The following is a 57,407-nucleotide window of genomic DNA, read 5'->3' on the forward strand; positions in this document are numbered from 1 at the left end:
CCGCTCCTTCGCAACCTGGGCGAGGTGGTCGCGGGTCTGCCGGGACACCTGAATGGTGGTGTGCTCTGCCATAGTTTCACCATAGGCACACTTCGGTGGAGCGCACAGGCCGATCCGATCACATCACCCGAGAGAGGGGTTTGTGGCACGCTTCCCCCCATGTCGACACCACCGGACGGGCTGCCCGTCTACCGCGTACTGACCGGTCCCGACGACTCGGCGTTCTGCCGCCGGGTGAGCGAGGCACTGGAGATGGGATACCTGCTGCACGAAGGGCCGTCGGTCACCTTCGACGGTGAGCGGGTGATCGTCGCGCAGGCGGTCGTGTGGCCCGGATAGGGGCACGGGCATGCGTCGGGGCCGGTACGAGGCGGTGAACACGTCTCGCACCGGCCCCATCAGGTGTTACCGCACGATGGTGATGCGGTCCGCCTTCGGCGGGGCGAGCGGGCTCGTCGCCGTCGAGTTGGCGGTCAGGTACTGCTCCAGGGCCGCCAGGTCGTCCTCGCCGACCAGGTCGTTCGTGCCCTGGCCCAGGGTCGGGAAGCCGTCGCCGCCGCCCGCGAGGAAGCTGTTCGTCGCGACGCGGTAGGTGGCGGCCGGGTCGATCGCGGAGCCGTTGAGCTTGATCGAGTCCGTGACGACGCGGTCCGCGCCCGTCTTCGTCAGGTCCAGGGTGTAGGTCAGGCCGGAGGAGATCTGGAGGATCTTCGGGGCCTCCTCGTTCGGGCCGCTGACCTGCTCCTTCAGGGCCTGGATGACCTGCGCGCCCGTGAAGTCCTGGAGGTTGACCGTGTTGGCGAACGGCTGGACGGTGAAGCCCTCGGCGAAGGTCACCACACCGTCGCCCTCCGCGCCGCCGGCCGCGTGGGTGAGCGACGCGCGGATGCCGCCGGGGTTCATCAGCGCCAGGTCGGTCTCCGCGTCCAGCGTCCGGCCGTACTCCAGCTGCGCGTCGGCGATGAGGTCGCCGAGCGGGGACTCCGTGCCGTCGCGCACGATGTCGCCGGAGATGTAGCCGATCGGGCGGCTGCCGATGGGGGCGGCGAGGGTGTTCCACTTGCCGATCAGCGCGGTCATGTCGGGCGCCTTGGGGACGTCCCGGGTGACCACGTGGTTCGCGGACCTCACGGCCGTACGGGCGATGTCACCCGTCGCGCGGTCGTAGGTCAGCGTGGTGTCCGTGTAGAGGCGGCCGAAGGACGCGGCCGAGGTGACCGTGCGGGGCTTGCCCGCCGGGTCGGGGATGGTGCACACGTACGCGTTGTGGGTGTGGCCGGTGACCAGCGCGTCCACCTGGGGCGTGATGTTCTTGGCGATGTCCGCGATGGGGCCGGAGATGCCGTCGCCGGCGCCCGGGGAGTCGCAGTCGTAGTTGTAGGAGGACGAGGCCGGGAAGCCGCCCTCGTGGATGAGCGCGACGATCGACTTCACGCCCTGGCGCTGGAGCACCTTGGCGTACTTGTTGATCGTCTCGACCTCGTCCTCGAAGGCGAGGCCCTTGACGCCCTCCGCCGAGACGATGTCCGGGGTGCCCTCCAGGGTCACGCCGATGAAGCCGACCTTGACGCCCCGCTGCTTCCACACCCAGTACGGCTTGAGGAGGGGCTTGCCGGTCTTCTCGTCCAGGACGTTCGCCGCCAGGTACGGGAAGTCGGCGCCCTTGAACTCCTTGTCGGTGTAGCAGCCCTCGGTGGGGTGGCAGCCGCCGTTCTGGAGGCGGGCCAGTTCGGCGGCGCCCTCGTCGAACTCGTGGTTGCCGACGCTCGTCACGTCCAGGTCGAGCTTGTTCAGCGCCTCGATGGTGGGCTCGTCGTGGAAGAGGCCCGAGACGAGCGGGGAGGCGCCGACCATGTCGCCGCCGGCGGCGGTGATGGAGTAGCGGTTGCCCTTGCGCGCCTCGCGCAGGTGGGTGGCGAGGTACTCCACACCGCCCGCGTCGACGGTCTTCGTCGTGCCGTCGGGCTGGAGTTCGGTGACCCGGCCCGAGGAGCCGGACGGCGGCTCCAGGTTGCCGTGCAGGTCGTTGAAGGACAGCAGCTGCACGTCCTGGTAGCGGCCGTGGTGGCCGTACGACGTGTCCTTGTCGCCGTGGTCCTCGCCCGCGCTCGCCGACCCGGGCAGGGCGGCCGCGGCCAGCGCGCCGGCGGTGAGCACACCGGCGGCGGTCGCGAGGAGACGGTTCGTACGGCGTCTGCGGCGCTGGTGGTGCGCCGGGGATGTGGCTGGCATGCGCCCCCCTGAGGGTCCGAGTGGGTACCGGCGCAGCCTAGAGTCAACGCGCGTAGCGCGACAGGGTCTTCAAGGTTACGGCCTGGTTTAACTTTCGCCGACACCGTTGCCGTCCGTTTTGCGGCCGCCTCCCTTTAACCTCGTACGCATGACCAGCGACGACTTCGCACGGCCCGGCCGCCCCCGCTCGCTCCGGACGTATGCCGCGCTCAGCCCCGGACAGACCGAGACGGTGCTCGCCCTGCTCTCCGAGGCCGCCCGGACCGACGGACAGCAGGCGGTGTCCGAGCAGGGGCGGTTGCAGCTGCGCGGCGGGGAGCGGGACGGGGTCTCGCACCTGCTGCTCTCCGTCGACGACGAACTCGTCGGATACGCCCAGCTGGAGGACACCGATCCGGTGGAGCCGCCCGCCGCCGAGCTGGTCGTGCACCCCTCCCACCGGGGCCACGGGCACGGGCGGGCGCTCGGTTCGGCGCTGCTCGCCGCCTCCGGGAAGCGGCTGCGGGTGTGGGCGCACGGCGGCCACTCCGCCGCCCGGCACCTCGCGCAGGTCCTCGGGCTGACGCTGTTCCGGGAACTGCGGCAGATGCGGCGGCCGTTGGCCGGCCTCGACCTGCCCGACCCGGTGCTGCCGGAAGGCGTGACCGTGCGCACCTTCGTGCCGGGCCGGGACGACGCCGCCTGGCTCGCGGTGAACGCCGCCGCGTTCGCCCACCACCCCGAGCAGGGCGCCCTCACCCAGCGCGACCTCGACGACCGCAAGGCCGAGGCGTGGTTCGACCCCGAGGGGTTCTTCCTGGCGGAGAAGGACGGCCGGCTCGTCGGCTTCCACTGGACCAAGGTGCACGCGGCGGAGCGCCTCGGCGAGGTGTACGTCCTCGGGGTGAGCCCCGACGCCCAGGGCGGCGGCCTCGGCAAGTCACTGACCACGATCGGGCTGCGGCACCTGGCGGCCCGGGGCCTGCCGACGGCCATGCTCTACGTCGACGCCGACAACAAGGCGGCGGTCTCCGTCTACGAGCGGCTGGGCTTCGTCACGCACGAGACGGACCTGATGTACCGGACGGAGACCTGAGCCCGCGGAGCCCGGCGCGCCGGGCCCGCTCCGTCGCGCACACCGCTCCCACGGCCAGCACCGCGCACAGCAGCAGCGTCCAGCGGTCGTGGGAGAGCGCCCACTTCGGGTCGTCGGGCGTCACGAACAGCGCCCAGCTCCCCGGGCTGAACAGGGGCGCCAGGATCGCGGAGGCGAGCAGGAACCCGGCGACCGCCTGACCCGGCCGGGTGCCGTCCCCCTGGCGGATCGCGAACGCCGAACCCGTCAGGGCGAGGGCGAGGACCGTGGCCGCCTCGACGGTGACGTCGGCGGCCGGAGGGCGCAGGGACCCGGGGACGAGGAGCAGGGCCGCCGTCCACCACAGGGCGGCGACCGGGGCGACGAGGGCGAGGCGCAGTCCGTGGCGGACGGCGCGCCGGGTGGGGACGACGGCCGTGGTGTGCCGGGCGGGGTCGTCCAGCAGGAAGGCCGCGCCCAGCGCGAAGGCCACCGCGGACGCCCTCAGGGCGGTCAGCGCGAGCCAGTCGGTCGCGCCGTCGCCCCACATCCTCGGGCCGGCGGCGAGCAGCAGGCCCAAACCGCCCCCGACCGCGATCGTCCGCCAGGGCACGGTCCGTGCCACCGGCCGGACCAGCACCGCGCTCACCGCTCCCCCGCTCACAGGCACTCGTCCTCCCCCTCCGGGGCCTCCAGGCCCAGCACCCGGGCGACACGGTCCGTCGTCACCTTCGGGGCCGTCAGCTCGGCCCAGTCGGCCCGCACCTTCGCGGCGACCTCGTCCCGGGGCCGCTGGAGCAGCTCGCGCACCAGTTCCGTGTGCGCGGCGGTCATCCGGAGCGGCTCGGTCTGCGAGACGACGATCGCCGAGCCGGTGTCGCTGTCGTCGAGGCGGACACGCCGCAGGTCGGCCATCGGATCGGGGCGGTCGGCGAGGGCCAGCCACATCACGGTGACCATCCGGCCGTCGCACATGGCGCCGACCGTCTCCTCCTTCCCCGTGACCAGCACACCGGCCACGGCGGCGGCGAACTCCGGGACCCGGTTGCCGCCCCAGGACGTGCCGACGGTCACCTCGCCCGGACGGGCGGAGGGGGCGAGCGCAGCGTCGCCGTCCAGACCGTGGCGCGCGTCGATCCGCTGCCGTACGACCAGCTGCCGGTCCTGCACGGCGGCGCCCGCGAGGGACCGCACGTCGTCCACGACCTCGGCCCAGTCGTCGGTGTGCGGGCCCCATTCCGGGAAGGCGCAGTACGTCGTGCCGTCCCGTTCGGCGCACCGCTGCTCCTTATCCGGGGTGACCGAGACCCGCGTACGCGCCTCGGTCGTCTCCTCCGGCACGCCCCGGGACTGGCCCACCACGCCCACCAGCGTCAGTGCCACCGCGCCGGCGACACCCGCCCGGACGGTCCACAGCCGGGCGCCGCCGGAGAGCAGCACCGCCGACAGCGCCACGCTCAGCGCGAGGCCCGCGAGGTACAGGGCGTGCCAGGCGGCGGGGCGGCCGAGCAGGTCGGAGGGCAGGGTGAGGGAGCTGTTCTCACCGACCGACGGCATCAGCCACCGGGTCCAGCCGTCACCTCCGGCCCCGGTGCTGAACACGGAGAAGAGAAGCAGGAAGACGATCAGCAGCGGGGCCGCGAGGGGCCCGGACACCAGCCGGGCCAGCAGCACGCCGAACGCCCCGAGCAGCAGCACGGACAGCGGCCCGACGAGGAGTTCGCCGGGCGAACCGTGCCCGACGGCGCCCGGCTTGAGCGCCTCCCAGGTGAACTGGCCGGCCACGCACACCGCGGCGAGGAGTGTCACCGGCACGACGGACAGCAGATGCGCGACCGTACGGCGCCAGGGCTGGACCACCAGCACGGCGAAGTGGCGGTCCGTGTCGTGCCGGCGCGAACGCAGCACCGCGTGGTTGGCGCACAGCAGCACCGCGAGCCCGACGAGCAGCGGCCCGCCCTGGGTGGCCCGGTCGGCGTCCTGGAGCGCGGGGAAGCCGTCGAACGAGTCACGGGTGCGCCACACGATCCAGGCGAGGTACACCGCGAAGGCGATGAGGACGGGCACCCGCAGCAGCAGTCTGCGCGCCTCGAAACCGGCGAGGGCGAACACCGCCGACCGGGCCGCGCGGGGTGCGGCCGTCACGGCGGACGGGGCCGGTGTCGTTCCGGTCATCGTGGTCATGCCGTCACCTCCGCGCCGGCGCCGTCGAGGGTGAGCAGGTAGCCGTCCTCCAGGGTGGGTTCGAGGAGGTCCGCGCCGGCGGGCGGGTCGCCCACGTTGCGGAAGGTGCCGAGTCCGGTGCGCCAGCCGGCCTTCGCGCCCGGGTCGCGTTCGGTGCTGCTCCACACCCGGCCGGCGGCCCGCGCGGTCAGTTCGGCGGGGGTGCCGTCGAAGCGGACGGTGCCGTCGGCCAGGACGACGACCCGGTGGCAGAGCATCGCCACGTCCTCGGTCTGGTGCGTGGACAGCAGCACCGTGCGGCCCTCACCGGCCCGTGCGATCAGCTCCCGGAACCGCATGCGCTGTTCCGGGTCGAGTCCGACGGTGGGCTCGTCGAGGACGAGGAACGCGGGATCGCCGACGAGCGCCGCCGCCAGCGCCACCCGCTGCCGCATCCCGCCGGACAGCTTGCGGATCCGCTTGCCGCGTACGTCGCCGAGGCCGGCCTCGTCGAGCACCCCGCGCACCTCGCGGTGGCGGGCGGCGCGGTCGGTGAGCTCCTTGAGGATCGCCACGTAGTCGACGAACTCGAAGGCGGTGAAGTCGGGGTGGAAGCCGGGCGTCTGCGGCAGGTAGCCGAGCCGGCGCCGGACCTCCTGCCGGCCGCGCGAGGTGCCCGGGTCGTGACCGAGCACCGTGAAGGAGCCCCGGTCGGCCGGCACGGCGGTGGCGAGCACCCGCAGCAGCGTGGTCTTGCCCGCGCCGTTGGGCCCGAGCAGCCCGGTGACACCGGCGGACAACCGCAGCGACACGTCGTCGAGGGCGCGCGTGCCGCCGTAACGGAGGCTCAGCCCGGAGGCAGAGACGGTGGTGGTCATACGGAACTCCCGTACAGGTGGAGGCGGGTGGATGGAACAGGAGGCGGCCGGCCCGCGATTCCCCGGGCCGGGGACCGGCCGGGGGCCGCGTGGACGGCGAGTGCCGGGGCGGACGGCCGGGGCCCTGACCGTCCGGGTGCCGGGGCGGTCGGCTCGGTCTCCTCGGCGGGGAGGGCGCCGGGGCGATCGGGCCGCCCCTCTCCGGTGGCGAGGGCGCCGGAATGATCAGCCCGCTCCCCGGTGGGGAGCCGAGGCCGCCGGCCTGGCTTCTCCCCCTCCCCGGCGAAGAGCCGGGGTGATCGGTCCGGTCCCCCGGCAGGGGAAGGGGAGCCGAGGCCGCCGGCCCGGTCCCCGCCCCTCCCCGGCAGGAAGCCGGGCGGCCGTCAGGGCGTGCTTCGGCCGTCGACGTCGAAGCGGTCGCGGAGCAGGACGAGCAGGGCGGCGGCGAGTGCGGTGACCGCCGCCGACACTCCCTGCCCGGTCGCGGTGAACGGGGCGAGCGGGCCGTCCTCGCCGGCCCGGGCGGCGTCCGCCGTGAGCAGCAGCGCGATCCAGCCGCCGCCGACGAGGGACGGGGCGAGCACCGGACCGAGCCGGGCGGTCAGCGCGAGCCCGGTCGCGGTGAGCGCGAGGGCGGGCAGCAGCCAGGTCAGGGCGCGCAGCCCGTACCCGGGCAGGGCGAGCGTGGCCAGCCCGTTGAGGCCGAGCCCGGCGCCGAGCACCGCCACCGTGCGGATCATCAGCAGCCGGAAGCCGTGCGTCGGGGCGACGACCGCCATCTCGTACGTCGGGTCCAGCGCGGGCCCGTACGACAGGGCGACCCCGGCGAGCGGCAGCAGCGGGGCGAGGGCGAGGAAGAGGGTGGGCGAGCCGCCGGTGCCGTGGCCGGCGGTGACGGCCACCGTGAGCAGGAGGACGGCGGTGACCGCGCCCAGCCAGGAGCGGCGCAGCGCCGGGGTGGCGGCGAGCAGCCGCGCGGTGTGGTCGGCGATGCCGAGCCGCAGCAGCAGCGACTCCAGGAAGCCGGGCCGGGGCGCGTCGAGTTCGGCGTCGAGCCGTTCCCACCCGGCGTCGAGGGCGACGGGGTCGCTCACGTCGGCGAGGACGGCCCGGCAGTGCGCGCAGGCGGCGAGGTGGGTGTCGGCCGACCACAGCAGGGGAGCCGGGAGGCCGCCGCGCGCGTAGGCCCGCAGGTCCTCCTCGGACACGTGCCAGCCGGTGCCGCCCCCGGACGTACCGCCCGTCGTTCCGTACGTCATGCCAGCGCCTCCCGGAGTTGCCTGCGGGCCCGCATCGCCCGCGTCTTGACCGTGCCCGGCGGGATGCCGAGCAGGACTGCGGCCTCACGGGTGGTCAGCCCGTCGACGACCGTCGCCTGGAGCACCGCGCGCAGTTCCGGCGACAGCCGGACCAGCGCACCGGCGAGGTCCCCGTGCTCCACCCCCGCGAGCACGCGGTCCTCCGCCGACGCCTCGTCCCGGTGCCGCAGCCGCGCCAGCGTCTGCCGCAGCCGGCCGCGCGCACCGGCGCCGCGCAGGGCGTCGACCAGCCTGCGGGAGGCGATCCGCCACAGCCAGCCGGCCGCGTCCCCGTCCTCCCGGTACCGCGCGCTCCCCCGCCACACCGCCAGGAACGTCTCCTGTACGACGTCGTCGACGATCCCCGCGTCGGCGCACCGGCCGCGCATCCGGGCGGTCAGCCACGGCGCGTACCGCCGGTACAGCTCCTCGAAGGCGCGCCGGTCCCCGTCCGCCGCGACGGCGCGCAGCAGCTCCCCGTCGCTTCTCGTTTCGCTCACGTCCCCTCATCGGACGGGCCCCGCCGATCGGTTCACGGGATCGCGGTCGCCTTTTCCGGGGCTCTCCCGCGGCGGCGGACGCCGCGAGGCGGTAGGGCGCCCACGCACCCCACCGCCTCTTCGGGCCACCCCCCGACTCATGTGTTCAGGTTCATATCACCCCCCACAGGGCCGGAACGTTCGGCGGTTCCCAGCCCGGATAGGCGGTGTGGCCCTGGATGCACCGGTAGCGGACGCCGTCGTAGGTCACGATGTCGCCGGCCGCGTAGGTGGTGCCCAGTCGCCAGGTCGTCTCGCCGCCGCCGTCACCGCTCACGGTGAGGGTGTAGGTGGTGGTGTGGGTGACCGAGCCCGTGCCCGTGAGGGTCAGGGTGTAGGTGCCGCTCACCGTGCCCGGCGCGACCTCGACGGTGGCGGTCGAGGACTGGCCCGAGGTCACCGAGCCCGGCGAGAAGGACACGCTCACCCCGGCCGGGGCGCCCGACGCCGACAGGCGCACGCTCTGCGGGTCGCCGCTGGTGGTGGCGGTGCGCACGGTGACCGTGGCGGACGAGCCCGGGTCGACGGTGCCCGAGGCCGGGTCGGCGGAGATGGAGAAGTCGTCCGTCGGGGCGGGCGTGTCGCCGACGGCGGTCTTCCAGAGGGTGTACGCGATGCCGTCCGCGCTGCGGTTCAGGGCGGTGGCGCTGATGTTGGAGGTGGTGTCGCAGGCGGAGTGGTAGCACGGGTCGTAGGAGGCGCCCGCGGTGCCGCCCCACTTGGCGGCCTCGGCGGCGGACTTCCGCGCGGAGGCGCCGGTGGCGTAGCCGGAGGTGGGGATGCCGACCTGCTGGAAGGAGTAGTCGTCGGAGCGGCCCTGGCCCTCGACGTTCTCCTGGGGGGCGAGTCCGAGGGAGTCCCAGTACTCCTTCATCGGCCCGGACGCCGCGGAGCCGATGTTGTTGATGAAGTAGCCGCCGTTGACGGAGGCCACCATGTCGAAGTTGTAGTAGGCCTTGATGCGGGAGCGTTCGGTGGCGGAGAGCGTCCTGGCGTAGAAGTCGGAGCCGTTCAGGCCCTGCTCCTCGTCGGTCCACCAGGCGAAGCGGACCCGGTTCTTCATGGCGGGGTTCTGCTCGGCCAGGGTGAGCGCCGCCTCCAGGAGTGCGGCGGATCCGGAGCCGTTGTCGTTGATGCCGGGGCCCGCGGAGACGCCGTCGAGGTGGGCGCCGAACATGTAGACGCCGTTCGCGTCGCCCTGCGGCCACTCGGCGATCAGGTTGTCGCCCGCGCCGGCGGAGCAGCCGGAGGTGCAGGTCTGCTCGGTGACCGTGTAGCCGGCCGCCTGGAGCCTGCCCTTGACGTAGGCGAGGGAGGCGTCGTATCCGGCGCCGGTGGCGCGGCGGTTGCCGCCGTTCTGCGCGGCGATGCTCTGGAGTTGCGTCAGGTGCGCCTGGACCCGGGCCACGTCCACGTCAGGCGGGGTGCCCGGTGTGGTGCCGCCGTCGACGGTGAGGACGTACTGGACGGTGTGGGACTTGCCGCCCGCGGTGCCCCGCACGGTGAGCGGGTAGGTTCCGGCGGCCGTGCCGGCCGTGGTGGAGACCCGCATGGTGGAGCTGTCGCCCGAGGTGACGGTGGCCGGGCTGAAGGTGACGTTCACGCCCGGCGGGGCGCCGGTGGCGGTCAGCGAGATCTGCTGGGGGTCGCCGGAGACGGTGGTGGTGCCGACCGTGGCGGTGGCGGTGGCGCCGGCGTCGACGCTGCCGCTCGCCGGGCTGAGCGCCAGGGAGAAGTCGGTCTGCCGCGCGGTGCAGGTCGGGTCACCGCTCTGGGCGGGGACGTCGATGGCGGTCCAGGCGGCCTTCGTCGCGTCGAACAGCTCGCAGGACGCGTCCAGGTTCTTCGCCGCGGTGAGGGTGGCGGTGCGGTACCGCTTGTAGGTCATGCCGCTGGTCTTGAGCAGCATGCCGCCGTAGAAGATCTTCCCGGCGTTCCGGATGCCGATGCCGGTCACCTGGCTGCCGTCGCAGGTGGGGCTGGAGGGCTTGCCGCCACCCGGGGCGGATCCTTCGGCCAGCAGGTAGAACCAGTGGTTCATGGGTCCGGCGGCCGCGTGCTCCTCGGTGTTGGGGATGGCGGCCGAGTAGCAGTTGGGGTCGTTGTTGACCAGCCGGGGGTTGTACATGTTGCGGATCGGGCCGCGGCCCTGGAGGTCGATCTCCTCGCCGACGGTGTAGTCGGGGGTGTCGTACGGGGCCGGCTGGTTCGTGTACGCCTCGGTCAGGGCGCCCATGATGTCGCCGGTCGCCTCGCCGAGGCCGCTCTCGTGGCGGGCGCCGCCGGGGGTGTTGGAGTCCAGTCCGTGGCCGAACTCGTGGGCCACCACGTCCATTCCGGCGATCCACTTGCCGGCGCTGTTGTGGCCGATGGTGACGGTGGAGCCGTCCCAGTAGGCGTTGAGCTGGTTGAGGCCCACGCGCACCGGCCAGCTTCCGCCGTTGCCGTTGTGGCCGTTGCGGCCGAGCCAGTCGTCGAGCATGTTCCACTGCTGCTGCGCGGCGAACATGACGTCGACGCAGCCGGTCTCCTTGCTGGAGGCGTTGCCGGTGCCCCAGTCGTCGTCCGTGCCGGTGAAGAGGCCGCCGCCGTAGTCCGAGCACTGGAGTCCGGGGCGGGTGGCGTCGCGCAGCGCGTAGCCGCTGCCCGAGCGGGAGGTGTCGATGGTCAGCGGGTCGGGGCCGTTCCACTCGCTGTGGCCGGTGCCCGCCCGTACGTCGTCGTAGCTGTCGACGACCTTGCCGGTGCGGGCGTCCACGAAGACGTGGAGCCGGCTGGGCTCCTCGTCCCCGGTGGTGCCGATGAGCACGGTCTCCCAGGCGAGGGTCTGGACGTCGTCCTTGACGTGGACCACGAGCCGTCGCGAGTCGGTCCTCTCGACCGAGGCGAGTTCGGCGCGGCTGGTCCTCTCCGCTTTCTCCGCCTTGATCCGGGCCTCGGTGGGGACCGCGATGGTGGTCTCGGTGGCGGACCGGACGGCACGGACCCGGCCCTTGCCGTCGGCGAGGACGACGGCGTCGCCGCCCACCACCGGCAGTCCGTGGTAAGTGCGTTCGTAGGCGACGGAGTACAGGCCCTCGCCGCCCCACGGGGTGACCTGCCGGCGGTCGTACTGCTCTTCCTCGCCGCCGCTGGTCAGGGCGTCGAGGCCGCTGCGTACGGCCCGGTCGGCGGCGGCGACGGCCTTCTCGACGGGGGTGGGTTCGTCGGGGGCGGCGGCGGGTGCGGTTCCCGGCGCGGCGGACGCGAGGGAGGCCGGTACCGACACCCCCCCGATGGCCAGGGCCAGGGACACCCCGGCCATCGCGGTTCTTCTGAGCATCGTGGCTCCTTGTGAGAGGTGGGGAGGCTCACTGGGCCGCCCCGTCCCCCGGCACGCCTGTACGGGCGGCCCCGGGACACGGCGGCACACCCGCTCGACCGACTGACGCTTACATGTCATGTCACGGGCTGGCGGAACCCTCACACCGCTCCACGCCGGAATCAACGGCCGTACGGAGGTGGTCCAGACCTGTCAAAATCCGTCAAGTGGCGTCGGGGCGGGCCGCTTTGCTCCCGCGCTGCCGCTCCCGCCACTTCCGCGCGGTCACTCCCGCGCGTCCAGCAGCCGCTCCCGGTACTCCCTGACCTCCGGAAGGTCGCGCCACCGTCCGTCGAGGCGGCTGTGCAGTCCGCGCAGCTCCGCGCCGACCATCGACTCCCGGGAGCGCACGGCCTCCTCCAGCACCTCACCGGCCAGGCCGACGGCCGCCGCGGGGTCGCCGGCGCAGGCCCAGCAGTCCGCCAGGCGCAGGGTGAGCAGCAGGCGGGTGGCCCGCATCTGCGGCGGCACCTGTGCGCACGACCGCGCGGTGACGGTGACCGCCCGCCGGGCCGCCGCGCGGTCACCGGTGGCCACGGCGAGGTCGCGCAGGGCCCCGCCGATCGCGGAGTCGACCCGCATCTCCCCCTCGGTCCCGGCCAGCCAGGGCGCCTCGAGGAGGTCCCGTCCGTCGAGGCGGGCGAACTTCCGCCGGGCCGACGCGATATGGCGGCGGCACTCCGCGGCGTCGCCGGCGAGGGCGTGACCGCGGGCCTGGTAGAGGCCGGACAGGGTGGCCGTCCACCGCCGCCGGGTGTCCACCGCGCCGATGCCCGCCGCGTACGCGAGCATCGTCCCGGCGTCCCCGTCGAGCCGGACCAGGGTGCACATGTCGCTGAGCAGGGTGGCCCGGGCCGGGACGTCCCGGACGGCGTCCGCCCAGCGCAGTCCGTGACCGAACCAGGCCATGGCGACGCCGCTCTGCCCGCGCTCCATCCGCAGCCGCCCGGCGACCTGCGCGTACTGCGCGGCCAGCCGCAGTTGGCCGTAGGGCAGCCGGCCGGCGGCGCCGATCTCGGCGGCCCACCGCGCCACGACCCGCGCCAGCCCCTCGACGGCGGTCACCCGGCCGCCGGTGGCCCGCTGGAACGCCTCCCTGATCAGACAGGCCAGCACGGCGGTGAGCCCGTGCAGCAGCTCCGGCTCCGCGTACGCCGTGCCGGTGTGCGGCACCGCGCTGTCCAGCAGCTCCAGTAACTCGCCCCGGTCGGGCACCGCGCACCCCACGTTGCCGTGCAGCGGGCACGCGAGCCCCTCGGCGGGCAGCCGCGACGGCCACAGCCCGGGGTCCGGCGCCTCGGGACCGGCCGTGAGGTCCGCGCCGGGCAGCGGGGCGAACAGCGTGGGGTCCGCCGGGAAGCCCGGCCGGTACGGCGCCGCGCGCGGTGCCGCGACGGCGGCGGCCAGTTCGCCGCCGGTCTCCAGGACGGCGTCGAGCCGGCGCACCAGCCCGACCGGCGGCTCGCGCAGACCGGCCTCCAGCTTGCTGACGAGGGAGTGGTGGTAGCCCACCCGCAGGCCGAGCTGGAGCTGGGTCAGCCCGGCCGCCCTGCGCAGGGAGCGCAACAGCCGCCCGAACTCCTCCCACCGCGCTTCGTCCGCCCCGCCCGTCATGGCCTCTCCCCCCGTCGCGGCTTCCGCCTCCCGACAGGACAGAGGGGGACGGCGCGCCGCGTCAATGAAGTGGCGCGTTTGACTTTTCCGGATCACTTGCACCACCCTTTCACTACTCAATTAGTGAAAGGGTGGTTGTCGAGTGGTCGACTACCGGATCGACCGGCGCAGCGGCGTGGCCACCTACGTCCAGATCGTGCAGCAGACCAAACAGGCCCTGCGCCTGGGCCTGCTGGAGCCCGGCGACAAGCTGCCCACGGCCCGCGAGGTCGTCGAGGCCACCGCCGTGAACCCCAACACCGTGCTGAAGGCCTACCGCGAGCTGGAACGCGAGGGCCTGGTGGAGGCCCGGCGCGGCCTCGGCACCTTCGTACGGCGCTCCCTGGGCGCCGCCCCCGCCGACTCCCCGCTGCGCGCGGAGCTGGAGGACTGGGCGGCACGGGCCCGTGCGGCCGGCCTGGAGCGGGAGGACGTGGCCGCGCTCTTCACCGCCGTACTCGAAACCCACTACCCGGCGCGAACGCCGGACCCCGCACATCCGAAGACCTCTCAGGGAGACCCGTCATGACCGTCCCGGCCATCGAGGCAGGCGCGCTCGGCAAGCGCTTCGGCCGGCGCGCCGCGTGGGCGCTGCGCGACTGTTCCTTCCGGCTGCCCGCCGGCCGCGTCTGCGCCGTCGTCGGCCCCAACGGCGCGGGCAAGTCCACGCTGCTCGCGATCGCCGCCGGGCTGCTCGCCCCCACCGACGGCACGATCACCGTCCTCGGCACGGCCCCGGCGGCGGCCCGCCCCCGGGTGGGCTTCATCGACCAGGACAAGCCGCTGTACCCGCAGCTCACGGTGGACGAGACGCTGCGCATGGGCGCCGATCTGAACCCCGGCCGCTGGGACGCGGACACCGCGCGGCGGATCGTGGCCGGCGGCGACCTGGACCCGGGCAAGCGGATCCGCTCCCTCTCCGGCGGCCAGCGCACCCGCGTGGCCCTCGCGCTCGCCCTCGCCAAGCGGCCCGAACTGCTGCTCCTGGACGAGCCGATGGCCGACCTCGACCCGCTGGCCCGGCACGAGCTGATGGGCGTGCTGATGGGGCAGGCCGCCGCGCACGGCACGACGATCGTGATGTCCTCGCACGTCGTCGCCGAACTGGAGGACTCCTGCGACCACCTGCTGCTGATCGGCGGCGGCCGGGTCCGCCTGGCCGGCGAGATCGACGACCTGCTGGCCGCCCACACCCGCGTCTCCGCCCCGGCGGCGACCGACCTGGCCCCGCACGACGTCGTGGAGTCCCGCACCACCGGCCGCCAGGTCAGCGCGCTGATCCGCCCGTCCGGCCCGCTGCCCGGCGACTGGCGCACCGACGCGCCGTCCCTGGAGGAGCTCGTCCTGTCCTATCTGCGCAACCCCGAGGCCCCCGCCCCGGCCGACCTCATGGAGGCCGCCGCATGACCGCCACCCTGACCGCCCAGGCCACCACCGACCGCCCCGCCCCCGCACCCCGGCAGCTCCGCTGGCTGCTGCGGCTGCACCGCCCGGCCCTCCTCTCCGGTGCGGCGATCGTGCTGCTGACCGGCGCGGCCCTGCTCTGGCTCGGCGGCCCGCTCACCGACGCCTCGGCGGCGGCCTGGAAGCAGTACAACGCCTGCGGCTTCACCCCGAGCTGCGCCTACGACCAGAGCTCGATCCTGCGCTACAAGGACGTCTACACCTACACGACGACCGCCGTCCTCGTCGTGCCGTTCCTGGTCGCCGCCTGGGCCGGCGGCTCGCTGACCGGCCGCGAGACGGAGTCCGGCACGGTCCGCCTCGCCTGGACCCAGAGTGTCTCCCCGGCCCGCTGGCTGGCCTCCCGGCTCGCCTTCCCGGCCGTGCTGACCGCCGCCGCGACCGGTCTGCTGGTCTGGCTGCACCGCCTGGCCTGGACGGCGGCCGACGGCCGCGTCGACACCGCCAAGCCCTGGTACGACTTCGCCACCTTCTACGCCAACGGCACCGTCCCGGTGGCCCTCGCACTGGCCGGACTGGCCGTCGGCGTCCTCACCGGACTGCTGCTGCGCCGCTCCATGGCCGCGCTCGCCACGGCCGCCGCCGTGCTCGGGGCGCTGTGGGCGGCCGTCCACACCGCCCTGCCGCACCTGTGGCCCGCGGTCACCGCGACCAGCAGCCTGGAGGACGGCCCGACGGGCTCGGGCATCCCCGTCGGCGAGGGCGTCCTCACCGCGGACGGCGACCGGGTGGCCGCGCCCTGCCACAGCGGCATGATGGACGGCTGCCGCTCCACCCTGGCCGACCTGGACGCCACCGGCTTCTACCGCGACTTCCACCCCGCCGACCACTACTGGCCGCTCCACCTGGTCGCCTCCGGCGTCCTGCTCCTCGTCGCCGCCCTGGCGGCCCTGGCCGCCTTCCGGCTGCTGCGCCACCGCACCGGAAAGACCACAGGATGAACGGCACCCCCACGACGCCCCGGCCCCGTCCACCCCGGCCGGCACCACGCACACACCGCACGGCCTGACCCGCGCGCCCGTACGCCCCTCCCGGCGAGGGACACCGCCGGACCGCTCCCGGACGCGGGCCCCGGAGCCGCACCGGAAGCGAACCCACCGGCGGCACGCCGGCGGGCCGATCCGACGGGCCGCCCCGGCGGGACATTCGCTCCCGTACGTCCCTCCTGACGCAGGACGCCGCCGGCGAATCCGCCAGACCGCTCCCGGACACGGGCCCGAGGCCACCCCAGGAGCGAATCCGCCGGCGGCACGCCGGCGGGCCGATCGACGGGCCGCCCCGGGGTGTCCCCCGGCAGGCCACTCCGGCGGGGCATCCGCTCCCGGCGATGTCCCGCCGCCGGATCCGCCGGCACGGCGTCCGGTGGCGGGACGGGGGAGCCGGACGTACGGGGCTCCCCGCGCCGGGGTCCGTACGCCTCCCGTGAGCCGCCGCCCGATATCCCGGACGTCATGTCTCCGTAACCATCGATTCAGACAGGCTTGCGACGCTCGGCCAATGAATCCCGCCGTGCCAGAGGCTTCGCCGCCCCGAAGGGTGAACGGGGGGAACGGGAACGCCTCAGGGCCACCACCGCTCCCACCCGCGTTTTCCGACGCGCCCGTGACGCTGGTGACGCGGAACAATGGGGCCATGAGCCAGCCCAGCACCCAGGCACAGGTACAGCACCCGCAGCCCTCCGTGGGCTCCATCGCCGCCCACCGCCCGCACACCGTGGCCGGGTCCGTCTCCGACCTGGACCCCGACATCGACGCGGACCTCGACGGTTACGAGGAGTCGCCGGCCGACGGCACCACCCCGCTCCCGCAGGGCCGTTTCCTCGACCGGGAACGAAGCTGGCTCGCGTTCAACGAACGCGTCCTCGAACTCGCCGAGGATCCCGACACCCCGCTGCTGGAGCGCGCCAACTTCCTCGCGATCTTCGCCAGCAACCTGGACGAGTTCTTCATGGTCCGCGTGGCCGGCCTGAAGCGCCGTATCGCCACCGGTGTCGCCACCCGCTCCGCCTCCGGCCTCCAGCCGCGCGAGGTGCTGGAGATGATCTGGGCCCGCTCCCGCGAGCTGATGGCCCGGCACGCCGCCTGCTACCACGAGGACGTCGCCCCCGCGCTCGCGGAGGAGGGCATCCACCTGGTCCGCTGGAACGAGCTGGCCGAGAAGGAACAGGCCCGCCTGTTCACCCTCTTCCGGCACCAGATCTTCCCGGTCCTCACCCCGCTCGCGGTCGACCCCGCGCACCCCTTCCCGTACATCTCGGGCCTGTCGCTGAACCTGGCCGTGGTCGTACGCAACCCGGTCACCGGCCACAAGCACTTCGCACGGGTCAAAGTGCCGCCGCTGCTGTCCCGCTTCCTGGAGAGCTCCCCCGGCCGGTACGTCCCCATCGAGGACGTCATCGCCGCGCACCTGGAGGAGCTGTTCCCGGGCATGGAGGTGCTGGAGCACCACGCCTTCCGGCTCACCCGCAACGAGGACCTGGAGGTCGAGGAGGACGACGCGGAGAACCTGCTCCAGGCGCTGGAGAAGGAGCTCATGCGGCGCCGCTTCGGGCCGCCGGTGCGTCTCGAGGTGGAGGAGTCCATCGACCGCGAGGTGCTGGACCTGCTGGTGCGCGAGCTGAAGATCAGCGAGGCCGAGGTGTACCCGCTGCCGGGCCCGCTCGACCTCACCGGCCTGTTCCGCATCCACGGCCTGGACCGGCCCGAGCTGAAGTACCCGAAGTTCATCGCCGGCACCCACCGCGACCTGGCGGAGGTCGAATCGGCGTCCCAGCCCGACGTCTTCGCCGCCCTGCGCAGCCGGGACGTGCTGCTGCACCATCCGTACGACTCGTTCTCCACGTCGGTGCAGGCGTTCCTCCAGCAGGCCGCCGAGGACCCCGACGTGCTGGCCATCAAGCAGACGCTGTACCGCACTTCGGGCGACTCCCCCATAGTCGACGCGCTGATCGACGCCGCCGAGGCCGGCAAGCAGGTGCTGGTCCTGGTCGAGATCAAGGCGCGTTTCGACGAGCACGCGAACATCAAGTGGGCGCGCAAGCTGGAGGAGGCCGGCTGCCACGTCGTGTACGGCCTGGTCGGCCTGAAGACCCACTGCAAGCTGTCCCTGGTGGTCCGTCAGGAGGGCGAGACGCTACGGCGTTACAGCCACGTCGGCACCGGCAACTACCACCCGAAGACGGCCCGCCTCTACGAGGACCTCGGACTGCTCACCGCCGACCCGCAGGTCGGCGCGGACCTCTCCGACCTGTTCAACCGGCTCTCCGGCTACTCCCGCCGCGAGACCTACCGGCGCCTGCTGGTCGCCCCCAAGTCCCTGCGGGACGGCCTGGTCTCCCGCATCGACAAGGAGGCCCAGCACCACCGCGCCGGGCGGCCCGCCTACGTCCGCATCAAGGTCAACTCGATGGTCGACGAGGCCGTCATCGACGCCTGCTACCGGGCGTCGCAGGCGGGCGTCCCGGTCGACATCTGGGTGCGCGGCATCTGCGCGATCCGGCCGGGCGTGGCGGGCCTGTCGGAGAACGTGCGGGTACGGTCCGTCCTCGGCCGCTTCCTCGAACACTCCCGTGTCTTCGCCTTCGGCAACGGCGGCGAGCCCGAGGTGTGGTTCGGCAGCGCGGACATGATGCACCGCAACCTCGACCGCCGCATAGAGGCGCTGGTACGGGTCACCGACCCCGCGCACCGGGCGGCTCTGAACCGGCTGCTGGAGACCGGCATGTCGGACACCACCCAGTCCTGGCACCTCGCCGCGGACGGCGAGTGGACCCGGCACGCGACGGACGCGGACGGCCAGCCCCTGCGCAACGTCCAGGAGATGCTCATAGACGCCCGGAGGCGCCGGCGTGGCACAGCTACACCCTGACCCGACGGACCCCACGGCCCTGGCCGGCTATCTGCGGGCCCAGGCGACCGAGTTCCTCCGCGCGCTGCGCCTCCACCGGGAGACCGGTGCGGGCGCGGCGGCGTCGGAGGGTTCCGTCGAGGCGGCCCGCGCGCTGCGCCGCGCGGCCCGCCGCGTCAGCGCGAGCCTGCACACCTTCCAGCCGGTCCTGGACCCCGACTGGTCGGAGGCGATGCGCCCCGAACTGGCCTGGGTCTCCGCCACCCTGGCCCTGGAACACACCTACACCTCCCGCCTGAACCAACTCCTCCAGGCCCTCCACCGCCTCTCGGGGGCCCCGCCGTTGTCGGCTCTGCCGCACCCCACGCACCCGCAGCCTGCGGGCAGTCGTGCCGCTGGGGCGGCACGGGTGGGCGCAGGCGGCACCTCGTCGGCGCCGAGCAGCGCCACCCCGCCCCGCACCCCGGCCGCCCCGACACCCGAAGCGACAAGCACCGAACCTGGTGCTTACGGCAGCAAGAGTGCCGCCGCCACCGGTGTTCTCGCCGACTCCGTCAACGGAACCGTCGTCACCGCCCCGGACCGGGGAAACCTGACCGTCGGCGCCGCCAAGGCCGGAGCCCTGCTGGACCGCCAGCTGACCCTGGCGAGGACCCGGGCGCACTCCACCGCCCTGCAGGCCCTCGGCTCCTCCCGCTTCCACGCGATCGCCGACAAGGTCGCCGTACTCGCCAGCGAGGTCCCGCTCTCCCCGGCGGCGACGGCGCCCGGCGCCGACCTCCGCCCGCTCGCCGACGCCGCGCGCGAGCGCCTCGCCGACGCCGTCGCCGCACTGCCCCTGCTCACCGCGGGCAGCCCGTACAACGCCGAGGCGCTGATCCACGGGCTCTCCCCGGACCCCGCCCCGCACCCGCAGGACGCCCCCTGGCACCAGGTCCGCCTCCTCCTGCGCCTGCACCGCTACGCCCTGGAGGTCCTCCACGCCGGCCCGGACCCGACCCTCCTCGCCGCCGGCGAGGCACTGGACCGGCACCGCGACGCCTCCGAGGCCGCGGCAGCCGCCGCGCAGGCGGCCCGCACCCCGCGGATCGCCCCGGCCACGGCGTACGCGCTGGGCGTGCTCCACGCCGACCAGCGGCATGAGGTGGAGGCGGCGCGGTACGCGTTCCAGCGGGCCTGGCGGAAGGAAGCCGCCGGCACGTTATAGACACGGACAGGGAGGCACCCGGTGAGCACCCCGCGCTCCGCGCACGGACAGGCGCACGCGCACGCCCCGCACCGCACCCTCACCGTCCAGGCCGCCGGCTGCGTCCTGTGGCGCCGCTCCCCCGTGACCGGCGAGCTCGAGCTCTGTCTCGTGCACCGGCCGAAGTACGACGACTGGTCCTGGCCCAAGGGCAAGCTCAAGCGCGGCGAGGACCCGCTGGCCGGCGCCCTGCGCGAGGTCGCCGAGGAGACGGGCCACACCGCCGTCCCGGCCGCCGAGCTCCCCAGCGCGCACTATCCGGCCAAAGGCCGCCCGAAGCGGGTCCGCTACTGGGCGGCCGAAGCCGTGTCCGGCGCGTTCGCCCCGAACGACGAGGTCGACCGCATCCTCTGGCTCCCCCCGGAGGCCGCCCGCGCCCGCCTCACCGAGCCCGGGGACGCCGACCTGGTGGACGCCCTCCTCGCCGCCCTCCGCCCGCCACCGTGAGTGTCCCGTTCCCGCCCGGTATCCCCCCGTGTCCTCGACGTAAGCGTTCCGTGACCTCACCGCACCGTCCCCAGGGGTTCACCGCGCGTTCATGTACGCCAATCGGCTGCTTCACCTGTTCTGCCTAATTTCGGCCTTACGCGATGCGGATCGCCCGAAGAGATGGATGGGTGACCGTGTCACCCACACTTCGCACGCCGCCGAATTCAGGACGGCGGCACTGGAAGGGATTCAAGTGAAGCTTCAGCGCAAGAACCGGCGGGCCCTCGCTCTCGGCGCTCTCGCCGTCTCCGGCGCCCTGGCCCTCACGGCGTGCGGCTCCGACGACACCGGCAACAGCAACGGCGGCGACGCCTCCGCCACCGCGCAGGCCGGCAACATCGACTGCGGCGACGCCAAGGGCCAGCTCCAGGCCTCCGGCTCTTCCGCCCAGAAGAACGCCATCGACGCCTGGGTCAAGCAGTACGCCGCGGCGTGCAAGGGCGTGCAGGTCAACTACAACCCGACCGGTTCGGGCGCCGGCATCACGGCCTTCACCCAGGGCCAGACCGCGTTCGCCGGTTCGGACTCCGCGCTGAAGCCCGAGGAGATCGAGGCCTCGAAGAAGATCTGCTCCGGCGGCCAGGGCATCGACCTGCCGATGGTCGGCGGCCCGATCGCGGTCGGCTTCAACGTTCCGGGTGTCGACGCCCTCGTCCTGGACGCCCCGACCCTCGCCAAGATCTTCGACAGCAAGATCACCAACTGGAACGACGAGGCGATCGCGAAGCTCAACCCCGACGCCAAGCTCCCCGACCTGAAGATCCAGGCCTTCCACCGCTCCGACGAGTCCGGCACCACGGACAACTTCACCAAGTACCTGAAGGCCGCCGCGCCCGACGACTGGAAGTACGAGGGCGGCAAGGCCTGGCAGGCGAAGGGCGGCCAGTCCGCTCCGCAGTCCGCCGGTGTCGCCCAGCAGGTGAAGCAGACCTCGGGCGCGATCTCCTACATGGAGCTGTCCTACGCCAAGGACGGCATGAAGACCGTCTCCCTCAAGACCGAGGCCGCCGAGCCGGTCGAGGCCACCATCGAGAACGCCACCGCCGCCATCGGCGCGGCCAAGGTCGTCGGCACCGGCAAGGACCTCGCGCTGGAGCTGGACTACACCCCGCAGGCCGACGGCGCCTACCCGCTCGTCCTCGTGACGTACGAGATCGTCTGCGACAAGGGCAACAAGGCGGAGACCCTCCCCACCACCAAGTCCTTCCTGAACTACATGGCTTCCGAGGACGGCCAGTCCCTGCTGGCCGACGCGGGCTACGCCCCGATGCCCGAGGAGATCATCACCAAGGTCCGCGAGACCATCTCGAGCCTCGCCTGACCCGAGTGTGCGGACCGGCCCCGACCAGGGTGCCGGTCCGCACCGTCCGGTGCACCGCCATCAGGAGCCCCCGGCCGCCGGGAGGCTCCGCCCGAGCCGCCCGACCCGGCGGCTCCGCAGACCGGAGAACCCGATGGACATCACCACACAGAAACCCGCCGCTCCCCCCGCACCCGGACCGGCCGCGCCCGAGGGCAAGCGCGCCGCGCGCGGCGCCACCCGCCCCGGCGACCGGATATTCCTCGGGTTCTCCCGCGGATCCGGCATCTTCGTCCTGGTCCTGATGGCCGCCATCGCGGCCTTCCTCACCTACCGCGCCTCGCTGGCCATCAGCAAGGACGAAGCCAACTTCTTCACCTCCTTCGAGTGGAACCCCACCGGCGTCCCGCCGGAGTTCGGCATCGCCGTCCTGGCCTTCGGCACCATCGTGTCGTCGATCATCGCCATGGTCATCGCCGTCCCGATCTCGGTCGGCATCGCCCTGTTCATCACGCACTACGCCCCCCGCCGGCTCGGCGGCACCGTCGCGTACGTGATCGACCTGCTCGCCGCCGTCCCGTCCATCGTCTACGGCCTGTGGGGCGCCATCGTCCTGGTGCCGCACATGGACGGCCTCTACGGCTGGCTCGACGACTACCTCGGCTGGACCGGCCTCTTCGCGTGGGAGGGCGGCCCCGCGCGGTCGCTGCTCACCGTCGGCATCCTGCTCGCCCTGATGATCCTCCCGATCATCACCAACGTCAGCCGCGAGGTCTTCCGCCAGGTCCCGCGCATGCACGAGGAGGCGGCCCTGGCCCTCGGCGCCACGCGCTGGGAGGTCATCCGCATGTCGGTGCTGCCCTTCGGCCGCTCCGGCGTCATCTCCGCCTCGATGCTGGGTCTCGGCCGCGCGCTCGGCGAGACGATGGCCGTGGCCATGGTGCTCTCGCCGTCCTTCGACATCAGCGCCAGCCTGCTCGACGCGGGCGGCGGCACCTTCGCCCAGAACATCGCCAGCAAGTTCAACGAGGCCACCGTGATGGGCCAGGACGCGCTGATCGCCTCCGGCATGGTGCTCTTCGTCATCACCCTGCTGGTCAACGGCGCGGCCCGCCTGATCATCGCCCGCCGCAAGGAGTACTCGGGGGCCAACGCATGAGCAACGCAACCCTTTCCCCCAAGCGCAGCTCCCTGCGCGGCGCGACCCTGCCCAAGTGGTTCCCCTGGGCGGTCGCCGCCGGCTCCCTCGTCCTGGGCTACGGCATCAGCGCCGCGGCCGGCCTGGACAGCGACATCCAGTGGGCCCTGATCGCCGCGGTCCTCTTCGTCATCGGCTCCTACGCCGTCTCCGCGAAGATCGAGGGCAGCCGCCAGGCCAAGGACCGCACCGCGACCAGCCTGGTCTGGGTCGCCTTCCTGCTGGCCGTGACCCCGCTGGCCTCCCTCCTGTGGGAGACGGTCGAGCGCGGCGTGAAGGTCCTCGACGTCTTCTTCCTCACCCATTCGATGGGCGTGGTCGCCGACGCCGAGCCCGGCGGCGGCATCTACCACGCCATGCTCGGCACCCTGGAGCAGGTCGGCCTCGCCGCCCTGATCTCCGTGCCGGTCGGCGTGCTCACCGCGATCTACCTGGTCGAGTACGGGCGCGGCAGGCTCGCCAAGGCCGTCACCTTCTTCGTCGACGTCATGACGGGCATCCCGTCGATCGTCGCGGGCCTGTTCATCCTGAGCCTGTGGGTCCTCATCCTGAAGATGGGCCCGTCCGGCTTCGCCGGTTCGCTGGCCCTGTCGATCCTGATGATCCCGGTCGTCGTCCGCTCCACCGAGGAGATGCTCAAGCTCGTCCCGAACGAGCTGCGCGAGGCGTCCCTGGCGCTCGGCGTGCCGAAGTGGCGCACGATCCTGAAGGTGGTCCTGCCGACGTCGATCGGCGGCATCATCACCGGCATCATGCTGGCGATCGCCCGTATCACCGGTGAGACGGCCCCCGTGCTGCTGCTGGTCTGGGGCACGGACTTCATCAACGCCAACCCGTTCCAGGACCCGCAGGAATCGCTGCCGATGTACATCTACCTGCAGTTCGGCGCCGGTTCCGACCCCGCGCACGACCGTGCCTGGGCGGCGGCCCTGACGCTCATCGCGTTCATCATGATCCTCAACCTCGTGGCCCGCGGCATCGCCCGCTGGAAGGCCCCGAAGACCGGTCGCTAAGGCCCTCCCGGACCCGAAAGAAGAAGTGATACCCATGGCCAAGCGCATCGACGTCAGCGGCCTCAACGCCTACTACGGCTCCTTCCTGGCCATCGAGGACATCTCGATGACCGTCGAACCCCGCTCGGTGACGGCCTTCATCGGCCCGTCCGGCTGCGGCAAGTCCACCTTCCTGCGCACCCTCAACCGCATGCACGAGGTGACGCCCGGCGGCCGGGTCGACGGCAAGGTCATGCTCGACGACGAGAACCTGTACGGCGCCGGCATCGACCCGGTGGCGGTACGGCGTGAGGTCGGCATGGTCTTCCAGCGCCCGAACCCGTTCCCCACGATGTCGGTGTACGACAACGTGGCGGCGGGCCTGCGCCTGAACGGCAAGTACAAGAAGTCCCAGCTCGACGACATCGTCGAGAAGTCCCTCAAGGGCGCCAACCTCTGGAACGAGGTCAAGGACCGCCTGAACAAGCCGGGCTCGGGCCTCTCCGGCGGTCAGCAGCAGCGCCTGTGCATCGCGCGGGCGATCGCGGTGGAACCGAACGTCCTCCTCATGGACGAGCCCTGCTCCGCCCTGGACCCGATCTCCACCCTCGCCATCGAGGACCTGATCGGCGAGCTGAAGGAGCAGTTCACGATCGTCATCGTGACGCACAACATGCAGCAGGCGGCCCGCGTCTCCGACCGCACCGCCTTCTTCAACCTGGCGGCCGTCGGCCAGCCCGGCAAGCTGATCGAGATCGACGACACGGAGCGCATCTTCTCCAACCCGTCGGTCCAGGCCACGGAGGACTACATCTCCGGCCGCTTCGGCTGACCACTACCCCTCGCGGTGCTGCATGGCGGTGCCACCGCGAGGCACAAAAAGGGCCCGCCCCTGGCTCCCGGGGGCGGGCCCTTCCACATACCTACGCAACTGCGAACACCACCGCCGCGTAACTGCGAACACCACCGCCGCCCAACCGCGGGCAGTCGTGCCTCCCCCAGTGCCTTGAAGGCCTGGGAGGTGCCCCCAGGGCGGCACGGGTGGGCGGTGGGGGTACCTCCCGCTCATGGGGGTACCTCCCGCTCGAGCGAAGCCGAGAGTGGGGGAGAAGCCGAGAGTGGGGGAGAAGCCGAGAGTGGGGGAGGCACCCCGCAAACGCCGGGCCGCGCGACAACCCCCGCCCAGCACCAACACCGAGCACCAGCCGACCCGGCCACACCACAGCTACAGCTACAGCTACAGCTACAGCACAGCTACAGCTACAGCACAGCTACAGCACAGCCAGATTCACCAGCCCGAACGACAGCGCAGCGACCACCGCCGCCGCCGGCATGGTGATGAACCACCCGAGAACAATGTTCTTGGCCACCCCCCACCGCACGGCGTTGACCCGCTTCGTCGCCCCCACACCCATGATCGCCGAAGTGATCACATGCGTGGTGGAGATCGGCGCGTGGAACAGGAACGCCGACCCGAACATGATCGACGCACCGGTCGTCTCCGCGGCGAACCCCTGAGGCGGATCAAGCTCGATGATCTTCCGCCCCAGCGTCCGCATGATGCGCCACCCACCCGCGTACGTCCCCGCGGACAACATCACCGCACAGGCGATCTTCACCCACACCGGAATCGGATCGCCGTAATCCTCGACATCCGCGATGACCAGTGCCATCACCACGATGCCCATCGTCTTCTGCGCGTCCTGCAGACCGTGCCCGAGGGCCATTCCCGCCGCGGACACCGTCTGCGCGATCCGGAACCCCCGCTTGGCCTTGTGCGGATTGGTCCGCCGGAAGATCCAGAGGATCGCGGTCATCACCAGATACCCGGCGAGCAGACCGACGACCGGCGACACGAACATCGGGATGACGATCTTGTCGAGCACCCCGTGCCAGTAGACGGTCGTCCCCCCGGCCAGCGCGGCCCCGACCATGCCCCCGAACAACGCGTGCGACGACGACGACGGCAGCCCGAAGTACCAGGTGATCAGGTTCCAGACGATCGCCCCGACCAGCGCGGCGAAGAGGATCCCCATCCCCTTGGACCCTTCGGGTGTCTGGATCACACCCTCACTGACGGTCTTGGCGACCCCGGACCCCATGAACGCGCCGGCGAGGTTCATCACGGCCGCCATGGCGAGCGCCGCCCGAGGCGTGAGCGCCCGCGTCGACACGGACGTGGCGATCGCGTTCGCCGAGTCGTGGAAGCCGTTCGTATATGTGAAGAAGAGCGCGACGCCGATGGTCACGACCAGAGCGAAGGTGTCCATGAAGTGCTCAGGACTCCTTGACGGCGATGGTCTCCACCGTGTTCGCCACGTGCTCGAAGGCGTCGGCCGCCTCCTCCAGTACGTCCACGATCTGCTTGAGCTTCAGCACCTCGATCGCGTCGTACTTGCCGTTGAAGAGGTGGGCCAGCAGCTTGCGGTGGATCTGGTCGGCCTGGTTCTCCAGCCGGTTGACCTCGATCCAGTACTCGGTGAGGTTCTCCATGGTGCGCAGGTGCGGCATGGCCTCCGCGGTCAGCTCCGCCGCCCGCGCCAGGACCTCGATCTGCTGCTCGACGCCCTTGGGCAGTTCCTCGATGTTGTAGAGGACGACCAGGTCGACGGCCTCCTCCATGAAGTCCATGATGTCGTCGAGGGAGGACGCCAGGGCGTAGATGTCCTCGCGGTCGAACGGCGTGATGAACGAGGAGTTCAGCTGGTGGAAGATCGCATGCGTGGCGTCGTCACCTGCGTGTTCCGCGGCCCGCATACGCTCTGCGATCTCGGCCCGGGCGGAGGGGTCCGCCCCGAGCAGTTCCATCAGGAGCTTCGAGCCCGTGACGATGTTGTCCGCGGACGCGGCGAACATGTCGTAGAAGCTCGTCTCCCTGGGGGTCAGACGAAAGCGCACGTGGGGTCCTCGGTGAGCAGCGGTTTCGGTCAGGCTGATGCTAGGCGCATCATCCGGCCACGACGAACGGGCCGCCCACCAGTGTCGCCCATCGGGCAGAGTGATGAGTACGGGGGCGGTCCGAGGTCCGTTTCCGGCCGTTGCGCATGTCACCGGCCAAGAGGCCTATACCCAGCAAAGTTCGCTACCATATACCCACCAGGGGTATGTGCCGCCCGTCAGTGCACCAGGAGGACGCGATGACGACCACCGAGACCGGCGCGGACGCGCCCTTCGCCCCGGACGCGACGGACCTCGTGACCGATCACGACCGCGGCGTCCACGGCTACCACAAGCAGAAGCAGGAGCACCTCAAACGCCTGCGCCGTATCGAGGGCCAGATCCGCGGCCTGCAGCGCATGGTCGACGAGGACGTCTACTGCATCGACATACTCACCCAGGTGTCCGCCTCCACCAAGGCCCTGCAGTCGTTCGCGCTGCAACTGCTGGAGGAGCACCTGCGCCACTGCGTCGCGGACGCGGCCGTCAAGGGCGGCGACGAGATCGACGCGAAGGTCAAGGAGGCGACGCAGGCCATCGCCCGCATGCTCCGGACCTGACCGGCCGGGTCAGGGACGGTCCGGCTCCGCCCGCGACTCGGCCACCCTCAGCACCTCGTCGATGCTCTCCAGGCTGAGCCGCTCCTCGGCGTTGGAGGCGGCGATGATCAGCTCCCCGCAGAGTTCGATCTCGGCGAGCGCCACGTGGTCCTGAACCGGAACCGTCCCACCGCCGAGCGGTGCCACGCGCCTCACCTCGTCTCCGTCGTCACCGACTTCCTAGAGTAGGGAGCGCCCTACACACCGCGCATGGCACGGAAGGGCTAGTTCAGGCCGGTCACTCCCGGCCTCCCTCCGCGGCGATCCGGCCCGCGTAGATGTCCTCGCCCTCGGGGAGCCGTACGTCGGCCGGGGCCCCGAAGTCGTACAGCAGCGTGGTCGAGGCGACCGCGACGGGCTCGTCCCGCCTGCCGTTGACGAAGCTGAACCGGTGCCGGAGCTTGCGGATCCGCCCCTCGTCGTCGAGGTAGGCGTCGAACGGCACCCGCGCGGTGGCGAACCCTTCCGCCGCCGCGCCCAGCGCCTCCCGGTTCGCCTCCGAGGCGTCCCGTGAGGCGTGCCGCAGGTCGGCGGTCCCCCGGTAGTGGCGCACCTTCGCCCCCGCGACCTCGGTCCGCCCCACGAACGTCGCCGACCGCGTCCCGCGCAGCACCTCGGCGGCGGCGAACGGATCGGTCGCCCCGCCGGTGACGAGGTTCCCGTCGGACAGCGTCCCGGTGTCCACCCGCACCCACTTGTCGGCGGGCACCCCGGCTCCCCGGTTCTTCATGAACAGTGCGCCGGGGGCGAGCAGTTCGGTGATGGGCCGCCGGACGACCCTCCCGGCCGGATCCCGCGGCAGCAGCACCTTCAGCCGTCCGAGCCGCTTGCGGTAGTCGTACACGCCCTCGCCCCGGATGGTGACCCGGGTCCCGCCGGCCGCCATCTCCAGGGACGTACGCGCCTTGGAACTCCCGGCGTCCACCAGCGCGTCGGCGGCCTCCCTCAACACCCGCACCGGGTCCCCGGCGGGAGCCCCCTGGGTCACGGCACCGCTTCTCGCACACCCCGCGCCGCCGAGCCCCAGGCAGCACACCACCCCGATCCCAGCCACCACGCCGCGCATCCGAGCCATGCCCGGTCAACGACCGGTCAGTGACCCCGTCACGCAGGCGGGTGGGGCGCTACCGTGGTCGGCGTGCCGCACCAGGACGACGAGCCGACCCCCGCCCACCACACCACGACCACCACCGAACAGGGCCCCTTCTGCACGGCCCACTGCACCTGCGGCTGGCGGGGCCCGGCCAGAAGAGCCAGAAGCCAGGCCAGGAAAGACGCCCAGAACCACACCGGCGAGTGACCCACGCCCCGTTCCCGTACCGGCGGCCGCGCGTGGGCCGCCCCCGGACGCGAGGTCAGCCCCGGCCCTTCGCGCGCGGGGGTGCCGTGCCCTCCTTCCAGGCCCGGGCGAACCGCTCGTGCGCGGGCGACGGGAGGGCCGCCGGCTCGCCGCGCACGGGGCGGGGCGCCTTCACGGCGGTGAGTTCCCCGCGGACGGCACGGTGGTGGTCCGGGCTCCAGCCGTTCCAGCGGCGTACGGTGCGGTCGGCCGGGCGGTCCAGGGCGTGCAGCTGGAGGTGGAGGGCCGCCGCGTCCCGGCCGACGCCGAGGGCCGCCGCCACCTCGTCCACCAGGTCCGGGACGCTGAAGAGGGGATTGGCCTCGTACTGGCCCGGCGGAACCGGGGTGGTGAGGGACCGGTCCGCCAAGGCGCGCAGGGCGGCGCGCAGTTCGGCGGGGGCGCCGGTGAGGAGGTCGATCAGCGCGCGTGCGCCCTCGGCGGCCGGGTCGCCGACCGGCCGTTCGGCGAGCGCCCAGGTGACGGCGGTGGCGGCGGCCCGGGTCCCGTCGGCGTCGAGCGGTTCCGCCGGCCGGCCGGTGAGCAGGGCGGTGGCCCAGCTCCCGGGCAGTCCGTGGTCCTCGGCCAGCGCGGCGGCATGGCTGCCGTCGTCGGCGTACGGGGTGACGCCGAGCAGGTCCGACCACGCGGCGGCCATCCGCTGCGCGACGGCGGTCACGCCACCGGGGGCCCACAGGTCGGCGGGGTCCTCCGGCAGAGCGGCGGCGAGCACCGCCAGCCGGCCGGTGGGGCCGAGCTTCCACAGCAGGTCGGCGTAGAGGGCCGCGGTGGACCGGTCCGCCCGGTACGGCTTCGCGCGGCACGCCTTGAGGTCCGCGGACCGGCCGTCGCCGCCCACGAAACCGTCGAGGACCAGCGCGGCGACCGGCCGCGGCACGCCCGTGCGCCAGCGGAACACGTCCACCGCCGCGTCGGACACGGCGAGCGGGCCGTGCTCGTCGAGCAGGGCCAGCAGGCGGGGTATCCGGGCGGTGTCGTCGCCGACGACGGTGTGCTCCTGGCAGTCCTCGGCGTCGTCGGGCGCCGCGTCGTCGGCGCGCTGGACGAAGAAGGCCAGGCCACGGGGGCCCGGATGGGAGACCACCGTGGCGCCCGCCGCGCGGAGCCCGGCCACCCGCGCCTCCGGGGCGTAGCCGGTCCGCCAGGTGCTGCCCGCCTGAGCGAACGGCTGGCGGCTCCAGACGTCGAGCAGCGCGCCGATCGCCTTCCGCCGGTCGTCCGGGGTGGCCGCGACGACGGCCCGCCAGGCCACGGCGTCGATGTTCCCGACCAGCGCGATCCATTCGGGCACCGGTCCGGGCAGGGCGAGCAGCCGCGTCTCGTCGTCGATCTCACCGCGCAGATGACGGCCGTCGGCGGCGACGGAGGTGAGCAGGGCGGGCCGGGGCTGCGAAGGCACCCGCCGGTACAGGCTCTTCCGGCTCGACAGCCCGTTCAGGGCCGGCACGAGCAGGGTGTCGGGCACCGGATCGGGCAGCTCGACGACCGGTCCGGAGCGCATCACGGCCACCCGGTGCGACAGCTCCCTGCGGCGGCGCAGCACGTCGGCGGCGAGCCGTACGGCACGGGCCACCCCCTGACGGACCCTCGGCTCGGTCACGCCGGGCAGCTCCGGCTCGCCCTTGGAGGACAGCAGGGCGCGTACGGCCGGTTCGGTGACGGCGCGCAGCGCACGGGACGAGGGCTCGTCGCGCGGGGTGAGGAAGTGCCAGAAGGCGGGCGGGGGCACGGGCCCCGCCTGGTCGCCGAGGGTGGCGCGGACCGGAGTGCGGTCGCGGCTTCCGGCGAAGCCCCGGACCTGCCAGAGCAGGGAGTTGTCCACGGCGGAGTGGCAGCGGACGGTGGTGCCGCCGGTGACGACGGCGTCCTCCCCGCCGGACGGCAGGGCGAGGATGCCCCACGGGCGGCGGCCCCAGGTGCGGGTGCGGTAGGAGGCGGTGCGCCCGTCGATGGACTCCAGCACGAACTCGCGTGGCGAGTAACCGGAGTAGGGGGTGGTGTGGAGGACCCGGCAGCCGGTGAGCCGGCCGTCCTGGCCGAGCGGCGACGGCGGGGCGCCGGGCGGCAGTTCGGCGAGGATGCGGTGGTCGTCGAAGGGTTTCGTGCCGTCCGGGCACGTCTCCGGGGAGTGGAAGGCGGGCAGGGTGTGGTCGCCGGTGGGTTCGCCGGTGACCGGGTCCAGGCGTGCCCATCCGCCGCGGCGCTCGCTGAAGACCTCCGCGCTCCAGAAGTCCCGGCCGTCGTACATCTGGTAGTCGCGCCGGCCGGTACCGGGCTCTCCGCCGGGGCGCAGGACGCGCTCGCCGTCGAAGCGGCCGCCGCCGTCCGGTGTCCGGAACTGGTAGCCGAGGCCGCCCTGGATGTTGCCGCCGTAGGGCCGCAGCCCGTAGAAGTACTCCGGCCGGAACGTGTCGGAGGGGCTGCCGGACCAGTAGGCCCCGCCGCCGCCGTCGCCCGTCCCCTCCCAGGCGACGAGGAACTGGCCGCCCACCCAGTGCACGGAGTGCGGTCCGGCCCCGTCCGGCAGTCGCAGGGTGTACGCGTCGACCTGGCCCGCGTGGTCGACGGCGACGGCGCGGGTGTCGCCGTACACGGTGAGCACCGGCCAGGTGCAGGTGGCGTACACCTCCTCGTCCGGACGGAATCCGGTGAGGGCCTGCTCCAGCGCGGGCCAGCCCAGTTCCTCGGGCAGGCCGGCGCGCAGGGCGCGGGCCAGCGGACCGGTGAGGTCCAGCGCGTCCAGCGCCTCCTCGATGCCGTCCAGGGCGAGAGCGGTGGGCCGGTCGAGGAGGTCGCGCAGTTCGTCGACGGCCTCGTCGGCGGCGGCGAGCCCGCCGCCGCGCAGCGCGTCGAGCAGCTTCTCGATCCTGGCGCGCACCTCGCCGGCGATCTCCGGGGTGTCCGGGAGCCGGCTGACGGCGGTCCCGCCGCCGGGGCGCGGCCCGTCGTGGACGGTGCCCTCCAGCCGCGGTCCGAACACGGGGTCCGCGGCGAGCGCCCTGAGGTCGCGCCGGGAGTCCTCGCCCCAGAACTCCAGCCGGGTCCCGGGACCGGGGTCGTGGACGGGTATGCCCTCGGCGAGGCAGACGTCGAGGAGGTCGGCGTCCAGGTGCGGCCACCGGTACCGGTCCTCGTGCAGCCGTACGGGGGTGCCGTCCGCCTTGAGCAGCGGGGCGAACCGGGTGACCAGGTCGAGGAGTTCGGCGGGGACCGCCTGACGTGTCACCCCGCCGCCGGCGACGGTGCGGTGCGCGTACCGGGACGCGTACCGGCGCAGCCATTCGCCCAGGCCGCCCTCCGGGGTGATCCGGCCGGCCGCCGCCGCGTCCGCCGCGCCGCAGGCCACGAGCAGCCGCAGCCACGCGGCCGCGTCGTTCTTCGACTCGGGGAACAGGTCGAGGAGGGCGGTGGCCCGGTCGTCGGACGGCGGATGGGCGGTGAGGGGTCCGCGCGCCGCGTCGAACAGCCGGTCCGGTACGGCCTTGCCGCGCGCCGCCGCCAGCACCTCGCCCAGCACCCGGGCCTCCTCGTCGGCGCCGAGCCCCGCGCCACGGGCGGAGTCCCGGATCCGGCGGGCCAGATCGGCCGGGAGCTCACCGGGCGACGCCGCCCAGGCGGTCAGCAGCGCCACGAACTCGCGGTGGGCGTCGCCGGGGTCGAGTACGCCGGCCAGCCAGGCCTGGGCGCCGCTGAGTTCGGTGGCGGGGAGGGCGCCGGACCGGGCGAACAGCGCGAGGTTCGCCCGCCGCCAGCCGGGGTCGACGGGCAGGTCGTGGGTGCGCTCGGCGGTGCGGGCCTTCGCGTAGGCGCGGGCGGCGGAGCGGCGGTGCAGGTCCAGCAGCCAGTGGCCGACGGTGTCCCAGAACCACGGCAGATGGGCGCCGGGCAGCCCCCGCGCCATGCGCTCCGCCTCGTCCACGAACCGTCCGGGCTTGCCCCAGGCCGTCGCCTTGCTCCGTCCGACCCGTCCGAGCAGGACGCGCGCGTCGGCCTCGACGCCGGGTCCCCGCGTACGCGCCCAGTCGGCGTACGTCTCGGAGACCCGGGGATCGGCCGGAACCGGAACGGGAATTCCCATGCTGCTGGTCATGCGGGCGAGTCTGGCAGGGGGGACCGACAACGAGCCGTCGGGTCCGCGCCCGCCGTCTCCTCCGTCTCCTCCGGCTCCGGCCGACGCGGGCTCAGGCCGCCAGATCCCGCGCCTCGGGGCTGCCCGGTGCCCCGTTCCTGGCCCCCGGCGCGACCCGTCCCGCCTCGACATGATGCCGTCCGCGCGCCGTGACCAGCCAACCCACCCTCGGCGACCGCTCGATCGCCCGCATCAGCGGCGTCAGCAACGCCATGGCGACCGGCGAGAGCAGCAACGCGACAGCCGTACCGAGCGCGAGCCCGCCCACGACGTCCGTCGGATAGTGCACACCCATGTAGACCCGGATGAACCCGCCCAGCAGCCCCAGCACCAGCCCGACGATCCCGAGCCGCCGGTTGACCAGGAACAGCCCCACCGCCAGCGCCATGCAGAGCGTCGCGTGGTCGCTGACGAACGAGTAGTCGTTCTTCCCGTCGACCAGGACCTCGAGCCCCTCGTGGTCGAGGAAGGGCCGCCGTCGCTCCACGAACCCACGTATCGGCACGTTCACCAGAACCGCGACGCCCGCCGCGAGCGGAGCCCACACCAGGCCCGCCACGGCCGGAGCCGCGTCCTCGCCGCCCCGCCGCCTGACACCCCACCAGCACCACACCAGCAGCCCCAGCAGGGCGAACAGCAGGCCGAACTCGCCCACGAATTCCATGACGTGGTCGAACCACGTCGGTGCGGCCTTCGCCAGGCCATTGATGTCATAGAGCAGGTCGACGTCGGGGTTCGACCCGGAATCGGCGAGTCCAGCCATGGTGCTGCGGCCCCTTCGTCATATCTTCCGGCGCACCGTTCGCACGCCGTTCCCGCCACCCCCGTGGTTTGTAGATCCGCTCGTCCGATCGGCTACGACAACAGGAACGCACGGCCCCCGTTGATACGTTCCACACTCCACTGAATGATCACGCAGACGTTATCGAAGAGAGATACGTCTCCGCAGTTCAGGGGGTGGGTTGACGCTCCGCTCACACCGTGGTGGGCAGTGCTTTCGCGCCATCCTCGGTGACCCGGGTGGCACCAAAGTAGTCAGGAGTGTCGATCGGGTCGAATCGGATCACGGCCCCGGTCCGGGGCGCGTCGATCATGTACCCACCGCCGACGTAAATACCCACATGCCGGATGGCCCGGGAATTGGTGAGGTCGTCCGAGAAGAACACCAGATCGCCCGGCAGCAGTTCGTCCCGTGCGGGATGCGGCCCCGCGTTGTACTGGTCGTTGGCCACCCGCGGCAGCGTGATCCCCACGCTCTCGTACGCCGCCTTGGTCAGCCCCGAGCAGTCGAACCGTCCTCCCTGCTCAGGCGTACCGTTACCGCCCCACAGATACAGCGTCCCGAGCTTCGACTGCGCGTACGAGATCGCCCCGGCAGCCTGCTTCGAGGGATCGACCCGCCCCACGGGCGCGGCGAAGCTCTTCTCCAGCGACCGGATCCGCTTGACGTAGTTCTGGGTCTCCGTGATCGCGGGGACACCGCCCGCCCTGATGACCCGGTATGCGCCGGCGTTGTAGGCGGCGAGCATGTTGTTCGTTACATCCCCGGGTACGTCCTTCACGTACTTCGCGAGTTCGCAGTCGTACGAAGCAGCCGATGGAATCGCGTCATTCGGGTCCCAGATGTCGCGGTCGCCGTCGCCGTCGCCGTCGATGCCATGGGCGGCCCAGGTGCCGGGAATGAACTGGGCGATACCGCGTGCGTCGGCATGGCTGACGACGTCCGGGTCCCACCCGCTCTCCTGGTAGAGCTGCGCGGCGAGCAGCGCCGGGTTGATGGCCGGGCAGTGGTTGCCCCACTTCTGGACGAGCGCCTGGTAAGCGGCGGGGACCGACCCTTTGGCGAGTGTCTTGCCCGCACCGCCCACACTGTTGACGAGGTTGCCGGCGACGACGTAGACGCCGACGACGAGCAGCATGACGAAGCTCAGCCCCAGTCCGATGGCGGCGCCACCGGCCACCCATACCTTCCGCACGCTCCAACTCTCCCCTACCGCGCCCCGGTTTATGGGTCATTTACCAGTCTGAAGGGCGCTCGTGTGAGCTACTTCGCGACAAACCCGCGGCAAGCGATGCTGGCGTACTGCTTCGTCCCCTGGACATGGAGGAAGAGCACGGTCCAGTTGCCGGGGTCGTTCCCGACCGGGATGGCGTCCGCGTACTTCTTGCCGTCCTTGACCTCCTGGAAGTCGTCCGGGTACGTCAGCCACACCCACGGAGCGGATGGCTCGTTGCGGAGGCCCTCGTAGAGGTCGACCGGCTTGCTGGTGTAGCCGAGGCTCAGGTTCTCGAACTGTGCGCCCTCGATCGGCCGGCCCGTGTCCGCGTCGATCTCGTGCGGCGGCTTGACGGCGACCGACACGTAGTACGACTCCCCGTCCTCCGGGACGACGTTCTTCAGGCGGATCCCGATCCGTCCCTTGCCGGAGGTGTACGGCGCGTCGGTCTCCGCGTCGGTGACGGATACCTGGAGGTACTGGTTGCGCTCCTCGGGGGGCAGTCGGCACGTCCCCTGGCCGTCCGTCGAACCGGCATCCGGCGTCCAGTAGTCGCGGTTCGGATTCGTCGCCTGCACGTAGGCCGGCGGCTGGACCTTCGACTGCTCGCCGCCCGGCGTGGTGGGGGCCTTCGACGTGGCACCGGGCCGCGCCGCCCCGGTCGTCTCCTTGCCGTCCGCGCCCGCGTCGTCCTTGCCCCGGTCGGGCAGCAGGACGAACGCCGCCGTCACCGCTCCGACCACGAGCCCCGCCGTCACGGCGACGATCCAGGGCGCGGGACGGCGCCGCGCCGGTGGGGCCGGATGGCTCACCTGCGTGGGCGTGTACCCGGGCGCGTGCGTGGACGCGGACGTCGGCAGGTCGTGCAGCCCCGTCGCCGGCGGATGTGCCGGCGGCGGTGAAACGGCCACCGACGCCGCCGACGGCAACGCCTCGGCCAAGCCGGCCAGTCCCGCGTAGAAGGGGTCCTCGACGAGGGCCGCCAGCACACGGCACCGCGCGATCACCTCGGCGAGCCGCGGACGCGCCGCCGGGTCCTTGGCCACACAGTGCTGGATCAGGCCGGCCAGTTCGGGCTCCACACCGGCGAGCTCGATCGGTTCGTGCACCGCGCGATAGCTGACCGTGGCCGGTTCACCGGACCCGAAGGGAGGCCTGCCCGTCGCCGCGTACGCGATCGTCGCCCCGAGCGCGAACACGTCGGCGGCGGGCCCGACCTCATTGCGCATCAGCACCTCGGGCGCGGTGAAACCGGGCGTGCCCGGAGCCGACCCCGCCTCGGTGAGCGCCGTCTGCCCCGCTCCTCGCGCGATGCCGAAGTCGATGAGCTGCGGCCCCTGCGCGGCGAGGAGCACGTTCTGCGGCTTGAGGTCCCGGTGCGTGACCCCTTGCTCGTGCACCGCCGCGAGCCCTTCCGCCAGCGCCGCGAACAGGCGCCGGCAGGTCTCGGGCGGCATCGGCCCCCTCGCCCCCACCACCTTGCTCAGCGTCGGACCCGACACGTACTCGGTCGCCAGCCAGTAAGGGGCCGAGTCCAACGAGGCGTCGATCAGGTTCGCGGTGTACGCGCTCCGGACCAGGCGCACGGTCTCCACCTCACGCCTGAACCGGGCGAGCGCCTCGGGGTGATCCGTGATCTCGTCACGGATCACCTTGATCGCCACCAGTCGGCCGCCGGGCGACCGTCCGAGGTAGACCTGCCCCATCCCGCCCGCACCGAGGCGGGCCAGCAGCATGTACGCGCCTATCCGCGCGGGGTCCTGAGCCTTCAGTGCTTCCACGGAAACGACCTTGCCACACAGCAGGGTTGACGTGGCCCGACCTGGTGATCACGGACCGGCCCAGCCGCACTCCGCCCACAGCACCTTTCCGCCGGAGGGTCCTCCCGGTTCGCCCAGCAGCGAGGCACCCCAGGAGTCGGCGTACGCCCGTACGAGGGCCAGGCCCCGTCCGCCCTCCGAGGCCCCGTGCGGCATGACACCGTGAGCGAAGCCGGCGCCCAGCCCGGAGGGGACGGTCGGGTCCTTGTCCCACACGCCCACCCGGAGCTGACCGGACCTGGTCGGGCGGATGTGGAGGGCGTACGGGCCGCCGGTGTGCAGATGGGCGTTGGTCAGCAGCTCCGAGGCGAGCAGCTCGGCCGTGGGGGCGAGTTCGCCGAGCTCGTAAGCGGCCAGTACGGACCGCAGGGTGGAGCGGGCGATCCCCGGTGAGCGTGGATCACGCGAGAGGTGGAGGGTGTAGGACCAGGGCGGGGATACGGTGGTCATGGAAGTCTCCGATCAGTGAGGCCGGTTGGGTGAATGCGAACAGTTGCCCAGTGGCATGCCGACCCGTCGATCGGTGCGCTTCTGGGTGGGGCGCCTGCAATCAAGCTAGCCGCGTTTAGCTAATGCATTAGCCAGTTCTCCAGATCTGCATTAGCTTCCACCCGTGTGGGTGACCGTAGCGCCGAGGGAGCGTCAAGAACCGTGAGAACCAGCCCGACCGGTCGTCAGCTCCGACTTGGCGCCGAGCTGCGGAAACTGCGCGAGCGCGCGGGACTCACCGCCACAGAGGCCGGTCAACTGCTCGGCGTGAAGCAGAACCAGATCAGCAACACGGAAGCCGGACGCATCGGCGTGAGCCCGGAACGCGTAAGCACGTTGGCCCACCACTACAAGTGCGGCGATCCCGCACTCGTCCAGGCCCTCAGCGGCATGGCCGCAGACCGCAAGCGCGGCTGGTGGGAGGAGTACCGCGAAATCCTCCCCGCCGCGCTTTTGAACCTGGCCGAAGTCGAGCACCACGCGACTCGCCTACGCGGCGCCGTGACCGTCCACATCCCCGGCCTGCTTCAGACCGCCGAACACGCACGCGAACTGTTCCGGCAGGTCGTGCCCGAGTTCCCACCGCCGGACATCGAACACCGGGTGTCCTTCCGCATCAAGCGCCAGACCGTGATCTACCGGGACAACCCGACGCCGTACCTGGCGCTCATTCACGAAGCGGCGCTGCGCATGCAGTTCGGCGGCGCGGCGACCGCCCGCGCGCAGCTGCAACACCTGCTGGACATGAGCGAGCGGGAGCACATCACCATCAGGGTGCTGCCGTTCGCTGCCGGAGGCTTTCCGGGGTCGGGACAGTCGATCTTCTACTCGCACGGCCCCGTCCCCCAGCTCGACACCGTCCATCTCGACCAGTCCCACGGACCCGTGTTCCTCGACGCCGAGGCCCAGCTGGACATGTACCGGGTCCTGCTCGACCGTTTGGACTCCAGGGCGCTCGCCCCAGACAAGTCACGCGATGTCATCAACCACCTCATCCGAGAGCTGTGAGAGGAAACGCGATGTCCGGACTCAACTGGCAGAAGTCATCCCTGTGCGGCTCGGGCGACTCCTGCGTGCACGTCGCCGCGACCCCCGCCGGGATCCACATAACCGAGTCCGCCGACCCCGGCGGAGCGATCCTCACCACCACCACCGACGCCTTCCGCGCCCTTCTCCGCTCCCTCAAGGAAGAACCGCACCGGGACCCTCAGGCCCCCGCCCTCGAAGTGACCACCGCCGGCGACGACCGCACCATCCTCCTCCACGCCCCTGGCACCCCCACCGTCACCACCGACCGTCGCCGCTGGGAGACCTTCGTGCGCGGTGTCCGGGCCGGCGAGTTCGACCACTTCGTGGCGTAGGGCCACGACGGCCCACGGAGGAAACCGGACGGCCGCCGGCACACATGCTGGGGGACGAGAGGCGGCCCGGCCACCCTCGTAGGTACGAGAATGGCCGGGCCGCCGTGTTCCCCACTGCCCCGTCAGCGGCGCAGCGCCTCCACCGGAGGGATGCGGGACGCCTTCCAGGCGGGGTGGATGCCTGCCAGCAGTCCCGTGGCCAGGCCGATGACGGGGGCGGCGACGACGGTCAGGGGGTGGATGACGGCGGTCCAGTCCCGCAGGACGGCCACGCCCACGACCACCAGGGTGCCGAGGCTCGTTCCGACCAGCCCGCCGAGCAGCCCCAACGCCGCCGACTCGGTCAGGAACTGGGCGGTGATGTGGCGGCCGCGCGCCCCCAGGGCCCGCCTCAGTCCTATCTCGCCCGTTCGCTCCAGCACCGCCACGAGGGTGGTGTTGGCGATGCCGACGGTGCCGATCACCAGGCAGATGCCCGCGAGCAGCAGGAACAGCTGGTCGAGGTCACCGCTGACGCCGCCCCGCAGCATCTGGGGATCAGGGGGCGGTATCACCTTGAAGCGTTCGGGGTGGGCGGGGTCGAGGGCGGTCGCGGCGTTCCGGGCGACCTGTGTGGCGGCTCCCAGCCGTGTGGAGACGAGCATCCTCGCCCTCTCCCCCCGCGCGGGGCCGCCCCAGTGGGCCATGGCCGTACTGCTGGGGACGGTGACGGAGAGCAGGAGTTCCTCCTTGCGGTCCACGTCGCCCACGATCCCTATGACGGTGAACGGCCGGCCCCCGATGAAGACGGCCGGGCGTGTCTCCAAGGTGAGGATGCCCAGCCGTTCGGCGAGCCCCGCCCCGATCACCGCGACCTCCGCGGCGTTTTGCTGGTGGTAGGCGTCGTAGATCCGTCCCTGCGCCAGTGCGGGGCCCGCCGCCTGCAACACCCCCGGAGTGGCGGCGACCACCTGTACGTCCTCGCCCGCCGCCAGATCGCCGACGGGGGAGGAGGTGACGGTACCGGCTCCGGGTGATCCGCTCGCGGCCTCCGGCGAGGCGATCCAGTAGACCCCGGCGTGCTCGACCCCGTGCAGCCGGCCGACGCGGGCCGGCGCATCGGCGGGGAACGAGTTCGTGATGTGGTCCGCGTCGTCGCCCCCGGTGTCCTCGACCGTCACCTCGGTCGCCGACAGGGCGTTGAAGCGCGCGTCGATCTGCGAGGAGGCCGTGGCCGTCAGGCCGAGGATCGCCACGAACGTGCCGACCCCCAGCACCGTTCCGAGCGCGGTGAGGGCCGAGCGTCCCGGACGCTGCAGCAGTCCCGCGAGCGCTTCGCGGACCAGGTCACCCGCGCGGAGCCGGCTGCGCCGTCCGCCCCGCCCCGCTCTCCCCCTCATGCCCCTCATCCGAGGACCTCGGGCAGCCGCCGTGCTTCCGTCGGCGTGCCCGCCGTCACGGTCTCGGACAGCACCCCGTCCCGGATGGTGATCGTCCGCGCCGCCCGCGCCGCCACCACCGGGTCATGCGTGATGACGACCAGGGTCATACCGCTCGCGTGCAGGTCGTCCAGCAGGTCCAGGACGGACGCCGCGGTCGCGGAATCGAGGTTGCCGGTGAGCTCGTCGCACAGGAGCAGCCTCGGCCGGCCGACGATCGCCCGGGCGATGGCCGCCCTCTGGCGCTCCCCGCCGGACATGCGGTTGGGCAGCGAGTCGGCGCGGTGCGCCAGCCCCACCTGTTCGAGCGCGGTCCGGGCCCGCTGGACGCGTTCCCGTGCGGGGACCGCGGAGTACAGCATGGCGAGGGCGACGTTCTCCAGGGCGGTGCGGTGGGGGATCAGATGGAACGCCTGGAAGACGAAACCGATCAGGCTGCCCCGCAGCGCGGTCAGCTCCGCTTCCGGGAGGGCCGTGGTGTCGGCGCCGTCGAGGACGTAGGTGCCCTCGGTCGGCCGGTCCAGGAGGCCCACGATGTTGAGGAAGGTCGACTTGCCCGAGCCGGAGGGGCCGACGACCGCGACGTACTCCCCCTCGCGCACGGCCAGCGAGCAGGGGCGGAGCGCGGCGACCGGAGGGGGCCCGGGGTAGGTCAGGCCCACGCCGTCGAACTCGACCACGGTCGCGGGACTGCTTCCGCCCGCCTCGGCGGGCCCGTCGGCCGCACGGGAGGGCGCGGTGTTCGGTGTCACCTGGTGGGTTCCCCGTTCCCGAGCTGGACCGAGACGTCGGAGGAACCGCTCCCCGCCCCGTCGGTGGATCCCGCCGGCGCGACGCCCACGACGACCCGGTCGCCGGGGTCGAGGGCACCGTCGGTGAGCGGTGCGACGGCGACGTACCCGTCGCCCGAGATGCCGGGACGCACATCGACGCGTTCCCTGCGCCCGGCGTCGCGCAGCACCGTGACCGTGGTCCGCACGTCCGCTCCGGCGGACACCGCCCCGACCGGGACGACGAGCACCTTCCCCTCGGACGCCGCCGCCTTGATGGTGAGCCGTACACCCTGGTGGACGAGGTCGCCGGGCAGCGGGCGGTCCGGGGTCACCACGACCGTGTAGCCGGCCGCGCCCGTTCCCGCGACGGCCGGCTGCTCCACCGCGCCGGCGTCCTCACCCTTCGCGCCCGCGTCCGGGGTGCTGAGCCGGTCGGCCACGGAGGTGACCTTTCCGGTCGCCGTGGTCCCGGTCAGTTCGGAGAAGATGTCGACCTTCTGCCCCTTGCGCACCAGTCCCTTGTCGGCTGCCGTCAGGGCTCCCCTGACGACGAGTTCGCCCACCGAGACGGAGAGCAGCGTGCCGCCCGGCGCCGCGCCCACGGCGGCCTCCACGGCATCGACCCTGGCGGGCAGCTCGGGCAGGAAGACGATCTCCGACGCGGGAACCATCGGCCCGTCCGCGGCCTTCGCGTCGGCCAGTTCCTCCCTGGCGTCGGCCAGGTCCTCCGCCGCGCGTTCACGGTCCGTGCCCGACTCGGCGTCCTGCCAGGCGCGTTCCATGTCACGGACCGCGCGTTCGGCCTCCTTCAGCCGCTGGGCGCCCTCCGGATCGGCGGGCACGGGGTCGTAGCCGAGGGCGGCGTACAGCTTCCGCACCGCCTCCTTGGTCCCCGCGCCGAAGGTGCCGAGCCGGTCCCCTCCGACGGAGAAACCCTTTTCCTCCAAAGCCTTCTGCAGCTGCCGGACATCGTCCCCGTGGGCGCCGGGCCGCAGGTCCCGGTAGACGGGAAGCGCCCCCTTGAGGGCGAAGAGCGGGCGGCCGGATATCTCGACGAGTGAGGTGGCGGGTTCGACGGAGTCCCCCTGGCCGACCATCACCTTGGTCACGACCGGGGAGGCGGACTCCTTTCCGGACGGCCCCGCCGAGGAGACGGCGATCGTACGACCGGCCTCCACCGCGCCCCTGATCACCACGGTGTCCGTGAGGACCCGGTGCTCCACGGGTGCGGTCAGCACGTCCGGGGCGGGCGGTCCCGCCTCGGACGCCACCTGCTGCGGCGACTTGACGTAGGCCGTGGACGCCAGGCCCACCACGGTCAGCACCACGGCCGACACGCAGACCCCCACGGTGGCGCGGACGCGGTTACGCAGCATCCGCCACCGCGCTCCCGAACGCGTCGGTCGCGGACCGGCCGACCCCGGGACCGTGTGCGTCGATCCAGCCCAGCTCCTGCGCGCGGGCTCCCAGCGCGAACCGTCCGTTGACGTCCAGCCGCACCATCAGGCTCCGCACCCTCCGCTGCACCGTACGGTGCGCCATGCCCAACTCGCGGCCCACGCGTGCGTCGTCATAGCCCTCGTAGAGCAGCTGAAGTATGCGCCGTTCCAACTCGTCCGCTTGCGATAGGGAATCCATGAGCGCCCCCCTATTGGCACACTTGGCAGGTCCAGACCACCATACGTGCGACACCCCGGCCGAGCACCCAGGTCAAGCGGCCTGAAGTCAACCCAAACCGGGCCAACCAGCCTGTCGTAATTGCGTCAACGGCCCGTGATCGCTGGCCGTCGGCCGAGCCGTCACGTTACCTTCTGTCCCGATCAATTCCCGCAAAAAACAGGAGGAATGGGATGTTCACTCTCAAGCGGCGGCACCGGGAAAGCGCGGCGATAGGGGCGCTGGCCCTCCTCGGTTCCTTGTTCATGGCGCAGCCGGCTCAGGCCGCGACGTCGTACGAGGACGACGCCTGCAGCTCCACCAGCAATAAATACTGTTTCGAGATCTACTACAACAGCCGCGGTGAGACGACGGGTTACTCGTACAGTTCGTGCTTCATCGCCAATCAGAGCATTCCCGACCACTACGGGTACTCCCCCAACGGCGTCACGCTCGTGCGCTACATCTACCGGGGCGGGGTCGACAAACTGCCGAACCCCGGCTGCACGGGGGCCGAGGGAAGCGGGCAGGCCATCAAGAACAACGCCGCCTCGGTCGCCAACAACGAGTGCTCCGTGAGCAACCGCGTGTATTACAACTCCGGGTACCAGGGCACCTCGCAGACCTTCTCGCCCGGGTGCGGATCGTACTGGCCGGCCACGAACCTGAAGGCCGAACTCAAGAACGAGAACGCATCGCACAAGAGAATCTGACATGCCCAGGAGTTTCTCCGGAATTTCGCGCGTCAGCCGGCTCGCCGTGTTCGCTGTCGTGGTGCTGACCGCCACGACAGCGTGCTCGGCGCAGGAATCGGCGTCCACCACCCCGGACGACGGATACCCGGGGGCGGCCTCGCCACCCCCCGAACGGCCCGTGAACGGTCTCGCCAAGGGACTTGCGCTGCCCATCGAGGGCTATCTGATCTCCTACCCGGAGCGGATCGCCTGGCAGCGCGCACAGCAGAACCTGTGGAAGGGCTGCATGGAGCGGTTCGGCTTCAAGGAGTTCGACCCCCCGCCGCCCGGAATCGTTCCCGACCCCAGTTTCAACGACGCCAACATGATGCGCAGGTACGGCATATCCGACGCGGAGGAGGCGTCGCAATACGGCTACCACCTCCCCGGCGGGAACGTGGAACCTCCGGTGTGGGAACCGGCGCCGGGGGCGGAGGTGGCCGTCTTCGCCGGATCCGGCACGGAACTGAAGTCCGGGGCTTACCAAGGGGAGAAGGTCCCCGAGGGGGGATGTCGCGGAGAAGCGCAGCGGAAACTCGGAGAACTCCGGTACACGCTTGCCGGGAAGGTGGAGTTCGCCTCCCTCGACGAATCCAAGAAGGACCCTGCCGTCCGCAGGGCCGTGGCCGCCTGGTCGTCCTGCATGAAGGAGCAGGGATACGTGACGGAGCACCCCTACAAGGCTCCCGATCTGGTCACCTCGCTCGGATCACCCGCGCCCTCGCCGGAGGAGATCAGTCTCGCCACCACGGACATCGACTGCAAGAAGAAGACCGACCTGATCGGAATCTGGTACGCCGCCGAGAAGAGGATCCAGATCCGCCGCATCGAGGAGAACCAGCTCGCCCTGGACGAGGAGCGCAAGAAGAACGAGGCCGTCCTGAAAACCGCCGCAAGCGTCAATGGCTGAGGAGAAACCACCACCCGGTGCATCGGCAGGCCGTCAAGGTCTTCGACGCCCGCCCCCATTCCCGGCCCGCGTAAGCACGACGCCAACGATCCACTCAGTCCGCGACCAGGACCGGGTGGATTTCTTCATTCAACCCGAGGAAGAAAGTGAAGAGACGAATACGCCGCTCGCGCGTGCCCGTCACCCTCATGGTGGCCACCGCGCTGGCGATACCCCTGAGCCTGCCGGCGCAGGCCGCCGACCCCGCTCCGCCGAAGGACGCGGCACAGGGCTGGAGCAGCCGGCCGGAGAAGAACCCCGCCATGCCGTCCGCGGTCCCGGCGAAGGACCGTGCCGAAACCCTGGGCGCACAGTACGAAACGTCCGAGGACACCGCCTTCACCACCAGCGGGGACGGCACCGGTTTCCATCTGCTCGTCGCCGACGAGGCGAAGGGCTACGGGTGGAGGACGGCCGCCACGCTGCGGGAGGACGGCTTCGACGCCGACACCTGGATCGGCAACGCCTGCCTGACCGCGTCCGGAGACCACGCGGCGGTCGCGTACGCCCCCCGTACGTTCACCAACCGCCCGGAGTTGATGGTGCGCGGCGCGTTCACCGCCGTGGTGAACCTCCACTCCGGCAAGGTCACCAAGCTGCCGTTCACCGCGTCGCTGGCCTACTTCAGCCCCGGCTGCGGAAACGGCGAGCGGGCGGTGTTCACCCAACTCACGCATGACGGCGACAAGAAGCAGCAGACCCGGCTGGTCACCGTGGACGCGAAGACCGGCAAGCAGTCCGAGCCGGTCGCGTTCCCCGGCCAGGTCACCTCCGCGATCCCGGCCGGGAAGGGCATCGTCGCCGCGCACGGCAACAGGCTGGTCCGCATCGACGGCGCCGAGGAGACCGAGCTCGTACGCACGCGGACGGTGCCGTTCCAGCTCACCGCCGACGCCGACGGCGGTGTGACGTTCATCGAGCGCGAACTGGACAAGAAGGCGTCGGACAAGCCGCGGAGCTGGGCCAAGTACCTCACCCCGGCCAAGACGCGCGGGAGCAGGACCACCGCTGCCACGGTGGCGACGGGGAAGCTCGCCGAGTGGGACCTGACCGGCACGGCCTCGGGCCGGGTGTTCATCACCGGCAAGGCCACCAGCAAGGGCAAGCTGCCCGCCCGTGTCGCCAACCCGGGCGGTCTGGCCAAGGGCGCCCGCATGTCCAGCCTGGGACACGCCGCCGTGTCGACGAGCTGGGCGGACGGCAAGACGAGCCTGATCACCCCGGAAGAGGCCGATGCCCCCCGCTCCGCGCGCACCCGCCTGAAGGTGCTGGCCACCGGCAGGACGGTCACCCTGGACGTGAAGCCCGGCGCACGCGGCGAGAATTCCGCCACGGGTACTCGTACCTCCCCGGCACTGCCGGCCCCCGCCGAGCCGAGCGGCGCCGACAGCGGCCCGTCCACACGGGTCCAGGCACTCGCCGCGTCGCCGTCCAGCCCCGGCGAGGGCACCGACGAGCGGTACTGCGCGGTGGCCCGCAACGACGCGAAGAAGCAGGCGTTCCAGCCCACCCCGCGCCAGGTGGAGTGGGCCGTCGACCAGGCCGTGGTGGGCAAGCTGGACTTCTACCGCTCGCCCGACTGGAAGAACACCGGAATGGGCGGCTACCAGCCGCAGGGCCTCTTCCCGCCGATCGTCCTCGAAGGTGACCCCAACGGCACCCTCGACACCGAGGACGGCGACAACGACAAGTGGCACATCCCCGCGCAGGTGCTCCTCGGCATCACCGCGCAGGAGTCGAACATGTGGCAGGCCACCCGGTTCGCGGTGCCGGGCGTGACGGCGAACAGCCTGATCGGCAACTACTACGGCATCGACTACACGGCGGACGGCACGCAGGCCGACCCGTGGCGCATCAACTGGTCGGACGCCGACTGCGGTTACGGCATCACCCAGGCGACCGACGGAATGCGCCTGGCGGGCAGGGAGAAGGAGGGTGAGACGGCGCTGAGCCCCCTCACCCAGGAGGCGGTGGCGCTGGACTACACCGCGAACATCGCCTACGGCGCGCAGATCCTGTCCGACAAGTGGAACCAGACCCGCCGCGCCGGCATGAAGATCAACGACGGCCACCCCCGGTGGATCGAGAACTGGTTCTTCGCCCTGTGGGCGTACAACTCCGGCTTCTACGAGAACGCCGACTCGGCCGGTCACAAGGGTGTGGGCTGGACGAACAACCCCGCCAACCCGCTGTGGAAGGCGAACCGCGTCCCGTTCCTGCAGAACGCCCTGGACGCCTCCCGGGACGACTACAGCCACGCCGCGCACCCCCAGGACTGGCCGTACGAGGAGAAGGTGATCGGCTGGGCCGCGCGCCCGATCTCGGCGATGTTCGCCCCGGGCGACTTCCAGGCCGGCTACCGGCCCGCCTGGTGGAACAGCGTCCTGTACCGCTCCACCGCCAAGCCCCCGCTCGACCTCTTCTGCGACGAATCCAATGACTGCGACCCGTCGAAGATCGGCGACGACGACTCCAACGACCCCGGTCTGGGCGCCTGCCGGCTGGACGGCGGCGACAGCTCCACCAACCCGCACTGGCTGCACTGCTGGTGGGACAAGCCCGCGCAGTGGAAGAAGTGCGTCACCTCCGACGGCGAAGGCTCACCCCAGTGCGGCTACGCCGTCCACCGGTTCAACACCACGTACCCCGAACAGCCGGACGCCGGCTCCTATCCGCCGCGCTGCGAGACCGGCCTGCCCTCCAACGCGCTGATCGTCGACGACCTGCCCGACGGAACCGTTCCCGCGGGATCGGCATCGCGCGGATGCGGGGCGGTCCGGTCCGACGGCACGTTCGACTTCACCTACCGGCCCTGGGACCTGATCGACACCGACACCGGGGAGACGGTCACCACCTACCCGGGCAAGATCGACACCCATCAGATCGGCGCGGCGTACCAGAACCACTTCTGGTTCACCCACACCCGCTCCCCGGAGTCGTTCCCGCCGCCGGGTGACCGGATGCAGGTGACCGGCACGTGGAAACTCGGTCAGCAGCTCACCGCCTACAACGGCCAGGCCAAGGTCTACGCGCACATCCCCGACCACGGGGCACAGACGTCCAAGGCCGAGTACCGGATCAAGCACGCCGCCGGTGAGACGGTGAAGGCGGTCTCCCAGGACGCCAACCAGTCCAACAAGTGGGTCGACCTGGGGGCGTACTTCTTCGGCGGAATGACACCCGAGGTCAGCCTGGACAACTTCAACGGAGGCGACGGAAGCAAGGACATCGCCTGGGACGCGATCGCGTTCGTGCCCGGCGACTACTCCGGCATCCCCGCCGACCTGACCTTCGGCGACCCCGACCCCAGCGCGCCGGATCCCGCGCCGGTCGAACCGCCGAACAGCATCGACGGCCGGTTCTTCGACGTCCCCGGCCCGCAGGGCCTGGCGGCCTCCCCCAGCGACAAGGGCGGCGAAGCCGGCCGCGACGGCATGACGCTCGAGTCTGCTCCCGAGAAGCAGGACAGCGGTGCCTCCGCGCGTGCGCTCGCCTCAGCGGGTGACACGGGGACCTGCTCGATCTCGACGATCTCCATGACGTACACGCGGACCCAGGCCTGCATCGTGGAGGAGGTCTACGTCAACAGGGTGAACCCGGTGAAGAGCGCGGGATTCACCTACCGGCACGAGATCGACACCGACCCGCGCACGGACACCATCACCCAGACGCTGACCATCGGGCTGAAGAGCCTCAGCGGTGCCACCACCGCGAGCCTGGACGTGGACTTCCACTGCCGCGGCTACTGCCAGATGGAGACCCCCTCCCAGTCCGGCTCCACCACGTTCCGCCTCGGTGACCTGCACAAAGCGGTCATCACCCAGAAGACCAAGTGGACCAAGGGCGTCGACTCGTCCGTGATCACACCCCACTGGAGCTTCGCCGGAAAGCTGGACGGTGTGAAGGTCGCCGACGTCACGGCGGAGAAGAACGATCTGGACGTGCGCTGCGACGTGGACGTCATGACCACACCGGGCTGTGTGTTCTCCCACTACAGGCCCACCTACACCATGAACCACAAGAAGTACCCGGCCGCCGCCGCGCACGCCTGGCTGGTCCAGAACAAGCTGCCCGGCCACTACGGTCTGCGGGGCCATGAGCCGCTGACCTTCCTCGCGGACGACGTGCTGGTTCCCGTTCCGTCGGATTCCAAGAAGTCGCTGGTGGACCACAACCGTGACACCATCTGCCCGACGGCGTGGAAGCGCAGCCCGCTGGCGACCATGTCCCCGGAACTGGGTGCCAACGATGTGCCGTCCTGTGACGAGTTCCCCTTCGCCGCGAGCTGGCAGAGCGCGGCGATCCCGAGCAGCTGGGGCGGCAAGAACGCCTCCTCGGTCACCTCGGGCGAGGGCTGCGTGAACACCATCGCGCAGAAGGGGACGGACGGCCTGTGGAGGCTCATCCCGGACCCCCGCTCGCACGTGCCGACCTGGACCGAGCCGTGCGGCCGGTCCAGCATGTCCAACAACCAGAACACCCAGTCGATGAGCAGCTTCCCCTCCTGGCGCAAGAACAACCGCGTCCTCGAAGGGGACGACTACTGGCTGGAGGCGCAGAAGCCGTAACCCGTCACACACGCGGTGCCCTGGTGCGTTTCGTCCCGCACCAGGGCACCGTTCCTTTCGTCACCAGGTCAGCACGCCGTCCACCACATGACCGGGACCGTGTGTGCGCATCTCGTCGGCGAGTTCATGGAAGAACTCCGCGAGGGAATCGTGCGTGTCGAACCGGTTCACACCACCATCGCTCCACCGGCCCAGCGTTCCGGTACGCGTATCGATGAACCTCCCGTACAGCCAGTCGCCCTCGACCGCGAACGGAATCCAGTCCCTGTGCCACGTCACGCAGTCGGGATCACCGTCGGGAGTCGGCTCACGCTCCTCGCACCCCATCCGGAACTCGTACACCCGAACCATCTGGTCCACCGACAGAAGGTGCCACGAGGACGGGAGGAAACCGCCCCCTTCGGCAGGGAACTTGTCGTACTCCCGATCATCGATCCGTACCCCGTCGTTGATCAGCAGCCAAGTCCACACCTCCTGCGGAAACTTCACCCCCAGACGCTCCTCCGCGTCACTGATGGCCTTCGGCCCGGCCGGAGGAGCCAGCGCAGCGGCGCTCCCTGGCGCGTTCTGTTCCAGCCACCGCACCACACGCCCCCACGCACGGCGCATCTCGTCAGCCTCCGTCATGACAAAAACTCCCGTCGCACCAGGTAAGAGGCCCGGTCCCCCCTCCCCTACGTCACCGAGAGTGTAGAGGCGACCCCCCTCCACCCGGGACGGTCAGGTGCACGGAGTCCCACGCCCCCACCCGGAGCCGGCCGGACGCCGCCGCCGGGACGCCTTCGTGCGGGGCGTACGCGCGGGCGAGTTCGACCACTTCACGGCACGGCCCGTCAGGGCGTTCCGATGCCGGAACGAAAGTCGTCACGGTTCGTTGTGGTGAATCACCCAGCGTGATACACAGAGTGACGATACGACTCTTCACCCGTCGGAACGCGCCCCTACCGGAGTACGGCGCGCGCCGGTGGCAAGCTGTTCGTACGAAACCCGCCAACAGATGACGCCAAGTCGACATGCGACAGCCTCATCGTCGGCGACAATAAGGTCTGACCTCTGCACCACCGCAGGGGGTGCAGAACTACCCATACAGGGGCGGTGACTTACATGTTCTTCGCGGCCGACGAGGGAGACATCAACACCATCATCGGCGGGATCGCTCCGGATTGGGGCCCCTTCGGCAGCCTGGGCAACGAGGCCAAGATCATGATCGAAGTGGTCATGGCGGTCGCTATCCTCATCTGCCTGGGCATCGCCATCTGGGGGGCGGCCAAACAGCGCATCGGCGCCACCGCGTTGAGGGACACGTTCAGTGCCGAACAGGGCAAGGGCCTCATCATCGCGGGGCTCACGGGCGTCTTCATCATCGGCTCGCTCGGCACGCTGTTCACCATCGTGTACGGAATGGCCGTGTAGCCCCGCCCCATCGCTCCCGGCCGGGCACGCCCGGCACCCCCTCCACCCCACCCACCCGTCGTGCCCACCGGCTGAGGTTGCGTTTCCCTGATGTCCAGTCACCACACCGCGCCCGCGCGGGGACCAGCACGGCTACCGTCGTACATGGAGTACACGGAGTACGAGGTGTTTCCGCACAACGCTGAGGGGGCGTACGCGGTATGAGTCTCGGAGACGACACGGGCCAGACCCGCACCCGCATGCCGGAGCGGGGCGGCGATCCGTACGGCGGCGCGCGCAGAGGCGGCCGTTCGTCGTCGCGCAGCCTGGTGACGGTGGTCGGCGTGGTGGTCCTCCTGATCGCGGCGATCGCCTTCGCGAACCGTGGAGGCGGCGATTCCGCCGCGGAGGAGGGCGACGGATCCGGCGACTCCCCCAAGTCGGCGGCGACGGCCCCGTCGGGCGAGAAGCCGGTGACCACGAAGGCGGCCGGCATCCCCTCGGGCTTCGCCCATGACCGGCAGGGGGCGGAGAGCGCGGCGGCGAACTACGCGGTGGCGCTGGGCTCCGCCGAGATGTTCGACAAGGGCCGGCGACACGAGATCGTCAACACCGTCTACACCCCGGATGCCGCCGCGTCCCGGCAGACCGACCTGGATCGGGCCTACTCGGACGCGGAGTTCCTGGCCAACATCGGCCTCGACAAAAACGGTCAAGCACCTGCCGGACAGACCTTCGTCTCCCGGGTCGTCCCCGTGGGCACCAAGGTGACGTCGTCCAGTGCGAACGACGCCTCCGTCGAGGTTTGGTACACGTCGCTGTTCGGTCTGTCCGGCGACGGCTCGACCAACCCGGTGATCGAAAGCTGGTACACCACCACGTACCAGCTGAAGTGGATCAACAACGACTGGAAGGTCACCGACTTCCAGCAGAAGGACGGTCCAGTCCCCGTCGGGCGCGACCAGAAGGCCTCCACCGCCGACGACATGACGAAGGCTGTCGAGGAGTACGGAGGGTTCACGTATGCGCGCTAACCACCGCTTCCTCAAGTTCACGGCCGCCGTCGCCGCTGTGCAGGCCACGGCGGTGCTGTTCGCCGCACGAGCCGCCGCCGCCCCGACTCCGACCCCGACTCCGACGGACAGCAACGACCCCTGCGATCTCATCCGCGGCCCCGCCAAGGACTACTGCGAACGAGGCAGAGAGGGTGAAGGATCCTCGGGATCCAGCACCCTCAACGACCCCACCACCACCCTCGACCCCCTCGCCTCCCTCGCCCAGGGCTGCGCCGACGCCGCCTCCTGGACCATCGACAAGCTCAGCGACGCCGTCAACGAGACGGCGAACGTCGACTTCACGAACGACACGTTCCTCCAGCAGTACGCCGTCGTCTTCGCCGCGTCGACGATCCTGACGCTCCTGCTCTGGCTGCTCGCGGTCGCCAAGCGCGCGGTGCGGGGTGTCCCCCTCACCACCGCCCTCTCCGAGGCGATCGGCTTCCTCTGGCTGACCGTCCTCGCCTCCGCCTTCACCCCGCTGATCCTCTACACGGTCGTGTCGGCGACCGACGGCGTCACCGAGGTGCTCGCGAAGGCCACCGGCGACCAGACGGACACGTTCTTCGGCACGTTCTCCGGCGCCCTCGAGAAGGGCGACGACATCGGCGGCGGCCCGATCATGCTGATCGTCGTCTCCCTCGTGTCGATCCTCGCCGCCGGCGTCCTGTGGCTGGAGCTGGTCATCCGCGCCGCCCTGCTCTACGTCGGCGCCCTCCTCGGCACCGTCGTCTACGCCGGCCTCGTCGACAAGAACCTGTGGGGCCACGTCCGCCGCTGGGCGGGCATCATGATCGCCGTGATCCTCGTGAAGCCCGTCATCGTGATCGTGCTCGGCCTCGCCGGGGCACTGTCCGCCGAGGACGGGCCCGGCGCCTTCTCCGCCGTGGTCTCCGGACTGGCGATCATCCTGCTCGCCATCTTCGCCTCCGCGATGATCTACCGCTTCGTCCCCGGCTTCGGCGACGAACTCGCCAACGGCCGCAACAACCGCCTCATGCAGGGCGCCGAAGGCAAGGCCGCCGCCGTCATGAGCTCTCCGGCGACCCTGGTCGCACAGGGCATCAAGACCCACAGCAGCCGCGCCGACAACAACCGCGGAGGCGGCGGCCAGTCCACCGGCCCCCGCCCCTCCAACCCCGCCTCCGGCGGAGTCGCCGCGCACAGCTCGCGCACGTCGAACGGCGGCGGAGCCGCCGCCCCCGCACCCCGTTCGAGCAGCCCGGTGAACACCCCCCACGCCGGCAACACCCGCAACAGCAGTACCAACAGCACGGGAGGTGAAGGGCGTTGACGACCGAGTCCCACTTGTCCCATCCGGTCACGCCCCGCCGTACGTATCTGATCGGCCGGGCCCGGCCGAACGCGATCGTCGGCCGTAATCGCGAGACCGGTGAGATCGCGCTGATCGTCCTGGGCGCGTTCCTCGGCATGATGTGCGGGCTTCTCGTCCCCGTCCTGTCCGCGCGGATCGTGCTGCTCGCGGGCCTCCCGATGCTGTCGCTGGCCGCGGTGTACGTGCCCTACCGGGGCCGCACCTTCTACAAATGGTTCGAGATCAACCGCAGCTACAAGCGCACCGTGCGCCGCGGCACCACCTACCGCTCCGGCGCCGTCGAGGCGGGCACCCGCCTGGACGGCCGCGAGGTGGAGATCGGGACGCCGCCCGGGATCGGCAGGATCACCTGGCTCGCCGCGCCCTTCGGCCCGGACGAGATCGCCGTACTGCTGCACGCGGACCGCAAGACCGTCACCGCCGCCATCGAGATCGAGGGACCGGGCGTCGGCCTGCGCGACTCCGAGGACCAGGAAGCCCTCGTCGACCGCTTCGGCACCCTGCTCAAGCACGTCGCCAACGGTGACGGCTTCGTGACCCGCATCCAGATGCTGGCCCGCACCCTGCCCGCCGACCCCGACGCCCACGCCAAGGACGTCGCCGTCCGCGGCGACGCCACGTCACCGCCGTGGCTGCAGCAGTCGTACGACCAGCTCCAGTCGATGGTGTCGACCAGCAGCGAGCAGCACCGCGCCTACCTCGTCGCCTGCATGCACTACACGCGCGAACTGGCCGCCGAGGCCAACGCCATGGCGCGGGCGATGCGCAGCCAGGGCGGCGGCAAGGTGGACCGGGACGCGGGGCTCGCCGTCGTCATGGCCCGTGAGCTGACCGACATCTGCTCCCGGCTCCAGGAGGCCGACATCCGCGTACGGCAGCCGCTCGGCCAGAGCAGGCTGTCCTCGCTGATCCACGGCATGTACGACCCGGACCACCCGATCGACCACATCCAGGCGATGACGCAGCGCAACGCCTGGCCGGCCGAGCTGGACGCCATGGAGCCCACCTACCTCCAGGCCAAGACCCGCGAGTCCGCCACCCGCGCCCCCTGGTGCCACGCCACGGCCTGGATCAAGGAGTGGCCGATGACCCCGGTGGGCGTCAACTTCCTGGCGCCGCTCCTCGTCCACACCCCGGACGTGATCCGCACGGTCGCCGTCACCATGGACCTCGAACCCACCGAGATCGCCATCGAGCGGATGCTCACCGAGAAGACCAACGACGTGGCGGAGGCGTCCCGCGCCGCCAAGATGAACCGCACCGTCGACCCGCGCGACATGGCCGCCCACAGCCGCCTGGACCAGCGCGGCGAGGACCTCGCCAGCGGCGCGGCCGGCGTCAACCTGGTCGGCTACATCACCGTCTCCTCCCGCAACCCCGAGGCCCTGGCCCGCGACAAGCGGACCATACGGGCGTCGGCCGGAAAGTCGTACCTGAAGCTGGAGTGGTGCGACCGCGAGCACCACCGCGCCTTCGTGAACACACTCCCGTTCGCCACCGGCATTCGAAGGTAGGGGCTGAGCCGCTATGCGGGATCCGCTGTCCGTCGTCACCGACGCCTTCACGTCCTTCCTGTTCGGGAAGGTCGAGACGACACGGCTGCCGGTACGCACGTCCACCGGCCAGGCGCAGGCGGTCTACCTCCCGACCGCCGCCCCCGGCCTCGGCGACTCCGGCGTCATCATCGGCCGCGAGGTCTACTCCGGCAAGGGCTACATCTACGACCCCTTCCAGCTCTACGGCCAGCAGCTCCCCGCCCCGCACTGGCTGGTCCTCGGCGAGTCCGGCAACGGCAAGTCGGCCCTGGAGAAGACGTACGTCCTGCGGCAACTGCGCTTCCGCGACCGCCAGGTCGTCGTCCTGGACGCCCAGGGCGAGGACGGCGCCGGTGAGTGGAACCTCATCGCGCAGGAGCTGGGGATAACGCCGATCCGCCTGGACCCGATGGCCGCGCTCGACAAGGGCATCCGGCTCAACCCGCTGGACCCGGCGATCACGACCACCGGACAGCTCGCCCTGCTGCGGACCATCATCGAGGTCGCGATGGGGCACGGCCTGGACGAGCGTTCCGGCTTCGCCCTCAAGGTCGCGCACGCCTACGTCAACGAGTCCATCGTCGAACGCCAGCCGGTCCTCTCCGACATCGTGGAACGGCTGCGCCACCCGGAACCGGAGTCCGCGGAGGCGATGAACGTCCCCATAGACGACGTACGGGCGTGGGGCCTGGACGTCGCCCTGGTCCTGGACCGCCTCGTCGACGGTGACCTGCGCGGCATGTTCGACGGCCCGACGACCGTCGGCATCGACCTCGACGCGCCGCTCATCGTCTTCGACCTGTCCCACATCGACCGCAACTCCATCGCCATGCCGATCCTGATGGCGATCGTCGGCGTGTGGCTGGAGCACACCTGGATCCGCCCCGACCGGAAGAAGCGCATCTTCCTGGTCGAGGAGGCCTGGCACATCATCAACAGCCCGTTCGTGGCGCAGTTGTTCCAGCGGCTGCTGAAGTTCGGGCGGCGGCTCGGTCTGTCGTTCGTCGCGGTCGTCCACCATCTGTCCGACGTGGTGGACGGGGCGGCGGCGAAGGAGGCGGCGGCCATCCTGAAGATGGCGTCGACCCGGACCATCTACGCCCAGAAGGCGGACGAGGCGAGGGCGACGGGCCGGGTGCTCGGCCTGCCCAGGTGGGCGGTGGAGATCATTCCGACGCTGACGCCCGGTATCGCGGTGTGGGACGTCAACGGCAACGTCCAGGTGGTCAAACACCTGGTCACCGAGACCGAACGCCCGCTGGTCTTCACCGACCGCGCGATGACCGAATCCTCCGCCGACCTCTCCGACGACGCCCTGCGCGCCGCCGAACTGGAGGCGGAGGAACGGGCGGCGGCCTTCGTGGAACAGCACATCGGGGACTCCGAATCGACGGTGGCGTAGGGCGCAGGGGGAGAACGCGTGAGACCGGACGATCACCGTGAGCACGGCCGGACCGGCGGCCAGGGCGGCATCCCCGACGGGCTGCTGATCAGCATCCTCGCGTTCCTCATCGGCGTGACCGCCATGGTGTGGACGGCCACGGGCCTCGCGGGCCTCTTCGCCCACGGCCACTGGCCGTCCGGCGTCACCTTCACCCGCGCCCCGGTGGCCGTGCGCCACCTCGTCGCCGACCCGCAGAACCTCCCCGCCGCCTGGCCGGACACCCCGGAGGCCGACCTCTCGGGGTACGGCCTCTTCTGGGGCCTGCTCATCGGCCAGCTGATGATCCTGGCCGTCCTGACGGTGTTCACCGTGGGCACGGTGGCCCGCTGGAGAGCGGTACGGGCGCGGCGCCGGACGGGGCGGGCGACGAGGGGACCGCAGCGGCGGCCGGAGCCGGAGCACCTGCCCGAACAGGAGGCCCAGCCGACGCCGAGGCAGCTGCACGAGGTGCCGACCCCGAGGGGGCCCGAGCAGGAGACGCCGGCACCGGAGCCGGCGCAGACACCGGCACCTCGGCAGTCACCCGCGCCGCGGGAAGCGGCGTCCGCCTCCCTGTCCGAGGACGAACGGGCCGGCGGATGGGAGACACCCCGCACCGAGGGCACCGGGCTGCTCTACGGTCCCCCGGACGCCCGCCACACCACCGCGGCCCAGGCCGTACGCGACGCGGAGGGCCCCGCCCTCGTCCTCACCTCCAACCCCACCCTCTGGCACGACACCAAGGACGCCCGCGCCAAACTCGGCCCCACCCACCTCTACGACCCCACCCACCTCTGCGACACCCCGGCCCGCCTCCACTGGTCCCCCACCACCGGCTGCGAGGACAGACGGACGGCCACCGCCCGCGCGGCAGCCCTCCTCGCCCCCGTCCGCCCCACCTCCCGCCTCGACCAGGCGGTCGGCGACACCGCGGAGACCCTGCTCCGCAGCTACGTACACGCCGCCGCCGTGGACGGCCGTACGATCCGCCACGTCCACCGCTGGTCCCAGGGCCTCCAGGTGCACGACGCCGTACGCATCCTCCGCACCAACCCCAAGGCCGCCCCCGGCGCCGCCGGCGAACTCGAGGCGGCCCTCACGGCACACCCCGAGCGCCGGGACATGGCCCAGCAGCTGACCACCCGCGCCCTGGCCGCGCTCTCCACGGTCAATGTCCGCGAAGCCTGCACTCCCAACCGAACTGATGCCCTCGCCTTGGATTCCTTTGTCCACGAAGGGGGAACGCTTTATGTCGTGGGTGAATCCATCGAGGACCCCCGTACCAGTCCGGGCGCGATGCCCCTGCTGACGGCCCTCGCCTCACACGTGGTCGAGCACGGCCGGCGCATGGCCGAACGGTCATCCTCCGGTCGGCTCGACCCACCACTCACCCTCGTCCTGGACGACGTGGCGGCCGTCGCCCCGCTCCCCCAGCTCCCGGACCTGCTCGCCACCGGCGCCGACCACGGCATGCCCACCCTGGCCCTGCTCCGCTCCCGCGAACAGGCCAGGTCCCGCTGGCCCCACACCGAACTGCCGGTCTGACCTACCGGTCCGGCACCGGCCGCTCCACGGCCAGCTCCAGTTCCAGATCGTCCGGCTCGTCCCCCAGCGACATGGTCACTCCGGTCTCGGCGAAACCCGCCTTGCGGTAGGACCCCAGCGCCCGCGCGTTGTCCGCGTGCACGAGGAGCCGCACGCGCTCCGCCCCGTGCTCCCACGCCCACTCCAGCGCGGTCTCGAACAGCGCCTTCGCCAGCCCGCTCCCCCGATACCCAGGAGCCACGTACACGGCCAACAGGTGCCCCTGCCGCCGCGCGACGACGGACCCGGTCCAGTCCGTCGTACCGGCCTCCTCGATCAGCACGGCCGCGTTGGCGACCCAGCTCCCGTCCGCCGTCTCGGCGATGAACTGCCGCGCCCCGTTCGCCGTGCGTTCCTTCCAGTAGGAGTCCGGCCGGGCCACGGCCTCCTCGTAGGTGTCCATGTAGGCGATACGCGCGACCGGGTCCCGCAGCGCGGTGAGCCGCAGCTCCCTCGACGCGGCCCACTCCTCCGCACGCACCGGCCGGATCACACAGTCATCGATGGAGATGGCACTCATGGCCGCCACCGTAGTACCGGGGTACCACCGCCTTCACCCGGAATACGGCCCGCGGCCCG

Annotated in this window: 49 protein-coding genes (1 of these 49 cut by a window edge); 25 read left to right on the forward strand and 24 right to left on the reverse strand. The window is 71.7% G+C overall.

The genetic code is table 11. The annotated features are described in order from the left end of the window. Positions 1 to 72, reverse strand: the 5' portion of a protein-coding gene (locus tag ACZ62B_RS03500; protein ID WP_344559644.1) for a hypothetical protein. Its footprint begins 216 nt before the window's first position; 72 of the gene's 288 nt are visible here — the first part of the coding sequence; its start codon is at positions 70 to 72; its stop codon lies off the left edge, out of view. 87 nt (positions 73 to 159) lie between these two features. Between ACZ62B_RS03500 and ACZ62B_RS03505 the strand changes: the two genes are divergently transcribed. After that, positions 160 to 339 (forward strand): DUF1737 domain-containing protein, encoded by a 180-nt coding sequence (locus ACZ62B_RS03505; protein ID WP_073934271.1) that lies wholly within the window; start codon positions 160 to 162, stop codon positions 337 to 339. A 66-nt stretch (positions 340 to 405) separates the two neighbouring features. Here the strand turns inward: ACZ62B_RS03505 and ACZ62B_RS03510 are convergent, their stop codons facing one another. Then, entirely contained in the window at positions 406 to 2,232 is a 1,827-nt protein-coding gene (locus ACZ62B_RS03510) for a bifunctional metallophosphatase/5'-nucleotidase (protein WP_344559647.1), read from the reverse strand. 148 nt (positions 2,233 to 2,380) lie between these two features. On the opposite strand from ACZ62B_RS03510, the gene mshD reads away from it, so the two are divergent. Next, the gene (gene mshD / locus ACZ62B_RS03515; protein WP_468885248.1) at positions 2,381 to 3,307 is read left to right on the forward strand and encodes a mycothiol synthase; all 927 of its coding nucleotides are present in this window, start codon (positions 2,381 to 2,383) and stop codon (positions 3,305 to 3,307) included. Here mshD and ACZ62B_RS03520 read toward each other — a convergent pair. The 7 genes from ACZ62B_RS03520 to ACZ62B_RS03550 all read right to left on the reverse strand — a co-directional run bounded on the left by ACZ62B_RS03520 (position 3,267) and on the right by ACZ62B_RS03550 (position 13,139). After that, complete coding sequence (locus tag ACZ62B_RS03520) at positions 3,267 to 3,950, reverse strand: ABC transporter (protein ID WP_344559651.1); 684 nt, start codon at positions 3,948 to 3,950, stop codon at positions 3,267 to 3,269. The two genes, mshD and ACZ62B_RS03520, sit on opposite strands and share 41 nt — an antisense overlap. Further along, positions 3,947 to 5,470, reverse strand: coding sequence for an ABC transporter permease (locus ACZ62B_RS03525; protein WP_469689199.1), 1,524 nt, complete (start codon positions 5,468 to 5,470; stop codon positions 3,947 to 3,949). The genes ACZ62B_RS03520 and ACZ62B_RS03525 overlap by 4 nt, the downstream gene beginning before the upstream one ends. Then, positions 5,467 to 6,327, reverse strand: a complete 861-nt coding sequence (locus ACZ62B_RS03530; protein ID WP_344559655.1) for an ABC transporter ATP-binding protein — start codon at positions 6,325 to 6,327, stop codon at positions 5,467 to 5,469. Before ACZ62B_RS03530 ends, ACZ62B_RS03525 begins: the two co-directional genes overlap by 4 nt. A 383-nt stretch (positions 6,328 to 6,710) precedes the next feature. Beyond that, the gene (locus ACZ62B_RS03535; RefSeq protein ID WP_344559657.1) at positions 6,711 to 7,586 is read right to left on the reverse strand and encodes a cupin domain-containing protein; all 876 of its coding nucleotides are present in this window, start codon (positions 7,584 to 7,586) and stop codon (positions 6,711 to 6,713) included. After that, a complete protein-coding gene (locus tag ACZ62B_RS03540; RefSeq protein WP_073934263.1) occupies positions 7,583 to 8,125 on the reverse strand; it encodes an RNA polymerase sigma factor in 543 nt (180 codons plus the stop codon). Before ACZ62B_RS03540 ends, ACZ62B_RS03535 begins: the two co-directional genes overlap by 4 nt. A 151-nt stretch (positions 8,126 to 8,276) precedes the next feature. Then, complete coding sequence (locus tag ACZ62B_RS03545; RefSeq protein ID WP_469689200.1) at positions 8,277 to 11,486, reverse strand: M20/M25/M40 family metallo-hydrolase; 3,210 nt, start codon at positions 11,484 to 11,486, stop codon at positions 8,277 to 8,279. Positions 11,487 to 11,750: 264 nt separating this feature from the next. Continuing rightward, the gene (locus tag ACZ62B_RS03550; RefSeq protein ID WP_469689201.1) at positions 11,751 to 13,139 is read right to left on the reverse strand and encodes a helix-turn-helix domain-containing protein; all 1,389 of its coding nucleotides are present in this window, start codon (positions 13,137 to 13,139) and stop codon (positions 11,751 to 11,753) included. A 142-nt stretch (positions 13,140 to 13,281) separates the two neighbouring features. Between ACZ62B_RS03550 and ACZ62B_RS03555 the strand changes: the two genes are divergently transcribed. The 10 genes from ACZ62B_RS03555 (at position 13,282) to pstB (ending at position 24,545) form a co-directional block, all read left to right on the forward strand. Further along, a complete protein-coding gene (locus ACZ62B_RS03555) occupies positions 13,282 to 13,707 on the forward strand; it encodes a GntR family transcriptional regulator (RefSeq protein ID WP_073934259.1) in 426 nt (141 codons plus the stop codon). Beyond that, on the forward strand, positions 13,704 to 14,585 hold the full coding sequence (locus ACZ62B_RS03560) for an ABC transporter ATP-binding protein (protein ID WP_469689202.1): 882 nt from the start codon (positions 13,704 to 13,706) through the stop codon (positions 14,583 to 14,585). Before ACZ62B_RS03555 ends, ACZ62B_RS03560 begins: the two co-directional genes overlap by 4 nt. Further along, the gene (locus ACZ62B_RS03565) at positions 14,582 to 15,583 is read left to right on the forward strand and encodes an ABC transporter permease (RefSeq protein WP_344559673.1); all 1,002 of its coding nucleotides are present in this window, start codon (positions 14,582 to 14,584) and stop codon (positions 15,581 to 15,583) included. Before ACZ62B_RS03560 ends, ACZ62B_RS03565 begins: the two co-directional genes overlap by 4 nt. A gap of 691 nt (positions 15,584 to 16,274) precedes the next feature. Further along, a complete protein-coding gene (locus tag ACZ62B_RS03570) occupies positions 16,275 to 18,509 on the forward strand; it encodes an RNA degradosome polyphosphate kinase (protein WP_344559674.1) in 2,235 nt (744 codons plus the stop codon). Then, complete coding sequence (locus ACZ62B_RS03575) at positions 18,490 to 19,695, forward strand: CHAD domain-containing protein (protein WP_468885242.1); 1,206 nt, start codon at positions 18,490 to 18,492, stop codon at positions 19,693 to 19,695. The genes ACZ62B_RS03570 and ACZ62B_RS03575 overlap by 20 nt, the downstream gene beginning before the upstream one ends. 21 nt (positions 19,696 to 19,716) lie before the next feature. Continuing rightward, positions 19,717 to 20,181: an NUDIX hydrolase gene (locus ACZ62B_RS03580; protein WP_468885241.1), complete on the forward strand. Its 465-nt coding sequence runs from the start codon at positions 19,717 to 19,719 to the stop codon at positions 20,179 to 20,181. A 235-nt stretch (positions 20,182 to 20,416) separates the two neighbouring features. Next, positions 20,417 to 21,544 (forward strand): phosphate ABC transporter substrate-binding protein PstS, encoded by a 1,128-nt coding sequence (pstS, locus tag ACZ62B_RS03585; RefSeq protein WP_344559680.1) that lies wholly within the window; start codon positions 20,417 to 20,419, stop codon positions 21,542 to 21,544. Positions 21,545 to 21,677: 133 nt separating this feature from the next. Next, the gene (pstC, locus tag ACZ62B_RS03590; RefSeq protein WP_344559682.1) at positions 21,678 to 22,682 is read left to right on the forward strand and encodes a phosphate ABC transporter permease subunit PstC; all 1,005 of its coding nucleotides are present in this window, start codon (positions 21,678 to 21,680) and stop codon (positions 22,680 to 22,682) included. Further along, positions 22,679 to 23,734 carry a phosphate ABC transporter permease PstA gene (pstA, locus tag ACZ62B_RS03595; RefSeq protein ID WP_344559684.1) on the forward strand — a complete coding sequence of 352 codons (1,056 nt, stop codon included), beginning with the start codon at positions 22,679 to 22,681 and terminating at the stop codon, positions 23,732 to 23,734. Before pstC ends, pstA begins: the two co-directional genes overlap by 4 nt. Positions 23,735 to 23,768: 34 nt before the next feature. Next, positions 23,769 to 24,545 (forward strand): phosphate ABC transporter ATP-binding protein PstB, encoded by a 777-nt coding sequence (gene pstB, locus ACZ62B_RS03600; protein WP_073934250.1) that lies wholly within the window; start codon positions 23,769 to 23,771, stop codon positions 24,543 to 24,545. A gap of 439 nt (positions 24,546 to 24,984) precedes the next feature. Here the strand turns inward: pstB and pitH are convergent, their stop codons facing one another. Further along, positions 24,985 to 25,983, reverse strand: coding sequence for a low-affinity phosphate transporter PitH (pitH, locus tag ACZ62B_RS03605; protein ID WP_344559686.1), 999 nt, complete (start codon positions 25,981 to 25,983; stop codon positions 24,985 to 24,987). Positions 25,984 to 25,990: 7 nt separating this feature from the next. Then, positions 25,991 to 26,611: a DUF47 domain-containing protein gene (locus ACZ62B_RS03610; protein WP_030864104.1), complete on the reverse strand. Its 621-nt coding sequence runs from the start codon at positions 26,609 to 26,611 to the stop codon at positions 25,991 to 25,993. A 239-nt stretch (positions 26,612 to 26,850) separates the two neighbouring features. Here ACZ62B_RS03610 and ACZ62B_RS03615 point away from each other — a divergent pair, with 239 nt between their 5' ends. Continuing rightward, positions 26,851 to 27,210, forward strand: a complete 360-nt coding sequence (locus ACZ62B_RS03615) for a metal-sensitive transcriptional regulator (protein WP_344559689.1) — start codon at positions 26,851 to 26,853, stop codon at positions 27,208 to 27,210. 9 nt (positions 27,211 to 27,219) lie between these two features. Here ACZ62B_RS03615 and ACZ62B_RS03620 read toward each other — a convergent pair whose 3' ends face one another. Together ACZ62B_RS03620 and ACZ62B_RS03625 are read right to left on the reverse strand one after the other, a co-directional pair. Further along, positions 27,220 to 27,405, reverse strand: a complete 186-nt coding sequence (locus ACZ62B_RS03620; RefSeq protein ID WP_344559691.1) for a hypothetical protein — start codon at positions 27,403 to 27,405, stop codon at positions 27,220 to 27,222. Between the two features lie 82 nt (positions 27,406 to 27,487). Continuing rightward, entirely contained in the window at positions 27,488 to 28,324 is an 837-nt protein-coding gene (locus ACZ62B_RS03625; RefSeq protein WP_344559693.1) for an SCO4651 family lipoprotein, read from the reverse strand. Between the two features lie 63 nt (positions 28,325 to 28,387). On the opposite strand from ACZ62B_RS03625, the gene ACZ62B_RS03630 reads away from it, so the two are divergent. Further along, complete coding sequence (locus ACZ62B_RS03630) at positions 28,388 to 28,549, forward strand: hypothetical protein (RefSeq protein WP_344559695.1); 162 nt, start codon at positions 28,388 to 28,390, stop codon at positions 28,547 to 28,549. A 55-nt stretch (positions 28,550 to 28,604) separates the two neighbouring features. Here ACZ62B_RS03630 and ACZ62B_RS03635 read toward each other — a convergent pair whose 3' ends face one another. From ACZ62B_RS03635 to ACZ62B_RS03655, 5 genes are all read right to left on the reverse strand, one after another. Next, positions 28,605 to 32,699: a hypothetical protein gene (locus ACZ62B_RS03635; RefSeq protein ID WP_469689203.1), complete on the reverse strand. Its 4,095-nt coding sequence runs from the start codon at positions 32,697 to 32,699 to the stop codon at positions 28,605 to 28,607. A 91-nt stretch (positions 32,700 to 32,790) separates the two neighbouring features. Beyond that, positions 32,791 to 33,501, reverse strand: a complete 711-nt coding sequence (locus tag ACZ62B_RS03640; protein WP_469689204.1) for a phosphatase PAP2 family protein — start codon at positions 33,499 to 33,501, stop codon at positions 32,791 to 32,793. Positions 33,502 to 33,712: 211 nt separating this feature from the next. Beyond that, positions 33,713 to 34,657 carry a C40 family peptidase gene (locus tag ACZ62B_RS03645; protein ID WP_344559752.1) on the reverse strand — a complete coding sequence of 315 codons (945 nt, stop codon included), beginning with the start codon at positions 34,655 to 34,657 and terminating at the stop codon, positions 33,713 to 33,715. 125 nt (positions 34,658 to 34,782) lie between these two features. Beyond that, positions 34,783 to 36,516 (reverse strand): serine/threonine-protein kinase, encoded by a 1,734-nt coding sequence (locus tag ACZ62B_RS03650; protein ID WP_469689205.1) that lies wholly within the window; start codon positions 36,514 to 36,516, stop codon positions 34,783 to 34,785. A 48-nt stretch (positions 36,517 to 36,564) separates the two neighbouring features. Continuing rightward, positions 36,565 to 37,005 carry an ATP-binding protein gene (locus ACZ62B_RS03655; RefSeq protein WP_344559703.1) on the reverse strand — a complete coding sequence of 147 codons (441 nt, stop codon included), beginning with the start codon at positions 37,003 to 37,005 and terminating at the stop codon, positions 36,565 to 36,567. Between the two features lie 201 nt (positions 37,006 to 37,206). On the opposite strand from ACZ62B_RS03655, the gene ACZ62B_RS03660 reads away from it, so the two are divergent. Then, the gene (locus ACZ62B_RS03660) at positions 37,207 to 38,052 is read left to right on the forward strand and encodes a helix-turn-helix domain-containing protein (RefSeq protein ID WP_344559754.1); all 846 of its coding nucleotides are present in this window, start codon (positions 37,207 to 37,209) and stop codon (positions 38,050 to 38,052) included. A gap of 11 nt (positions 38,053 to 38,063) precedes the next feature. After that, positions 38,064 to 38,405: a DUF397 domain-containing protein gene (locus ACZ62B_RS03665; RefSeq protein WP_344559705.1), complete on the forward strand. Its 342-nt coding sequence runs from the start codon at positions 38,064 to 38,066 to the stop codon at positions 38,403 to 38,405. 122 nt (positions 38,406 to 38,527) lie between these two features. On the opposite strand, the gene ACZ62B_RS03670 is transcribed toward ACZ62B_RS03665, so the two are convergent. The 4 genes from ACZ62B_RS03670 to ACZ62B_RS03685 are packed head-to-tail and all read right to left on the reverse strand — an operon-like array spanning position 38,528 to position 42,234. Then, positions 38,528 to 39,793, reverse strand: a complete 1,266-nt coding sequence (locus tag ACZ62B_RS03670) for an ABC transporter permease (protein ID WP_344559707.1) — start codon at positions 39,791 to 39,793, stop codon at positions 38,528 to 38,530. After that, entirely contained in the window at positions 39,790 to 40,575 is a 786-nt protein-coding gene (locus ACZ62B_RS03675) for an ABC transporter ATP-binding protein (protein WP_469689206.1), read from the reverse strand. The genes ACZ62B_RS03670 and ACZ62B_RS03675 overlap by 4 nt, the downstream gene beginning before the upstream one ends. Continuing rightward, on the reverse strand, positions 40,572 to 41,972 hold the full coding sequence (locus tag ACZ62B_RS03680) for a peptidoglycan-binding protein (protein WP_468889440.1): 1,401 nt from the start codon (positions 41,970 to 41,972) through the stop codon (positions 40,572 to 40,574). Before ACZ62B_RS03680 ends, ACZ62B_RS03675 begins: the two co-directional genes overlap by 4 nt. Then, positions 41,962 to 42,234, reverse strand: coding sequence for a LuxR C-terminal-related transcriptional regulator (locus tag ACZ62B_RS03685; RefSeq protein ID WP_344559711.1), 273 nt, complete (start codon positions 42,232 to 42,234; stop codon positions 41,962 to 41,964). The genes ACZ62B_RS03680 and ACZ62B_RS03685 overlap by 11 nt, the downstream gene beginning before the upstream one ends. 212 nt (positions 42,235 to 42,446) lie before the next feature. Between ACZ62B_RS03685 and ACZ62B_RS03690 the strand changes: the two genes are divergently transcribed. From ACZ62B_RS03690 to ACZ62B_RS03700, 3 genes are all read left to right on the forward strand, one after another. Further along, on the forward strand, positions 42,447 to 42,965 hold the full coding sequence (locus ACZ62B_RS03690) for a hypothetical protein (protein WP_344559715.1): 519 nt from the start codon (positions 42,447 to 42,449) through the stop codon (positions 42,963 to 42,965). Between the two features lies 1 nt (position 42,966). Further along, positions 42,967 to 43,896, forward strand: a complete 930-nt coding sequence (locus tag ACZ62B_RS03695) for a hypothetical protein (protein WP_344559717.1) — start codon at positions 42,967 to 42,969, stop codon at positions 43,894 to 43,896. A gap of 188 nt (positions 43,897 to 44,084) precedes the next feature. Then, positions 44,085 to 48,503, forward strand: coding sequence for a golvesin C-terminal-like domain-containing protein (locus tag ACZ62B_RS03700; protein WP_469689216.1), 4,419 nt, complete (start codon positions 44,085 to 44,087; stop codon positions 48,501 to 48,503). A gap of 60 nt (positions 48,504 to 48,563) precedes the next feature. Here the strand turns inward: ACZ62B_RS03700 and ACZ62B_RS03705 are convergent, their stop codons facing one another. Beyond that, the gene (locus tag ACZ62B_RS03705) at positions 48,564 to 49,091 is read right to left on the reverse strand and encodes an SMI1/KNR4 family protein (protein WP_468885229.1); all 528 of its coding nucleotides are present in this window, start codon (positions 49,089 to 49,091) and stop codon (positions 48,564 to 48,566) included. A 516-nt stretch (positions 49,092 to 49,607) separates the two neighbouring features. Between ACZ62B_RS03705 and ACZ62B_RS03710 the strand changes: the two genes are divergently transcribed. From ACZ62B_RS03710 to ACZ62B_RS03735, 6 genes are all read left to right on the forward strand, one after another. Next, positions 49,608 to 49,916, forward strand: a complete 309-nt coding sequence (locus tag ACZ62B_RS03710) for a hypothetical protein (RefSeq protein WP_030829533.1) — start codon at positions 49,608 to 49,610, stop codon at positions 49,914 to 49,916. Between the two features lie 200 nt (positions 49,917 to 50,116). Continuing rightward, the gene (locus ACZ62B_RS03715) at positions 50,117 to 50,929 is read left to right on the forward strand and encodes a DUF8175 domain-containg protein (RefSeq protein ID WP_468721904.1); all 813 of its coding nucleotides are present in this window, start codon (positions 50,117 to 50,119) and stop codon (positions 50,927 to 50,929) included. Then, positions 50,919 to 52,244 carry a hypothetical protein gene (locus ACZ62B_RS03720; protein WP_469689207.1) on the forward strand — a complete coding sequence of 442 codons (1,326 nt, stop codon included), beginning with the start codon at positions 50,919 to 50,921 and terminating at the stop codon, positions 52,242 to 52,244. The genes ACZ62B_RS03715 and ACZ62B_RS03720 overlap by 11 nt, the downstream gene beginning before the upstream one ends. After that, positions 52,241 to 53,800: an SCO6880 family protein gene (locus ACZ62B_RS03725; RefSeq protein ID WP_469689208.1), complete on the forward strand. Its 1,560-nt coding sequence runs from the start codon at positions 52,241 to 52,243 to the stop codon at positions 53,798 to 53,800. The genes ACZ62B_RS03720 and ACZ62B_RS03725 overlap by 4 nt, the downstream gene beginning before the upstream one ends. A gap of 13 nt (positions 53,801 to 53,813) precedes the next feature. Next, complete coding sequence (locus ACZ62B_RS03730) at positions 53,814 to 55,223, forward strand: ATP-binding protein (RefSeq protein ID WP_344559727.1); 1,410 nt, start codon at positions 53,814 to 53,816, stop codon at positions 55,221 to 55,223. Positions 55,224 to 55,241: 18 nt separating this feature from the next. After that, entirely contained in the window at positions 55,242 to 56,789 is a 1,548-nt protein-coding gene (locus ACZ62B_RS03735) for a type IV secretory system conjugative DNA transfer family protein (protein ID WP_469689209.1), read from the forward strand. A 1-nt stretch (position 56,790) separates the two neighbouring features. On the opposite strand, the gene ACZ62B_RS03740 is transcribed toward ACZ62B_RS03735, so the two are convergent. Next, on the reverse strand, positions 56,791 to 57,348 hold the full coding sequence (locus ACZ62B_RS03740) for a GNAT family N-acetyltransferase (protein ID WP_469689210.1): 558 nt from the start codon (positions 57,346 to 57,348) through the stop codon (positions 56,791 to 56,793). Positions 57,349 to 57,407 lie beyond the last annotated feature (59 nt).

The sequence above is a fragment of the Streptomyces sp. NPDC053426 genome, from assembly GCF_055585405.1.

Bases quoted from the DNA above. Each gene is read 5' to 3' on its own strand.
- ACZ62B_RS03720 (WP_469689207.1), top strand. From the start codon at position 50,919: ATGCGCGCTAACCACCGCTTCCTCAAGTTCACGGCCGCCGTCGCCGCT.
- ACZ62B_RS03625 (WP_344559693.1), bottom strand. From the start codon at position 28,324: ATGGCTCGGATGCGCGGCGTGGTGGCTGGGATCGGGGTGGTGTGCTGC.
- ACZ62B_RS03535 (WP_344559657.1), bottom strand. From the start codon at position 7,586: ATGACGTACGGAACGACGGGCGGTACGTCCGGGGGCGGCACCGGCTGG.
- ACZ62B_RS03655 (WP_344559703.1), bottom strand. From the start codon at position 37,005: ATGACCACCGTATCCCCGCCCTGGTCCTACACCCTCCACCTCTCGCGT.
- ACZ62B_RS03570 (WP_344559674.1), top strand. From the start codon at position 16,275: ATGAGCCAGCCCAGCACCCAGGCACAGGTACAGCACCCGCAGCCCTCC.
- ACZ62B_RS03690 (WP_344559715.1), top strand. From the start codon at position 42,447: ATGTTCACTCTCAAGCGGCGGCACCGGGAAAGCGCGGCGATAGGGGCG.
- ACZ62B_RS03700 (WP_469689216.1), top strand. From the start codon at position 44,085: ATGGTGGCCACCGCGCTGGCGATACCCCTGAGCCTGCCGGCGCAGGCC.
- ACZ62B_RS03640 (WP_469689204.1), bottom strand. From the start codon at position 33,501: ATGGCTGGACTCGCCGATTCCGGGTCGAACCCCGACGTCGACCTGCTC.
- ACZ62B_RS03730 (WP_344559727.1), top strand. From the start codon at position 53,814: ATGCGGGATCCGCTGTCCGTCGTCACCGACGCCTTCACGTCCTTCCTG.
- ACZ62B_RS03550 (WP_469689201.1), bottom strand. From the start codon at position 13,139: ATGACGGGCGGGGCGGACGAAGCGCGGTGGGAGGAGTTCGGGCGGCTG.
- ACZ62B_RS03615 (WP_344559689.1), top strand. From the start codon at position 26,851: ATGACGACCACCGAGACCGGCGCGGACGCGCCCTTCGCCCCGGACGCG.
- ACZ62B_RS03635 (WP_469689203.1), bottom strand. From the start codon at position 32,699: ATGACCAGCAGCATGGGAATTCCCGTTCCGGTTCCGGCCGATCCCCGG.
- mshD (WP_468885248.1), top strand. From the start codon at position 2,381: ATGACCAGCGACGACTTCGCACGGCCCGGCCGCCCCCGCTCGCTCCGG.
- ACZ62B_RS03505 (WP_073934271.1), top strand. From the start codon at position 160: ATGTCGACACCACCGGACGGGCTGCCCGTCTACCGCGTACTGACCGGT.
- ACZ62B_RS03695 (WP_344559717.1), top strand. From the start codon at position 42,967: ATGCCCAGGAGTTTCTCCGGAATTTCGCGCGTCAGCCGGCTCGCCGTG.
- ACZ62B_RS03565 (WP_344559673.1), top strand. From the start codon at position 14,582: ATGACCGCCACCCTGACCGCCCAGGCCACCACCGACCGCCCCGCCCCC.
- ACZ62B_RS03685 (WP_344559711.1), bottom strand. From the start codon at position 42,234: ATGGATTCCCTATCGCAAGCGGACGAGTTGGAACGGCGCATACTTCAG.
- ACZ62B_RS03645 (WP_344559752.1), bottom strand. From the start codon at position 34,657: ATGCTGCTCGTCGTCGGCGTCTACGTCGTCGCCGGCAACCTCGTCAAC.
- ACZ62B_RS03715 (WP_468721904.1), top strand. From the start codon at position 50,117: ATGAGTCTCGGAGACGACACGGGCCAGACCCGCACCCGCATGCCGGAG.
- ACZ62B_RS03530 (WP_344559655.1), bottom strand. From the start codon at position 6,327: ATGACCACCACCGTCTCTGCCTCCGGGCTGAGCCTCCGTTACGGCGGC.
- pstC (WP_344559682.1), top strand. From the start codon at position 21,678: ATGGACATCACCACACAGAAACCCGCCGCTCCCCCCGCACCCGGACCG.
- ACZ62B_RS03525 (WP_469689199.1), bottom strand. From the start codon at position 5,470: ATGACCACGATGACCGGAACGACACCGGCCCCGTCCGCCGTGACGGCC.
- ACZ62B_RS03670 (WP_344559707.1), bottom strand. From the start codon at position 39,793: ATGAGGGGCATGAGGGGGAGAGCGGGGCGGGGCGGACGGCGCAGCCGG.
- ACZ62B_RS03560 (WP_469689202.1), top strand. From the start codon at position 13,704: ATGACCGTCCCGGCCATCGAGGCAGGCGCGCTCGGCAAGCGCTTCGGC.
- ACZ62B_RS03510 (WP_344559647.1), bottom strand. From the start codon at position 2,232: ATGCCAGCCACATCCCCGGCGCACCACCAGCGCCGCAGACGCCGTACG.
- pstB (WP_073934250.1), top strand. From the start codon at position 23,769: ATGGCCAAGCGCATCGACGTCAGCGGCCTCAACGCCTACTACGGCTCC.
- pitH (WP_344559686.1), bottom strand. From the start codon at position 25,983: ATGGACACCTTCGCTCTGGTCGTGACCATCGGCGTCGCGCTCTTCTTC.
- ACZ62B_RS03740 (WP_469689210.1), bottom strand. From the start codon at position 57,348: ATGAGTGCCATCTCCATCGATGACTGTGTGATCCGGCCGGTGCGTGCG.
- pstA (WP_344559684.1), top strand. From the start codon at position 22,679: ATGAGCAACGCAACCCTTTCCCCCAAGCGCAGCTCCCTGCGCGGCGCG.
- ACZ62B_RS03665 (WP_344559705.1), top strand. From the start codon at position 38,064: ATGTCCGGACTCAACTGGCAGAAGTCATCCCTGTGCGGCTCGGGCGAC.
- ACZ62B_RS03680 (WP_468889440.1), bottom strand. From the start codon at position 41,972: ATGCTGCGTAACCGCGTCCGCGCCACCGTGGGGGTCTGCGTGTCGGCC.
- ACZ62B_RS03545 (WP_469689200.1), bottom strand. From the start codon at position 11,486: ATGCTCAGAAGAACCGCGATGGCCGGGGTGTCCCTGGCCCTGGCCATC.
- ACZ62B_RS03710 (WP_030829533.1), top strand. From the start codon at position 49,608: ATGTTCTTCGCGGCCGACGAGGGAGACATCAACACCATCATCGGCGGG.